General features: G+C 39.8%; 45 protein-coding genes and 1 tRNA gene. 20 read left to right on the top strand and 26 right to left on the bottom strand.

Annotation, left to right across the window (positions count from 1 at the left end):
- Nucleotides 1-191: 191 nt before the first annotated feature.
- Nucleotides 192-264: transfer RNA gene (locus J1G40_RS16940), tRNA-Met, on the bottom strand.
- Nucleotides 265-384: 120 nt separating this feature from the next.
- On the opposite strand from J1G40_RS16940, the gene J1G40_RS16935 reads away from it, so the two are divergent.
- Entirely contained in the window at nucleotides 385-1,770 is a 1,386-nt protein-coding gene (locus tag J1G40_RS16935; protein WP_265243849.1) for an alanine/glycine:cation symporter family protein, read from the top strand.
- Nucleotides 1,757-2,644 carry a GTPase Era gene (gene era / locus J1G40_RS16930; RefSeq protein ID WP_265243848.1) on the top strand — a complete coding sequence of 296 codons (888 nt, stop codon included), beginning with the start codon at nucleotides 1,757-1,759 and terminating at the stop codon, nucleotides 2,642-2,644. The genes J1G40_RS16935 and era overlap by 14 nt, the downstream gene beginning before the upstream one ends.
- Nucleotides 2,645-2,647: 3 nt before the next feature.
- On the opposite strand, the gene J1G40_RS16925 is transcribed toward era, so the two are convergent.
- Nucleotides 2,648-3,085, bottom strand: a complete 438-nt coding sequence (locus tag J1G40_RS16925) for a GTP-binding protein (protein ID WP_265243847.1) — start codon at nucleotides 3,083-3,085, stop codon at nucleotides 2,648-2,650.
- Between the two features lie 231 nt (nucleotides 3,086-3,316).
- Here J1G40_RS16925 and der point away from each other — a divergent pair, with 231 nt between their 5' ends.
- A complete protein-coding gene (der, locus tag J1G40_RS16920; RefSeq protein ID WP_265243846.1) occupies nucleotides 3,317-4,621 on the top strand; it encodes a ribosome biogenesis GTPase Der in 1,305 nt (434 codons plus the stop codon).
- Between the two features lie 77 nt (nucleotides 4,622-4,698).
- Here the strand turns inward: der and J1G40_RS16915 are convergent, their stop codons facing one another.
- From J1G40_RS16915 to J1G40_RS16895, 5 genes are read right to left on the bottom strand one after another with little or no spacing between them, the layout of a single operon-like run.
- On the bottom strand, nucleotides 4,699-5,493 hold the full coding sequence (locus tag J1G40_RS16915; protein ID WP_265243850.1) for a TPM domain-containing protein: 795 nt from the start codon (nucleotides 5,491-5,493) through the stop codon (nucleotides 4,699-4,701).
- Nucleotides 5,474-5,917, bottom strand: a complete 444-nt coding sequence (locus J1G40_RS16910) for a TPM domain-containing protein (protein WP_265243845.1) — start codon at nucleotides 5,915-5,917, stop codon at nucleotides 5,474-5,476. The genes J1G40_RS16915 and J1G40_RS16910 overlap by 20 nt, the downstream gene beginning before the upstream one ends.
- 3 nt (nucleotides 5,918-5,920) lie before the next feature.
- Complete coding sequence (locus J1G40_RS16905; RefSeq protein ID WP_265243844.1) at nucleotides 5,921-6,520, bottom strand: LemA family protein; 600 nt, start codon at nucleotides 6,518-6,520, stop codon at nucleotides 5,921-5,923.
- A gap of 23 nt (nucleotides 6,521-6,543) precedes the next feature.
- Entirely contained in the window at nucleotides 6,544-6,873 is a 330-nt protein-coding gene (locus J1G40_RS16900) for a MerR family transcriptional regulator (protein WP_265243843.1), read from the bottom strand.
- Nucleotides 6,873-7,850 carry a M23 family metallopeptidase gene (locus tag J1G40_RS16895; protein ID WP_265243842.1) on the bottom strand — a complete coding sequence of 326 codons (978 nt, stop codon included), beginning with the start codon at nucleotides 7,848-7,850 and terminating at the stop codon, nucleotides 6,873-6,875. Before J1G40_RS16895 ends, J1G40_RS16900 begins: the two co-directional genes overlap by 1 nt.
- Nucleotides 7,851-7,954: 104 nt before the next feature.
- On the opposite strand from J1G40_RS16895, the gene alaS reads away from it, so the two are divergent.
- The 4 genes from alaS to J1G40_RS16875 all read left to right on the top strand — a co-directional run bounded on the left by alaS (nucleotide 7,955) and on the right by J1G40_RS16875 (nucleotide 14,128).
- Nucleotides 7,955-10,567: an alanine--tRNA ligase gene (alaS, locus tag J1G40_RS16890; RefSeq protein WP_265243841.1), complete on the top strand. Its 2,613-nt coding sequence runs from the start codon at nucleotides 7,955-7,957 to the stop codon at nucleotides 10,565-10,567.
- Between the two features lie 40 nt (nucleotides 10,568-10,607).
- A complete protein-coding gene (locus tag J1G40_RS16885) occupies nucleotides 10,608-11,552 on the top strand; it encodes a GSCFA domain-containing protein (RefSeq protein WP_265243840.1) in 945 nt (314 codons plus the stop codon).
- Between the two features lie 143 nt (nucleotides 11,553-11,695).
- Complete coding sequence (locus J1G40_RS16880) at nucleotides 11,696-12,334, top strand: DUF664 domain-containing protein (protein WP_265243839.1); 639 nt, start codon at nucleotides 11,696-11,698, stop codon at nucleotides 12,332-12,334.
- An 81-nt stretch (nucleotides 12,335-12,415) separates the two neighbouring features.
- A complete protein-coding gene (locus J1G40_RS16875) occupies nucleotides 12,416-14,128 on the top strand; it encodes a M1 family aminopeptidase (protein WP_265243838.1) in 1,713 nt (570 codons plus the stop codon).
- Here the strand turns inward: J1G40_RS16875 and J1G40_RS16870 are convergent.
- The 3 genes from J1G40_RS16870 to J1G40_RS16860 all read right to left on the bottom strand — a co-directional run bounded on the left by J1G40_RS16870 (nucleotide 14,118) and on the right by J1G40_RS16860 (nucleotide 16,760).
- A complete protein-coding gene (locus J1G40_RS16870) occupies nucleotides 14,118-15,872 on the bottom strand; it encodes an aromatic amino acid hydroxylase (protein WP_265243837.1) in 1,755 nt (584 codons plus the stop codon). The two genes, J1G40_RS16875 and J1G40_RS16870, sit on opposite strands and share 11 nt — an antisense overlap.
- Nucleotides 15,873-15,942: 70 nt before the next feature.
- Nucleotides 15,943-16,527: a DUF4136 domain-containing protein gene (locus J1G40_RS16865; RefSeq protein ID WP_265243836.1), complete on the bottom strand. Its 585-nt coding sequence runs from the start codon at nucleotides 16,525-16,527 to the stop codon at nucleotides 15,943-15,945.
- 74 nt (nucleotides 16,528-16,601) lie between these two features.
- A complete protein-coding gene (locus tag J1G40_RS16860) occupies nucleotides 16,602-16,760 on the bottom strand; it encodes a DUF5522 domain-containing protein (RefSeq protein ID WP_265243835.1) in 159 nt (52 codons plus the stop codon).
- A gap of 208 nt (nucleotides 16,761-16,968) precedes the next feature.
- On the opposite strand from J1G40_RS16860, the gene J1G40_RS16855 reads away from it, so the two are divergent.
- From J1G40_RS16855 to hemL, 4 genes are read left to right on the top strand one after another with little or no spacing between them, the layout of a single operon-like run.
- Nucleotides 16,969-17,292, top strand: coding sequence for a hypothetical protein (locus tag J1G40_RS16855; RefSeq protein ID WP_265243834.1), 324 nt, complete (start codon nucleotides 16,969-16,971; stop codon nucleotides 17,290-17,292).
- 21 nt (nucleotides 17,293-17,313) lie between these two features.
- A complete protein-coding gene (locus J1G40_RS16850) occupies nucleotides 17,314-18,219 on the top strand; it encodes a 1-aminocyclopropane-1-carboxylate deaminase/D-cysteine desulfhydrase (RefSeq protein ID WP_265243833.1) in 906 nt (301 codons plus the stop codon).
- Nucleotides 18,216-19,040: a glucosaminidase domain-containing protein gene (locus tag J1G40_RS16845; RefSeq protein WP_265243832.1), complete on the top strand. Its 825-nt coding sequence runs from the start codon at nucleotides 18,216-18,218 to the stop codon at nucleotides 19,038-19,040. Before J1G40_RS16850 ends, J1G40_RS16845 begins: the two co-directional genes overlap by 4 nt.
- Before the next feature lies 1 nt (nucleotide 19,041).
- A complete protein-coding gene (hemL, locus tag J1G40_RS16840; RefSeq protein WP_265243831.1) occupies nucleotides 19,042-20,331 on the top strand; it encodes a glutamate-1-semialdehyde 2,1-aminomutase in 1,290 nt (429 codons plus the stop codon).
- 77 nt (nucleotides 20,332-20,408) lie between these two features.
- Here the strand turns inward: hemL and J1G40_RS16835 are convergent, their stop codons facing one another.
- Nucleotides 20,409-20,855, bottom strand: coding sequence for a Spy/CpxP family protein refolding chaperone (locus J1G40_RS16835; RefSeq protein WP_265243830.1), 447 nt, complete (start codon nucleotides 20,853-20,855; stop codon nucleotides 20,409-20,411).
- A gap of 901 nt (nucleotides 20,856-21,756) precedes the next feature.
- Here J1G40_RS16835 and J1G40_RS16830 point away from each other — a divergent pair.
- Together J1G40_RS16830 and J1G40_RS16825 are read left to right on the top strand one after the other, a co-directional pair.
- Complete coding sequence (locus tag J1G40_RS16830) at nucleotides 21,757-22,395, top strand: hypothetical protein (protein ID WP_265243829.1); 639 nt, start codon at nucleotides 21,757-21,759, stop codon at nucleotides 22,393-22,395.
- A gap of 383 nt (nucleotides 22,396-22,778) precedes the next feature.
- The gene (locus tag J1G40_RS16825) at nucleotides 22,779-23,180 is read left to right on the top strand and encodes a hypothetical protein (protein WP_265243828.1); all 402 of its coding nucleotides are present in this window, start codon (nucleotides 22,779-22,781) and stop codon (nucleotides 23,178-23,180) included.
- A 67-nt stretch (nucleotides 23,181-23,247) separates the two neighbouring features.
- Here J1G40_RS16825 and J1G40_RS16820 read toward each other — a convergent pair whose 3' ends face one another.
- The 8 genes from J1G40_RS16820 to J1G40_RS16785 form a co-directional block, all read right to left on the bottom strand.
- Nucleotides 23,248-24,681: an SLC13 family permease gene (locus J1G40_RS16820; RefSeq protein ID WP_265243827.1), complete on the bottom strand. Its 1,434-nt coding sequence runs from the start codon at nucleotides 24,679-24,681 to the stop codon at nucleotides 23,248-23,250.
- A 101-nt stretch (nucleotides 24,682-24,782) separates the two neighbouring features.
- Nucleotides 24,783-26,171: a PKD domain-containing protein gene (locus J1G40_RS16815; protein ID WP_265243826.1), complete on the bottom strand. Its 1,389-nt coding sequence runs from the start codon at nucleotides 26,169-26,171 to the stop codon at nucleotides 24,783-24,785.
- Between the two features lie 94 nt (nucleotides 26,172-26,265).
- Nucleotides 26,266-27,663 (bottom strand): c-type cytochrome domain-containing protein, encoded by a 1,398-nt coding sequence (locus J1G40_RS16810; RefSeq protein ID WP_265243825.1) that lies wholly within the window; start codon nucleotides 27,661-27,663, stop codon nucleotides 26,266-26,268.
- A gap of 12 nt (nucleotides 27,664-27,675) precedes the next feature.
- Nucleotides 27,676-28,551 (bottom strand): sugar phosphate isomerase/epimerase family protein, encoded by an 876-nt coding sequence (locus J1G40_RS16805; protein ID WP_265243824.1) that lies wholly within the window; start codon nucleotides 28,549-28,551, stop codon nucleotides 27,676-27,678.
- Between the two features lie 12 nt (nucleotides 28,552-28,563).
- Nucleotides 28,564-30,072: a DUF1501 domain-containing protein gene (locus J1G40_RS16800; RefSeq protein WP_265243823.1), complete on the bottom strand. Its 1,509-nt coding sequence runs from the start codon at nucleotides 30,070-30,072 to the stop codon at nucleotides 28,564-28,566.
- Nucleotides 30,073-30,074: 2 nt separating this feature from the next.
- Nucleotides 30,075-32,810, bottom strand: a complete 2,736-nt coding sequence (locus J1G40_RS16795; protein WP_265243822.1) for a PSD1 and planctomycete cytochrome C domain-containing protein — start codon at nucleotides 32,808-32,810, stop codon at nucleotides 30,075-30,077.
- Between the two features lie 247 nt (nucleotides 32,811-33,057).
- Nucleotides 33,058-34,752 carry a lysine--tRNA ligase gene (lysS, locus tag J1G40_RS16790; RefSeq protein WP_265243821.1) on the bottom strand — a complete coding sequence of 565 codons (1,695 nt, stop codon included), beginning with the start codon at nucleotides 34,750-34,752 and terminating at the stop codon, nucleotides 33,058-33,060.
- 138 nt (nucleotides 34,753-34,890) lie between these two features.
- Nucleotides 34,891-35,454 carry a GNAT family N-acetyltransferase gene (locus J1G40_RS16785; RefSeq protein WP_265243820.1) on the bottom strand — a complete coding sequence of 188 codons (564 nt, stop codon included), beginning with the start codon at nucleotides 35,452-35,454 and terminating at the stop codon, nucleotides 34,891-34,893.
- Between the two features lie 112 nt (nucleotides 35,455-35,566).
- Here J1G40_RS16785 and J1G40_RS16780 point away from each other — a divergent pair, with 112 nt between their 5' ends.
- The 3 genes from J1G40_RS16780 to lipB are packed head-to-tail and all read left to right on the top strand — an operon-like array spanning nucleotide 35,567 to nucleotide 37,260.
- Nucleotides 35,567-35,722, top strand: coding sequence for a YqaE/Pmp3 family membrane protein (locus J1G40_RS16780; RefSeq protein WP_188315664.1), 156 nt, complete (start codon nucleotides 35,567-35,569; stop codon nucleotides 35,720-35,722).
- Nucleotides 35,723-35,755: 33 nt separating this feature from the next.
- Nucleotides 35,756-36,541, top strand: coding sequence for a hypothetical protein (locus tag J1G40_RS16775; RefSeq protein ID WP_265243819.1), 786 nt, complete (start codon nucleotides 35,756-35,758; stop codon nucleotides 36,539-36,541).
- Nucleotides 36,538-37,260 (top strand): lipoyl(octanoyl) transferase LipB, encoded by a 723-nt coding sequence (gene lipB, locus J1G40_RS16770; RefSeq protein WP_265243818.1) that lies wholly within the window; start codon nucleotides 36,538-36,540, stop codon nucleotides 37,258-37,260. Before J1G40_RS16775 ends, lipB begins: the two co-directional genes overlap by 4 nt.
- A 78-nt stretch (nucleotides 37,261-37,338) precedes the next feature.
- On the opposite strand, the gene J1G40_RS16765 is transcribed toward lipB, so the two are convergent.
- From J1G40_RS16765 to J1G40_RS16750, 4 genes are all read right to left on the bottom strand, one after another.
- Nucleotides 37,339-38,010: a hypothetical protein gene (locus J1G40_RS16765; protein WP_265243817.1), complete on the bottom strand. Its 672-nt coding sequence runs from the start codon at nucleotides 38,008-38,010 to the stop codon at nucleotides 37,339-37,341.
- A gap of 55 nt (nucleotides 38,011-38,065) precedes the next feature.
- Nucleotides 38,066-39,403: an OmpA family protein gene (locus tag J1G40_RS16760; protein ID WP_265243816.1), complete on the bottom strand. Its 1,338-nt coding sequence runs from the start codon at nucleotides 39,401-39,403 to the stop codon at nucleotides 38,066-38,068.
- A 106-nt stretch (nucleotides 39,404-39,509) separates the two neighbouring features.
- A complete protein-coding gene (locus tag J1G40_RS16755; RefSeq protein ID WP_265243815.1) occupies nucleotides 39,510-41,972 on the bottom strand; it encodes a ribonuclease HII in 2,463 nt (820 codons plus the stop codon).
- Nucleotides 41,973-42,094: 122 nt separating this feature from the next.
- Nucleotides 42,095-42,691 carry a ribonuclease HII gene (locus J1G40_RS16750; RefSeq protein ID WP_265243814.1) on the bottom strand — a complete coding sequence of 199 codons (597 nt, stop codon included), beginning with the start codon at nucleotides 42,689-42,691 and terminating at the stop codon, nucleotides 42,095-42,097.
- Nucleotides 42,692-42,913: 222 nt separating this feature from the next.
- Here J1G40_RS16750 and J1G40_RS16745 point away from each other — a divergent pair, with 222 nt between their 5' ends.
- Genes J1G40_RS16745 through J1G40_RS16735 form a run of 3 tightly spaced genes read left to right on the top strand, consistent with a single transcriptional unit; the run spans nucleotide 42,914 to nucleotide 48,283 of the window.
- Nucleotides 42,914-45,949 (top strand): SusC/RagA family TonB-linked outer membrane protein, encoded by a 3,036-nt coding sequence (locus J1G40_RS16745; RefSeq protein ID WP_265243813.1) that lies wholly within the window; start codon nucleotides 42,914-42,916, stop codon nucleotides 45,947-45,949.
- A gap of 16 nt (nucleotides 45,950-45,965) precedes the next feature.
- The gene (locus J1G40_RS16740) at nucleotides 45,966-47,471 is read left to right on the top strand and encodes a RagB/SusD family nutrient uptake outer membrane protein (protein WP_265243812.1); all 1,506 of its coding nucleotides are present in this window, start codon (nucleotides 45,966-45,968) and stop codon (nucleotides 47,469-47,471) included.
- A gap of 17 nt (nucleotides 47,472-47,488) precedes the next feature.
- Nucleotides 47,489-48,283: a hypothetical protein gene (locus tag J1G40_RS16735; RefSeq protein ID WP_265243811.1), complete on the top strand. Its 795-nt coding sequence runs from the start codon at nucleotides 47,489-47,491 to the stop codon at nucleotides 48,281-48,283.
- A gap of 410 nt (nucleotides 48,284-48,693) precedes the next feature.
- On the opposite strand, the gene J1G40_RS16730 is transcribed toward J1G40_RS16735, so the two are convergent.
- The 3 genes from J1G40_RS16730 to J1G40_RS16720 form a co-directional block, all read right to left on the bottom strand.
- Nucleotides 48,694-49,371 carry a hypothetical protein gene (locus tag J1G40_RS16730; RefSeq protein ID WP_265243810.1) on the bottom strand — a complete coding sequence of 226 codons (678 nt, stop codon included), beginning with the start codon at nucleotides 49,369-49,371 and terminating at the stop codon, nucleotides 48,694-48,696.
- 107 nt (nucleotides 49,372-49,478) lie between these two features.
- The gene (locus J1G40_RS16725) at nucleotides 49,479-50,195 is read right to left on the bottom strand and encodes a hypothetical protein (RefSeq protein WP_265243809.1); all 717 of its coding nucleotides are present in this window, start codon (nucleotides 50,193-50,195) and stop codon (nucleotides 49,479-49,481) included.
- Nucleotides 50,192-54,490, bottom strand: coding sequence for a thrombospondin type 3 repeat-containing protein (locus J1G40_RS16720; RefSeq protein ID WP_265243808.1), 4,299 nt, complete (start codon nucleotides 54,488-54,490; stop codon nucleotides 50,192-50,194). Before J1G40_RS16720 ends, J1G40_RS16725 begins: the two co-directional genes overlap by 4 nt.
- A 242-nt stretch (nucleotides 54,491-54,732) precedes the next feature.
- Here J1G40_RS16720 and J1G40_RS16715 point away from each other — a divergent pair, with 242 nt between their 5' ends.
- Nucleotides 54,733-56,706, top strand: coding sequence for a putative porin (locus J1G40_RS16715; protein WP_265243807.1), 1,974 nt, complete (start codon nucleotides 54,733-54,735; stop codon nucleotides 56,704-56,706).
- The last annotated feature ends 377 nt before the right edge of the window (nucleotides 56,707-57,083 follow it).

Here is a 57,083-nt window from a genome sequence, read left to right as displayed (position 1 = left end):
GTTACAGTGATTCTTCCAAGGCCTGGATTCTTTCCTCGGTTCCACCTCGGAAAGGGCCTTGGGGTTGGCTTTACAAGGAAAGCCATTCCCTTGCTGCGCAAGGAATTGCCTTTTCCTTTGTTCCAAAACACAAGCAAGCTTGGCTTTTTCACAAAGAAAAAGCCACCAACTTTCGTTGATGGCTTTCCTTGTAGCGGGGACTGGACTCGAACCAGCGACCTTCGGGTTATGAGCCCGACGAGCTACCTACTGCTCTACCCCGCGATGTGGACGGCAAAGATACAACGGTTTGTTGGTAATATCAAAAGTTCTATAGAGATTTATTTTATCCAATTTTCAAGGGAAAAGGCTTAAATTCCATAACTTCGGAGCTTTGTTTTATTTATGGATGAAATCAATAATTTTCTCTCTTCTCTTATACCATATGCAGAATGGGTAATGCTATTTTTAGTTATTGGAGGAGGGCTTTATCTTGCCTTTTATTCCAGATTTATACCCTACAGGTATTTTAGGCATGCCATTGGTATTACAGCAGGGAAATATGATCATGCCGAAGATCCTGGGGAGGTAAGTCATCTCCAGGCGCTATCTGCAGCGGTTGCGGCTACTGTTGGGCTTGGAAATATTTCTGGTGTGGCTATCGCCATTTACAGGGGAGGCCCGGGGGTTATATTCTGGATATGGCTTACCGCTATTCTTGGAATGTGTATCAAGTTCTATTCCTGTAGTCTTGCCATTATGTATCGTTCAGAAGATATTGATGGGAACCTGCAAGGTGGCCCCATGTACTATATTACTAAAGGCCTTGGAAAAAAGGCCAGATCCCTGGCCGTCTTTTTTTGTGTTGCAGGTCTGGTAGGTTTCCTTGGGGTGTTTACCGTTAACCAATTTACGCAAACATTTATGGTGGTTGTTGATCCGGAAACTACCTTGGTTCCTTTGGGTGGTACGGCAGATAGTCCTCAGTTGTACTGGAAATTGGTCATCGGGCTAGTATTGTCTGCCATTACGTCTTTAGTGATTTTTGGGGGTCTAAAAAAAATCGCCAAAGTGGCAACAGCCATAGTGCCTTTTATGGTAGTGCTTTATTTTTTGGCTGTGCTCATCGTTATGGTGATGAACGCAGAAAAAATCTTTCCTTCTTTGCAATTGATTATTACCGAAGCTTTTAATTTTAATACGGCCATAGAAGGCGGGTTTTGGGGTATTGTAATCCTTGGCGTGAGGCGGGCGGTATTTTCAAATGAGGCAGGACTCGGTAGTGCCCCAATGTACCACGGACAATCTAAGACCAAAGAGCCTATTCAGGAAGGGTTAGTGGCCATGCTGGGCCCCTTTATTGATACTATCATAGTTTGTACCCTTACGGCTGTTGTAATTATTTTAAGTGGGGCCTATCTTGAGGCTGAAAGTGATGGTATATTGATGACGCTGATTGCCTTTAAGAAGTCGCTCTTCGGTTACGGAGATGTACTTTTGATGCTTATAGTAGCCGCCTTTGCACTCTCTACGCTTTTTACTTACTCGTATTACGGGGTAAAGTGTTTGTCTTTTCTAACCAATGCCACCGTTGGGAAGTGGTTTAATGTATATTTTGTGGCTACAATTACTTTTGCTGCAGTAGCCTCGGTAGGCCTCGTCATTAACCTGATAGACCTTGCCTATGCCTTAATGGTGATCCCTAATATGATAGCGGTGTTGTACTTATCTCCTAAGGTGAACGCAAAAATGAAAACGTATTTCGTAAATTATAAGAATGGAAAAGCATAAGGCAGGCTTTGTAAATATAATCGGCAATCCCAATGTAGGGAAGTCTACCCTTATGAACGCTTTTGTGGGAGAGAAACTCTCTATAATTACCTCCAAAGCGCAGACTACCAGACATAGGATCTTAGGCATCGTAAACGGAGACGATTTCCAGGTTATATTCTCGGACACTCCGGGGATTATTAAACCTGCCTATGAACTTCAACATTCTATGATGGATGCAGTTAAATCTGCTTTTGAAGACGCCGATGTACTCCTTTATATGGTGGAGATAGGAGAGAAAGCACTTAAGGACGAAAAATTCTTCGACAAGATTAAAAATAGTTCAATACCTGTACTTTTGCTTATAAACAAAATAGATACTTCCGAACAGCATATTCTTGAAGAACAGGTGCAATACTGGCAAAAACAAGTTCCGGGGGCGGAGATTCACCCCATTTCGGCGCTTGAGAATTTTAACGTCAAGGAGGTATTTGAAAGAATTATTGCCTTACTACCCGAGGCCCCGCCTTATTTTCCTAAAGATCAGCTCACAGACAGGCCCGAACGCTTTTTTGTCAATGAAACCATTCGTGAAAAAATACTCAAGCATTATAAAAAGGAAATCCCTTATGCGGTAGAAATTGATACCGAAGAATTTTTTGAAGATGAAAAAATCATTCGAATGCGGGCTGTGATTATGGTTGAGAGGGAAACACAAAAAGGAATAATTATCGGCCATAAGGGAAGTGCACTTAAAAGAGTAGGAGTGGAAGCCAGGAAGGACCTCGAAAAATTCTTTGACAAACAAGTTCATCTGGAGCTGTATGTAAAAGTCAATAAGAATTGGAGGAGCAACCCCAGGCAGCTTAGAAGATTTGGCTATAATCAGAAATAGGATTTATTTCAAGGCTTCTTGCATAAAAGAGTGAAGTTCATGCATTTGAGGGCGCCCTTGTCTTTTTCCCAAACGCCCAAAAATATAGAGCACTATCCAAAAGAAGATCATCATAATCATTAACCCAAGCTGCAAACCATAGGACCTATCCAGGGAGATATTAGAATATGCCCATATACCAAGAACAATAAACAAAGTGGCTACTCCGAAATGCAGGAACATAAAAAAAGTCCATACCGGGGGGCTGGGACCAAACAACCCATGTACCTCACAAGAAGTAGCATCTTGTTCAATAAACTCCAGATGTAATTGGGGCGACCAGAAATGGGCCTTTTGATTATTGAATTTAATTATTACGTGATCATCAATGCATTTTAAGATATATGGGGATCTTTCAGCTTTGGCAAAGTTTTCAAGAGCCACTTCCTTAGACTTCTGCAAACTTTGGCGGAAGCGGGGACGCAATAAAATTTCATTAGGGATGGGTTCCACGTTGAGTTCTTGTTGATTTATGGAAAGTATGGGACACCAACGAGGGAGAATATGATAATTGTCATGTTTCCCAAACACGGCTGTCTGGTCCGTATAATCTACTGCTTTCCTTTTAGGAGTATCAACTTTTTTTTAAAGCCATGATGAATAGCATTACCTTTGTTGCCAGAAATTTTTGTTATGGGCGCAATTGTTGCCATTGTTGGAAGGCCAAATGTTGGGAAATCTACTTTTTTTAATCGCTTAATTCAAAGAAGGGAGGCCATTGTGGATGCTATTAGTGGTGTTACCAGGGATCGCCACTATGGCAAAAGTGATTGGAACGGGAAGGAGTTTTCATTGATTGATACTGGCGGATATGTTCTCGGCAGCGACGATGTCTTTGAGCAGGAAATAGACAAACAGGTAGAACTGGCTATTGATGAAGCGGATGCTATTATTTTTATGGTTGATGTGGAAACTGGTATTACCGGTATGGATGAAGACGTGGCCAAATTGCTCAGAAGAGTAAATAAGCCTGTATTCCTCGCGGTAAATAAGGTTGACAATGCGAAAAGGGCCGAAAACGCCGTTGAATTTTATTCCCTTGGATTGGGCGAATATTATACCCTCTCAAGCATAAATGGCAGTGGCACTGGCGAATTGCTAGATGCACTTGTAGAAGTATTGCCCGAAAGTGTGGAGCCAGAAGATGATCTACCGAGATTTGCAGTAGTAGGAAGACCTAACGCAGGCAAATCCTCATTTATCAATGCACTTATTGGAGAAGAGCGATACATAGTTACTGACATCGCAGGAACTACAAGAGATAGTATAGATACTAAATACAATCGCTTTGGGTTCGAGTTTAATCTGGTAGATACGGCCGGAATAAGGAGAAAATCTAAGGTTAAGGAAGATTTAGAGTTTTATTCGGTTATGCGTTCTGTAAGAGCAATTGAGCATGCCGATGTCTGCCTTCTGCTTTTTGATGCTACCCGCGGTTTTGACGGACAGGTTGCAAACATTTTCTGGTTGGCACACAGAAACAACAAAGGGGTGGTAATCTTAGTAAATAAATGGGACTTGGTGGAAGACAAGGAGAGTAATACCATGAAACAGTATACTCAGAAAATTAAAAAAGCTATTGAACCCTTTACCGATGTTCCTATATTGTTTATTTCGGTACTGAACAAACAAAGAATTTTTAAGGCCATTGAGACTGCTGTTGCCGTTTATAAGAATCGGTCTAAGAAAATTAAAACCAGACAGCTGAATGATGTATTATTACCCATTATAGAACATACACCGCCACCAGCCTACAAAGGGAAATATGTTAAAATAAAATACATAACCCAGCTCCCCACACCCTACCCACAATTTGCGTTCTTCTGCAATCTTCCTCAATATGTAAGAGAGCCATATCGGCGATTTCTAGAAAATAAATTGCGGGAAAATTTTGATTTTACAGGAGTGCCAGTTACCATATTTATGCGAAAGAAGTAGGTCTGACCGATTATCAATTATCAATAAGCAATTAGCAATTAATAATGGCCAATAATTTTGGTCTGGGTTCAGTGTTGCTACCAGCCCCCGGAAGCACCGCCGCCTCCAAAACTACCTCCACCGAAACCACCGCTAAATCCTCCTCCGCCAAAGCTGCCGCTACCACCAAAACCACCTGAAGAGGACCTTCCACTACGGCCCATATTACTGAGAATTATAATATCCCACAGGTCCATTCCAGATGAGCGCCCACCGCCTTTGCCTCCACCTTTATTTTTATTGCGGGCAGATAATATGATCAGAATTACAATAAAGATTATAATGGGGAGAATTGCTCCTAAGGGGAATGAATTATTTTGATTATCAAAAGTCCTTTCTTCTTCAAATTCACCTTTCAATGTTGCAAATATGGCATCGGCACCTTTGTCCAGGCCGCGGTAGTAATCACCGTTTTTAAATTCGGGAATGATCACCCTGTCTATAATCCTTTTTGAAAGCGCATCTGTTAAGTTAGCTTCTACACCATAGCCTGTATTAATAGCTATTCGCCTGTCTCCCCTGGCCAATAACACCAGAATGCCATTATTCTTGTCTTCCTGTCCAATGCCCCATTTCTCACCCCATTGCGCACCTAAATAGTTGATATTTTCACCCTCAGTAGAGGATATTATAGCAACTACAATCTGTGTGGAAGTGCTATCCGAATAACCAATTAATTTTTGCTCCAGACTGTTTTTTTCTGAACTAGACAACAGGTTTATATAGTCGTAAACACTGGTTTGCTTTTCTGGTTTATCAGGAATATCAAATTGGCCGTATATAGTGCAACAACCAAAGAAAAAAAGAAGAAAACTACCCTTTAGATATTTCATCATTCAGTTCATTCGTATCATTAGTTTGCCAGGGGAAATGTGCTTGCAATTCGGCTCCGGCTTTTAGAATTCCCTGGACGATACCTTCTTTAAATTCATTCATTTTAAAGTAGTATTCAATTACATCCTTGGTAGCCTCCCAAAAACCTTCCGGGACAGCAGCATCGATTCCTTTGTCACCAAAGATGACAAACTGATGATCTTTAACAGCGATGTAGATTAACACCCCATTACTGTCTTTGGTATTGTCCATTTTTAGAACGTGAAATACCTCTTGAGCTCTTTTATATGGATCTTCAGAGGAAGAGGCCTCTATATGCACCCTGATTTCCCCAGAAGTATATTTTTCCGCTTCCAGAATGGCGGTGACAATATCTTGTTCTTCCTGGGCCGATAAAAAATCTTCTACCTTAGAGTTTGGCATAGATCAATCAAATTCAAAATTAACGTCTGGTGCCTGCTCAGACCCGGCATCGGCCTGATACCTGGGCATCTCTTTAAAGCCAAACCATCCAGCCAAAAGCTTATTTGGGAATTTAGTGGTATGAATATCGTAGATATTTACTTTTTCATTGAACCTGTTCCTTTCAACATTGATCCTGTTTTCAGTGCCTTCCAGTTGAGATTGGAGTTCTAAAAAATTCTGATTTGCCTTTAATTCAGGATATCTTTCTACAACCACCATCAGTTTGCTAAGCGCTCCGGTAAGCCCGGATTGTGCTTGTTGAAATGCTGCCATCTTTTCCGGAGTAAGATCCCCGACATTTATGGAGGTTTTGGTGGCATCCGCTCTGGCCTGGATGACTCCTTCTAAAGTTTCTTTTTCAAAATCAGCCGCTCCTTGGACCGTCTTAACTAAATTTCCTATAAGATCATTTCTTCTTTGATAAGCACTTTCCACATTGGACCATGCTGTTTTGGCATCTGCTTCATAGGTGACCGCAGTATTGTTAAATCCTACGCCCCATTGATATAAAGCAAAAACAATTACTGCCAGAATAATTACTGGGATTAACCATTTTTTCATTTTAGGTAGTGTTTAGAGTTAAATTATAGTTGGCTTTTTATTTTAATAAGTTCCAACTTAATGCGTTCCAGTTTTTGAATGATTTCAAAATTGGATAGTGTTTTTTGCTTTTCTTCCCTTAGGTGGATTTTAGCGCCTTCCAATGTAAAACCCCGTTCTTTAACCAAGTGGTAGATGAGTTGAAGATTTTGAATGTCCTTAGGGGTAAATTTCCGATTTCCTTTGGCATTTTTTTTAGGTTGTATGACGTCAAATTCTTTCTCCCAAAACCTGATAAGGGAGGTATTGACATCAAATGCCCTGGCTACTTCGCCAATTCCATAATATCTTTTTTCCGGTAATTCTACTTGCATTAATCCAGTGATTGGTTTTCCTGATTTGCATATTTGAGCATATTCTCGAATTCCTCGGCAGACAAACTTCCATAATAGAAGTTTATAGGATTTATCCTGTCTCCGTCTTTCAATACCTCATAATGTAGGTGAGGTGCTTCTGATCTTCCCGTACTTCCTACAAATCCAATGAGGTCTCCCCTTTTTACCTTTTGTCTTCTTTTAACATTGTATTTACTCAAGTGGGCATAAAGTGTTACGTAGCCATAACCATGGTCTATACGAATGTGTTTTCCAAAACCTGAAGAATTATTATCGGCCCGTTTAACTACACCATCGCCTGATGCATAGATAGGGGTTCCTCTAGGGGCAGTAAAATCCATTCCCCTGTGTAACTTTCTCGCTTTGGTAAACGGATCTGAGCGCCATCCAAATCCAGACGCCATCCTGGTCAGATCATCATTGTTTATGGGTTGTATTGCCGGGATTGCAGCGAGTAGTTTTTCCTTTTCTTCAGCCAATTTTGTGATTTCATCTAGCGATCTTGATTGAATCACCATTTGTTTCTGAATAATATCGAGCCTTTTTGTAGTGGAGATGATCATATCAGAATTGTTAAAACCTTCAAGAGATTTATATCTGTTCACACCTCCAAAACCTGCTCTCCGCTGCTCTTCCGGAATTGGATTTGCCTCAAAATAAAGGCGGTATATGTTATTATCCCTATCCTCGATGTTCGCGAGCACATACTCTATTTGCTCCATTTTACGATTCATCAAATCGAATTGCAATTCGTAGTTCTTAACTTCTCTGTTCAGAGAGAGTTCCCTTGGAGTATTTAGAATATTGGTGTTTAGCAGGAAAATAAGTCCTAAAAAGCCAAAAAGAGCAGATCCCAGTACGAAAAGAAAAATATTCCTGTATCGCCTGGATTTCTTTGGCTCTATCTTTCTGTAAGAAAGCGTGTCCGGATCGTAATAATACTTTACTTTAGACATGAATGGATTTTATCCTATTTTTGTCCCATAGTTTTATCAGAACAAACAAATATAAAAATTGTTTTGTATAAATTGTTAAAATTAGCAAAACCTTCGCATTTTATATGAATTCCAAAGATATCCGAGCCAATTTTTTGAAGTTTTTTGAAGGAAAAAACCACAAAATAGTGCCTTCTGCCCCAATGGTTATCAAAGACGATCCCAGTCTTATGTTTACCAATGCAGGAATGAATCAGTTTAAAGAGTTCTTCCTGGGCAATTCTGTGGCAAAGAATACCAAAGTAGCTGATACCCAAAAATGCCTGAGAGTAAGCGGAAAACATAACGACCTGGAAGAAGTAGGTAAGGATACCTATCACCATACGATGTTCGAGATGCTCGGTAATTGGAGTTTTGGCGATTATTTTAAGAAGGAGGCAATCAATTGGGCATGGGAATTCTTAACTGAAGTTTGCAAAATTGATAAGGAGCGGCTTTTCGTATCCGTTTTTGAAGGAAGCGATGATGCCGATAATCTGGAAATGGATAAAGAAGCTTTTGATCTCTGGAAAGCCATAGTGCCCAAGGAACGAATTATAATGGGCGACAAAAAGGATAACTTCTGGGAAATGGGAGATCAGGGGCCTTGCGGACCCTGTTCCGAAATTCATGTCGATCTCAGATCAAAAGAGGAAAGAGCCAAAACACCCGGTGCATCCCTGGTTAATCAGGATCACCCCCTGGTCGTGGAAATATGGAATCTGGTGTTTATCCAGTATAACAGAAAAGCTAATGGCAAGTTAGAACCATTACCGGCAAAACATATAGATACAGGGATGGGCTTTGAACGTCTATGTATGGTTTTGCAGGGAGTACAATCTAATTATGATACTGATGTCTTTACTCCTATAATCAGGGAGATAGAAACGACGACAAACAATGAATATGGCAAAAATGAGGATAAAGATATTGCCATCAGAGTTATAGCAGACCATATCAGGGCAGTCTCCTTCTCTATTGCGGATGGGCAACTGCCGAGTAATACTGGCGCAGGTTATGTGATCAGAAGAATCCTAAGAAGGGCTATTCGTTATGGTTTTACCTTTTTAGACACCAAAGAGCCTTTTATGTTCCTTTTGGTAAAGGTGCTTGCAGATAATATGGGTACGGCTTTTCCCGAACTTAAAAATCAACGTCAGCTCATTGAAAATGTCATCAGGGAAGAAGAGCACTCTTTCTTAAAAACCCTTGAACAAGGCCTGGTGCTTTTAGATAATGTGATTGATGAAGCTGATGGAAAAACAATTGATGGCCATAAAGCATTTGAATTGTACGATACCTTTGGATTTCCAATAGACCTGACGGCACTTATTCTGAGTGAAAAGGGGTATGACCTGGATGAAAAAGGGTTTGCAGCCGCCATGCAAAAGCAAAAAAACAGATCAAAATCGGCCTCTGAGGTATCAAAAGGGGATTGGACCGTGCTGACAAAAGACACCACTCAGGAATTTGTGGGATATGATACCCTGACTGTCCAGGTGCAATTGTCAAAATATCGAAAAGTAAGCTCAAAAAAAGAAGGGGATCAGTTTCAGTTGGTATTTAATAAAACGCCGTTTTATCCTGAAGGTGGGGGCCAGGTTGGTGATAAAGGATATCTGGAGGTTCCAAATGGGGATGTGGTATACATACTCGATACAAAAAAGGAAAACAACGAAATATTTCATATCACCAACAACTTACCAAAGCACCTGGAGGAAACGCTCACTGCTGTAGTTGATCATAAACAAAGGCAGCGAACGGCACGCAACCATACGGCCACTCATTTATTGCACCAGGCATTACGCGAAATACTGGGCAAACACGTAGAGCAAAAAGGATCTGCAGTGCATTCTAAACACTTGCGTTTTGATTTCTCGCACTTTGCAAAACTAACTGCCGATGAATTGCAGCAGGTAGAGAATTTTGTGAATGCCAGGATTGATGAACAATTGCCCTTACAGGAGAACAGAAAAGTAGGGATGAAACAAGCTCTGGAAGAAGGAGCTATGGCATTGTTTGGAGAAAAATATGGGGATGCGGTCAGAACAATCAGATTCGGAAAATCTATAGAATTATGTGGAGGTACTCATGTGTCTAACACTTCGGAAATATGGCATTTTAAGATCACCTCAGAAAGTGCAATTGCCGCAGGTATCCGCAGAATCGAGGCCATTACCTCGGATGCGGTTAAAGACTTTTATTTGGAGAACAATAGAAAGCTAGGGCAATTAAAAGATTTGTTTAAAGGGAAAGATCCGGTGAAAGCTGTAACCTCTTTACAGCAGGAAAATGTTATGCTCAAAAAAGAGATTGAAAGCCTTCTTAAGGATAAAGCGAGTAATCTGAAGGGCGAATTGGAAAATGAACTGGAAATTATTGGGAATGTCCGCTATTTAGCAAAACAAGTAGATTTAGATGCTGCCGGAATAAAGGACCTTGCCTTTGAACTGGGAAGCAATAAGGATAATCTTTTTCTCCTCCTGGCTTCCGAACAAAATGGCAAAGTAGTTCTTGGCTGCTATATTTCTAAAGAACTTGTTTCAACTAATAACTTGAATGCCGGGAGTATTGTTCGCGAATTGGGCAAATTTATTGATGGAGGTGGGGGTGGACAACCTTTTTTCGCCACCGCAGGAGGTAAAAACCCTTCAGGAATTCCAGAGGTATTGGCTAAGGCCCGTGATTATGTGAAGTGATTCCTTTACTTTAGTGTTGAATAGGGCTTATCATAATCTCATGAAACTTCAGACCAATATACCACTTCAAAAGGGCAGTCCGGAAATAGACTATAATAGTCGCTTGCTAGTATTGGGTTCCTGTTTCGCTGAAAATATTGGAAATAAGCTTGAGTATTATAAATTTCAGCACCTTAAAAACCCGTTTGGTATTCTATTTCAGCCAAAGGCCATTGAAAAAATGGTAGATAAAGCCGTAAATAGTACCAGGTTCAAAGAAGAAGATATTTTTTTTCACAACGAACGTTGGCACAGCTTCGATGTACATTCAACATTGAGCAATGCAGATAAGTCACTATTGCTTTCAGACGTAAATAACGGACTCCTCCACACCCAAAATCAACTTCGGGAAGCCACTCATATAATTCTGACATTGGGCACTGCCTGGGCCTACAGACACCTTAAAAAAGATCGGCTTGTGGCAAATTGCCATAGGGTACCTCAAAAGGAATTTGCCAAAGAGCTGCTGACGGTCAATGAGATTATTGATAGCCTGGATAATCTGCTTAATGCCATTACATCTATAAATCCGGAAGCGATTGTTCTTCTAACTATATCTCCTGTTCGTCATTTAAAGGACGGGTTTTTAGAAAATCAGCGTAGTAAAGCCCACCTTATTGCCGCTGTGCATCAGATCCTTAAGGACGAAGCGGTATTTTATTTCCCGGCATATGAGATTATGATGGACGAACTACGAGACTATCGCTTCTATAAGGAAGATATGGTGCACCCTAACCAACTGGCTATAAACTATATATGGGAGCACTTTACGAAATGTTGGATGAGTTCTGATGCCATTGGTATGATGGCAAAAGTAGAAGAAGTACAAAAGGGCCTCCAACATATTCCCTTTAATCCCGATACTGAGCAGCACAGGAGGTTTGAAAATTTACTACAGCAGAAAATTGTTGATCTTCAAAATGCATATCCCCATATGAAGTTTTAGACAGAATTGGACCTGAAGTTGGTAAAAAGTTTGAATCGTCTGAAAAAAACACTTTTTAGAGGCAATTACTTGGCTATTGTGTTTATCTTCAGATCATGTGCTTTGGATAAAGAATAACAGAATTAATATCAAAAATTGAAAAAATGAATAACACTGAAAAGAACAGTTCTCGACGAAATTTTATCAAGGCTTCCGGATTACTTGGCGCCGGGTTACTTATACCCCAGACGGGGATGGCGAGTTTGCCTTCTCTGCCACTAAATAATATTCACGAATTTGGAAAACGTGAGGGGTATACGGAGCAAATGAGCATTGTGGTTTCAATGATGGATTGGATGCGTGCAGCCGTTCTCAGAAGTGTGCAGGATCTTTCGGTAAAAGACCTGGATTTTTTATTAGATGAGGAGGCCAACAGTATTGGCGGTATGCTTGTTCATCTGGCAGCCACGGAACGGTATTATCAAATTCATACTTTTGAAGGCAGAAACTGGGGAGATTTTGATAAAAAAGATACTGACTTATGGGATGTTGGGATGAATCTTGGGGCGAAGGCCAGAGAGGAGATTAAAGGAAACCCATTGAACTATTACACCGATAAGTTGGCCGAGGTACGAGACTATTCAAAGGCGCAACTAAAAGAAAGGGATGATGCCTGGTTGATGGAGAAAACTAATTTTTTCGCCAACCAACCCACAAATAATTATTGTAAATGGTTTCATGTTGTAGAACATGAATCTAATCATAACGGTCAGATAAAGTATATTAAGAGCAGAATTTCCTAGCGCGAAATACTTTATAGCTTACTAGTAAATTTGTAACAAAACTAACTGTATGTCGTCTTCCAAGGGTATTAATAAGCAGCAATGATCAAACTTTTTTTTCAGAGACTTTCGATAGTTTTAATATCAATTAACTTTTTAAACTGTGAACAACAGGGCAATGATGTAACAGATTTACTTCAGTTCAATATTGCACAGTCCGAATGGGAAGGCAAACCGGCACTGAATATTAAAATGAAATTCAAAACAGATTCCTCGGGAACAACCAGGATTTTGTATGAGAATGAGGCCTGGGGTCAAGAAAATCTATTTGATTGTATTAAAAATATCAAATTATTGGACTCCAGCATTGTCCCAGAAATTAACAGGGATAGCGGATGGATAGAAATACAGCATCCCAGGGATTTGAATCTTATCAACTTTCAATATACTTTAATCCAGGACTTTGATGGGGAAGGAGGAAGCAGAGAGAGTTACAGGCCGTTGATACAGCAGCAGTTTTTTCATGTTTTTTCTCACAATATGTTTATGATACCGAAACATATAGCCGACACTCCCGAAGATACACTAAATGTTGAGATTAATTGGGATGAGTTCCCTGAGCACTATAAGATCCATAATAGTTTTGCAACATCAAATTCCAGGCAGTTATTAACCAATATCTCCCTGGGCGACTTCCATTCTGCAATATTTGTGGGTGGGGATTTTAGAATTTATAAGCAAGCAATTGAGGGTAACGCTATATATTTGGCGAGTAGAGGAGATTGGATTCCGTTTAAAGATTCAACTGTGATGCAGGTATTATCTAAAACAATAAAGTTGCAGCGCGATTTTTGGCAGGATCATTCACAGGACTATTTTACGGTAACTTTGCGCCCGATAACCCAAGATAAAGGCAGCAGTTTTCAGGGTACCGGGTTAACCAATTCTTTCGCCACAACCATTTCCAATAATGAATATACGGATATAGGACAATTGGTTTATTTGTTTAATCATGAACTACAACACAATTGGATAGGGCATACCATAAAAAATGCCAATGAAGAACAACAATACTGGTTTAGCGAGGGTTTTACAGAGTATTACACCCTTAAAAATATTGCCAAACACCAAATTCAGGGTCTGGATGGCGCCTATTTTATTAAAGAGATAAATGGCATAATAAGAAACCTTTACAGTTCCCCTGTAAAAGAAGCTCCCAACAGTGATATAAATTATGAAAATTTCTGGTCGGACCGCCACTATAGTAAACTTCCATATTACCGTGGAGCACTAATTGCCTTTTACCTGGATAAATTCATCAGCTTAGAAAGTAAGGGCAGGTTTAGTTTAGATGATGTGATGCATGATCTTCAGAAGGGGGCTTTGGAAAACGACTTAAAGATCAACCAGGAATATTTTGTTTCTGTGGTCAATCAATATGTTAATGAAGACATCAAAGGCTTTGCGAAAGACCATATAGAAGGAGGAAAATTATTACCTCTGGAGGATATATTTAAAACATTTGGTTGGAGTTATATGGCCATACCAGAAATTTTTGATTTGGGCTTCAAGTTCTCTGACGATCAGAATTTTGCCCTTACTGTTGATGAGACTTCGGCAGCTTTTGCATCTGGTTTAAGAGCGGGAGACCAACTTACATCCAGAAGTATTTATTTTGGTAATATAGAGCGGCAAGTAGTACTCACGGTAAAAAGGGGAGATGAATATATTGATATTAACTATTATCCTGTAAAAAAAGCTGAAGTTCCTCAAATAGAAGTGTCTGAAACTAATATTGGGTTACTTACATTTTAACTGTGTTACTATCTACCAATCCAATTCCATCATCAATAAGATGCCCCACTTCGGGGTTTCTTTGTTTTACTTTTTCCAGATGGTCTAAAATGGATTTGTAAAAATCACGGTCACCATTGTTTTTGGCTAATTCGTACAGTTCAACAGACAATAACCAATCGTTAGGAAATTCCTCCTTTATTACATTGAATACCTTATTCCTGGAGATGGTGGTATTTGTTCCTTCCCTGAAATCCCTGATTTGCCTGTAGTATTGTTCTAATTTTTTGAATTCTGCTGACCTCTCGGGTTTGATAGTGGTAGAGGACAATTCATGTGTTATCAAATCAAAACTATTAAGATCAGCCGGACCGTTAAAAGCAGCGGCGATATTTTCCCCTACTGCCATATTATAAAGCCCGCTATCCGGATGAAACAGTACCTTCTTGCCATGACTTACACTACAGTTCTTAAAAGTGATCAGGATGATCTCGCCTTGCAAATTTCTGGTCCCTGTTATGATCTGCCCCGATACTTTTATATTTCCCTCAAATTCAAGAGTGATATTTTCTCCTTCATATATATTGTATGCCTTCAGGTCTCTGGGGCTCATATCTTCTATGGCCAGGTTAATCCCCTTTAATTTTCCAATAGGGGAACCAAAACCTTCCGGGTGATGTTCCAGACTATGACCCACCAGTTCTTTTTCTCTATAGGACAGGGCCGTTTTACCTTTAGTTTGAAAATAAACTGGTTTATTTTCAAATTCGATTACCTGGTCAAAATTACCTGATATCTGTAATCCGGTACTTAACTCTATGGTACCAAGTTCTTTGGAATTAATAAGTTTTTTAATACCACTCAGGCCTCCTTTTCTCAGTGCCATGGTATTGGCGAATTCTTCCAGCACCTGACTTAAAAAAGCAAAATCAGGGGTAACAAATAATTGAGGTTGGGGTTTTGTGATATCAAAAGAGGTATGTGCTGCCTCTATGGAATAAGGAATCTTCTTTACCTTCTCTGTCATGCACCAGGCACTTTCTCCTATTGAAGACAGCAAACCCGCCCCATATATCTTAGGTTGATCTACATCACCTATAAGACCGTATTCTACGGTCCACCAATGGAGGTTTCTTATCAGTGCTATTTCACTAGGGTCTCCCATATTACCTTGCAATTCTTCAATATGAGATTCGGCGGCTGTTATTTCGCCCTCAGGTGTTCCCGGAGCCTCTTTGATAATAGACAGGTGTCTTACGGCCTCATAGAGTTCAAAGTCCTTTGCATTAGAGATCGCCTTGCATCCAATTTCTCCAAACCTTCTCAGGTATTCTGCGTATTCGGGGTTTGCAATAATCGGAGCATGGCCGGCACCCTCATGAATAATATCCGGTGCTGGGGTATATTCTATATGCTCTAACTGCCTTATGTCTGAGGCAATCACCAAAACGTTATACGCCTGAAATTCCATAAAGGCAGATGGCGGAATAAATCCGTCTACGGCCACGGCGGCCCACCCGATTTCTTTTAGAATTCGGTTCATCCCATACATATTGGGAATGTGGTCTATGGAGATCCCTGTCTTATTTAATCCTTCTAAATATGACTTGTGGGCAACTTTGCTCAAATAGTCGACATTTTTGCGCATCACATAACGCCAGACAGCTTGGTCAATTGCTGTATAATCTTTATAGTCCTGGGGTTTTATGTACTGTTTAAGGTGCTTTGGAAGCTTGTCCAGAATGTGATTACTTTGGTAAGACATAAGACTTTTTTGATACCAGTAAAGATACAAAAAAAACCGCCCTGAAGTGGATCTTCAGGGCGGCTATATGTTAGTTCGATACTATTGCATCAGGGGGATATTCCTGGAGAATTTGTGAAACAAATTCGCGTATTCTTTCTTCTTTTTTCTCAATATTCTTAGTGTTGTTCAGAGTTCCTACGCCTCTTCCTTGCCATACTAATTCTTTGTTTTTGGCATCTATCAGGTCTATATACAAGGAGCCAACGGTATCCGTACTGACGCTAGATCCTCCGTAATAACCAGGTCCTCCCCAAAGCCAGGGATTCCAATAGCCATAACCATAGCCCCAGCCCCAGCCCCAGCCATAGCCAAAGTTGTTGTTGTAGACGTTTACTCGTTCTTTTTCCAAAGTAAAAATACTTACCAGAATATCGGGCTGTTTGGATTTTACGAAGCCCCTTGCACTCATTTCTGATTCAATTGCGGTGAGTATTCTTTTCTTGTCCAGATCTGAGATATGGGCCTTATCTATTCCGGTTTTATAAAAAGCATAACTTTTATAAGAATCAAAGTCGGCCTCTTTATCATAATCTGCCAATACCCTAACGGAGACACAGGATCCGAGCAGCAGAAGCCCCAGTAGTGGTACTACCAGAAATTTCAATTTTTTCATAACATTTTTGTTTTGGATTAACAACAGTACTTTTTAATAATAAGCCACAAAGATCATGCCGTATACAGAGAGATTTAGTAAGAATTTGTATTCTTGTTATATCCATAAGGACAGTGTCTGCAACCACTTTCGCAGCAATAACCTCTTTTAAGATGATACTGTCTCGTAAAAACCTTATAGCCTTCTTCAGAGAGGTAATAATCTCCGTCTTCCAGGGGTATTTGCTCCTTCATTTATTTCGTTCTCCTGTTTTTAAGGTTTTAGTAGAATAAAAGTACATCATTCTTCTGAAATGGCTGCAAAAACTATGCAAGGGGACACATTAATAGGGTTTTATATATCCTGGCACTATTGTTGTCTTTGTTGGTAACATTAAATATTTTTAAACTTAACTCTTAAGATTAACAATTATATTTGTTATGGGCCGTTAAATCAATGCTGATGATCTTGATTATAAAACATCTTTTTCATAAGAATTATGTGGGTTTATCGTTATGGCCATTTATAATTCTTAAAAACGACCGCCTAAAAGAGGATGCAATTCTTATTAATCATGAACGCATTCATTTGAAACAGCAGATAGAATTACTGATTCTGCCATTTTATATTATTTACGTGGTGGAATGGCTTATTCGTACCCTGATTTATTTCGATAGCTATAAGGCCTATCAAAACATTAGTTTTGAGCGAGAGGCATACAGGAATGAAAAAAACATGGATTATCTGAAAGAAAGGAAACCCCTAAGCTTTTTCAAATATCTCTAGAGCTATCTCATATTTAGATACGTGAAAACTCTCAATCAAAGCATTCAACTTCCATTACTCAAAGAATTACAGGTTTCGCTTACCATAAAGAGGGAAGATCTTATACATCCAACCATAAGAGGAAATAAATTTCGAAAATTAAAATACAACCTGATAGCGGCTAAAAAAGGAGGATATGACTGCCTGCTTACTTTTGGAGGTGCATATTCAAATCATATCCTGGCTACAGCCCTGGCTGGCAAAGAGCAGGGGCTCAGAACAATTGGAATTATAAGAGGGGAAGAGCTCTCAGCACTATGGGAGCAGAACCCCACCCTTACCGCAGCTCATAAGGCTGGGATGGAATTTAGGTTTGTAACACGCGAAAAGTACCGTGAAAAATCTAGCAAAACATTTATATCTGACCTAAATGACCAATACGGTAATATTTATATCCTTCCAGAAGGGGGCACCAATGATCTTGCAGTTAAAGGATGTGAAGAAATATTAACCGATGATGATGCAGCTTTTGATTATATCTGCTGTAGTGTGGGAACCGGAGGTACTTTGTCTGGCCTTATAAAAGCTGCACATCACCACCAGAGAGTTATAGGATTCCCTGCTCTAAAAGGTGATTTTTTGCAAAAAGATATTTGTAAATTTGTCAGCAAGGATAATTGGGAATTACAAACACAATACCATTTTGGAGGGTATGCCAGGGTTTCAGCCGAATTGATAACATTTATCAATAACTTTAAGGAAAGCACTCAAATTCAGTTAGATCCAATATATACCGGGAAAATGCTCTATGGAATTATCGACATGATTAAAAAGCATTGCTTTAAACCTCAATCGAGTATCCTTGCTATTCACACTGGAGGTATTCAGGGAATTGCAGGTATGAACACGAAAATGAAATCTAATAATTTACCGTTGATCAAGATATGAAACAACTTATTTTCACCTTGTTTTTATGTGCTTTAGTGATGGGCTGTGGCACAAAAAAAAGGACAGTTTCTAAGACAAAAACAACGAACAGAATTACTGACACTAAAAGCAAGGAAAATGATAAAGGCTTGTATCCCATGCCCGAGGATACAGGGAAGTTCGTAAAATTCCATGTCGGCTCAATAGAAGAGTATATTGCTGCCTTTGCCGAAATAGCCCAGTTTGAAATGAAGGCATACGGCATACCGGCGAGCATAACATTGGCTCAGGGAATTCTCGAGAGCGGCTATGGCAGGGGCGAATTAACGCTAAAAACCAATAATCATTTTGGAATAAAGTGCCATAACGGTTGGGAAGGTGAGTACGAGAAACATGATGATGACGCCAGGGACGAATGTTTCCGGAAATATAATCATCCCATGTATTCTTTTCGTGATCACAGTATATTCTTATCCTCCCGTTCCAGGTATTCTGGATTATTCCGTTTAAGACGAGATGACTATAAGGGTTGGGCCAGAGGCCTTAAAGCTGCCGGATATGCAACAGACAAGCGCTATCCACAGAAATTGATTTCCTTTATTGAAAGGTATGAGCTTTTTAAATACGATGATGAAGTTTTGGATAAAGGATATCCTGCACAAAAATCTCAATTAGCCTACAACGATCACATTCATATTGTAACCCGCGGAGACACTTTGTATTCACTTTCCAAAAAATATTTTGTTACAGTTGATGAAATTATGGAACTCAACAGTATGAAAGATAGTCATCTTTCGGTAGGTCAGCAATTAAGGATCAAAACTGAAAAAGTCAAGAAATAGCATGAGATATCAGCGTAGCAGTGCACTCTTTACTGAGGCGAAAAACTATATTCCGGGCGGGGTCAACTCGCCGGTAAGGGCATTTAAGGCCGTAGGCGGGGATCCAATTTTTGTCAAGCAAGCAAAAGGGGCCTATCTATATGATGAGGATGGAAACAGGTTTATAGACTATATAGCTTCATGGGGACCTTTGATATTGGGACATGCATATGAACCCGTCATAAATGCGGTTATTGAAAAAGCAAGAAAAGGAACCTCGTTTGGAATGCCGACTGAGATTGAAACGACGCTGGCTAAATTAGCCGTAACCATGGTACCCAATATAGACAAGATCCGATTTGTAAATAGCGGTACAGAAGCCTGTATGAGTGCGGTAAGACTAGCCAGAGGTTATACAGGGAAGGATAAGATCATAAAATTTAAGGGATGTTATCACGGTCATGCAGATTCTTTTTTAATTGCTGCTGGAAGTGGCGCCATAACCTTTGGTAGCCCAAATAGCCCTGGAGTTACTCAGGGAACGGCCAAAGACACCTTACTTGCAGAATACAATGACCTGGACGGAGTTACATCTCTTGTGGAAGCCAACGAAGATCAGATAGCTGCTATCATCATTGAACCTGTTGCCGGTAATATGGGCTGCATAATTCCCAAGGAAGAATTTATTCACGGACTGCGCAGCCTTTGTAGCAAAGAAGGAATATTATTGATATTTGATGAGGTAATGACAGGTTTCAGACTTGGTCGTGGCGGGGCCCAGGAAGAATTGGGTGTAGATGCGGATATCGTCACCTTTGGGAAGGTAATCGGAGGAGGACTTCCGGTGGGCGCTTTTGCGTCCAGAAATGAAATTATGGCCAAACTTGCCCCGGAGGGGCCGGTATACCAGGCAGGAACCTTAAGTGGTAATCCTTTAGCCATGAGTGCCGGATTAGCTATGTTAACAGAGCTGGATAGTCACCCTGAGATATTTGAAAGCCTGGATGAGAAAACAGAGCATTTAAAGGAGGGTTTTGACAACGTCTTACGGAATTCTGGGATCGACTACCAGATAAACAAATACGGTAGTATGATTTCACTGCATTTTACCAAAGAACCCGTGATAGATTTTGCCTCTTCGGCCAAAGGGAATAATGACACCTTTAAAAAGTATTTCCATGGGATGCTAGATCAGGGTGTATACTTACCACCCAGTGCTTTTGAAAGTTATTTTCTCAATGACGCCTTGTCTTATGCAGATTTAGACGATACCATTGCAGCTCTGGAACGTGTTGTTCCTCAATTAAAATAGCTGCAATTAATAAAAGAGAGGTGATTATTAAGTAAGACAATAATTTACTTAATAATCACCTCTCCTTTTAATTCGGGTTATCTTCCTCTTTTAGCACCGTGCCGGTGATGGTCTTTACGACCCGTTTTTTTGTGGCGGCCTTTTTTAAATTGAATTTTTTCCCATTTGGCATATTGTTCCTTGGTGAGAATGTCTTTCATTGTGGCCTTTAGTGCAATAGCCTTGTCGAGTCGTTCAACTTGCAGGTTGTATTTTTCGTCTGGGCTCAGTTCTTTAGAGGAGCCCGCTTCCCTGGCTGTTTTTCTGGCATCCATTTTTTCCTTTTTGAATTTGGCGTTTTTCTCATTCAACTTTTGGATGTCTTTTTGTTGTGCTTCATTCAGATCCAAAGCAAGCGTTAATTTTTTGGTATGCAAAGTAGCCACTTGTTCTGCAGTAAGGTTACGCATTTCGCCAGGTTCACTTCTTTGTGCATACAGCACAGCGCCACTTAGTAATAGGGCGGTAACAAATAAATTTTTCATGTGTTTATATTTTAATGATTTTAATCTTTGATGCTATTCTGGCACAAGGGTTTAAAGAGAAATTAGAATTTGGCGAATATTTAACAGAGATGCATAAAAAAAGCCGGGGTTTGCAATCATGCAAACCCCGGCTACTAAAAATTTTATTATCGGAATGCTATTTCAACTCTGTCAGTTCGGGATTAGTTGAAGAAGCTTTTTCTAAGTTGATGCTAGTTAAATTGGTGCTTTCTGACATGGTATCAAATTGTATCTCATTGTCCATGCTATAATAAATAGTAATAGCAGCTAATAAACTAAAAAAATACAGTACACTTTTAACTTTATAAGACATCATATCTGGGTTTTTAATTCTTATACTAAGATATGTTGGAAAAACACAGAAGATCAATCAATGTTGTGAAACCGCTCTTTTATATGGTAAAAGATGTTATTTCCGTTGCAGAGTTGTTCTGATCTCTATTATTGGCTTTTTATAAGATGCATTTTATCCGCGAAAAGTGCTTTTTAACCCCATTATTTTTTCCTTTTGAGTATCCAATTAACAGTAATTGGGTAAATAGTGCTGTATACAAATAAAAGAGGTTTATTTGGCTCAATAATGATCACCTTTTTAATCTGATTTTAGTTTCTGATCTTTCGTAAGGTTGAAAAAACAAATTTATTTTTCTGTTAATGATTTCATAAGTACAATTTCATATTCTGAGATTTAAGGATAATATAAAGCGCTTTAAATCAGATAGGTATACGTATTTTATAGAGAAGACCGCTATGCGTCCAGTTGTTATCGCATTGTTAAATCGATAGTGCTTGTGTAACATTTTGATAGGATTCCAGTCTATTATTATGTAAACAATCAACAATTAATCTTGCTTTATGCAGGTTTAAAATTAATCTAAAAATGAACAAGTTATTAGCAATATGTGGAATCGTATTTATAGGAAATGCAGCCACGCCGAATATAGAACAAATAGATACTCAAATTAGTGATCCTACCCAAGAGATCAAATGTCAGTTACCAGTTAAGCCGGTAAGTCTAGTAAGTACTGTGATGTATACTTCTGAGAATACAATTTCCATCCCAAATGATAAAGAAATTAGTAAGGAGAAGGAAGTAGCTGCATCACTGGATCCTAACAGCGTTGTATTTCTCGAGTCCGAAGAAGAGATCGACCTCGGAATTGATACAGCAGATTATCTGCCAGAAGATTTTGATCCTAATAAGCTATATGTAGACCTTAATCAGTTTACTTATATAGAAGCAGACGAGGATAGTTTATTAGATTTCGATACAGCAGCATATTTGCCTAAGGATTTCAATCCTTATGCTATACCAGCAGATATTCGAGCTATATCTTATATAGAAGAAGAGCCTGTATTGAATATCAACACGGCACCTTACCTGCCTGAAGGATTTGATCCTTATGAATATTATTTTGACATACACAGTGTAGAATATATTGAAGACGAAGATGAAGTGGAATTAGATTTTGACACTCAAGATTATTTACCCAGGGGTTTTGATCCCTACTCTCGATAAATAAGTGGATAGAACATTCTCATTTTCTATCGATTATTTGATTAGTTAGCTAAAAACGCCGCTCTTACAGCGGCGTTTTTTATTACCCTATTACCTCCCCATATTCAACTAAAAACCAGAATGCCGGGTCAAAAGGCAATAGCCTTTCAGATTAACAAAAGATTAACTCAAATACAACGGCTTTCATCACCATAAAAATGCGCTCAATATGCTAAGAGCAATGTAATATTAGTATTGTTAAAGTGAGAAGTTGGCAAGAGAATGATCTTAATGATGAGAATTTGACTTTTTGCCCCTTTTTGTGCGACTGTTAACAAAATCTAAAGCACAATAATATGCCCAATATTGGGTTCTATCTTTGCTTAAAATTTAACCTAAACGTTATGAATAAAAATAAATTAATTACAAGTATTGCTTTAGGATTGCTTCTTGGTACTGGCATGTATGCCAGTGAGCCTTGTAAGGCGATAGACTTTTGTGTCCTGGATAGCATTGAATATATAGAAGAGGAGTCCGATTTTGAACTTGGCTTTAATACAGCTGATTATTTACCGGAAGATTTTGATCCTCATACCTTTTATTTTGATCTGAATTCGGTTGTCTTTTTGGAGAATGATGAGATAGATGATATCTCTTCAGAGTATTTGCCAGAAGATTTTGACGCCTATGCGGTTCCTACAGATTTTATGGCTATTAGTTATATAGACCCAGCAGATCTTATTGAGCCTGTAATAGAAGTGAGAATTGATGCGCCGTCCTATATAGAGGCAGCTATCAGCAAGTAGAAATAATACATTAACTTAATTAAATTACAGCCCCATTTCCGTATGCCCGGGAATGGGGCTTCTAGTTTTAGAACAGCAGCGGGATTACAAACTGGAACATTATAATTAACAATGCTACTGCGATAAAATTTAATATAACACCTACCCTGGCCATCTCATGTACTTTTATATAACCGCTTGCAAAGACGATTGCATTTGGGGGTGTTGCCATAGGTAACATAAATGCACAGCTACTTGCTATAGTTACCGGGATCAACAGATAAAGAATCGGAATGCCCAAACCAATGGCAATTCCCGCTACAACAGGAGCCAGTACTGCTACCAGGGCCACATTGCTCATAAGCTCTGTCATAAATAACATTAAAGTAATTAAAAGGGCAGCCGTAACTAAGACGCTGATGTCACTGCTGGCTATAGCATTTGACACCATATCAACAATTCCGCTTACAGACATTCCGTTGGCTAAGGCCAGTCCCCCGCCAAATAGGATTAAAATTCCCCAGGCGAGTCTTTCCGTATCTTTCCACCCGATAATGAAATCTCCCTTTCTTAAATTAAAAGGAATGGCAAATAAGGCAATTGCCGCCAACATACTGATTATAGTATCGGACAGCCCTAAATTTGGAAAAATACCGTTGATCAGGGTTCTGAAAATCCAAAGAAATACGGTTACCCCAAATATAGCGAGCACCATTTTTTCTTTCCCTGAAGTAGGTCCCAGTTTCCTTAATTCCTCATGTATCACATCTTTGGATGCAGTAAATTTCAGATGTTTGTTTGGGAACATCCATTTAACCAATACCAGATAACAAATAGTAAGTAAGATCAAAGAGAATGGCAACCCGATGGTCATCCATTTAAGAAAAGAGATTTCAATATTGTATTCGTTTTCCAATAGCCCTATCATCACGGAATTAGGTGGAGTTCCTATTACAGTAGCGATGCCACCAGCATTAGCAGAAAATGCAATACCCAACATCACACTAAGCGCAAAATTCTGATCATTTTTTGTAAACCCGTCCTCATCGTCAATTAATAATCCAATAACAGACATGGCAATTGGCAACATAACTACTGTACTGGCCGTATTGCTTATCCACATGCTCAGTGAAGCGGTAGCGATCATAAAACCCAGAACCACCTTATTTGGTGTTGTCCCGGTTAACCTTATTATATTTAATGCTATCCTTTTATGAAGATTTACTTTTTCCAGTGCCAGTGCCAATACAAAGCCGCCAAAGAATAAAAAGATGATCGGACTTCCGTAATTGGCTCCTACATCTGCTATTGGCATCACCTTGAGAATTGGAAAAAGTAATAAGGGCAACAAGGCGGTAACCGAGATTGAAACGGCTTCGGAGATCCACCATAAGATCATCCATGCTGCAACCGCAATTACTGCATTTGCACTCTCCTTGCCAGGGATCAGATCTGGGAGACTATAAATTATCAGAAATAAAATGGGCCCCAGTAATAGGCCAATTTTTTTGCTCAAGGCCATAAAATTAATTTGAGGCCTAATCTATGGTATTTCGACTAGTTTTAAAAATTAAAGGAGAACAGACTGCTCTCCTTTAATCAATAGCTTATAATTTTAAATAACTAATTCAGATCAATAAGGTTTAGATTCTTATCGGCTGCTCCCAGGAACATCTTTATTTCACCTTCGGTATCATAACCTGCCGCGAAAAACAAAGTATTGCTAATTTCCAGAATTTCCGGTAAATAGTTACCGTTATATTTTAATGCTTTGATCTGACTTCCACCAGAATCGAATTTTCTGAGGTAGTTATCACTCGATAGAACGAAAGTATCGCCAAGGCCTATCAAAGCCTGGTTATTATTGGAGTTTTCAAAATAAGAAGTGCTAAGCATATTTCCTGTGGCGTCAGCTACAATAAGTTCGCCATTGCCATACATCACAATATTTCCATTGGAGAGTTGTTCCAGGTGATAAGATCCGTTGAGGTCGTTAGATGAACTAATTTTATCATCTAAAACGGAAGTGCTAAAAAGCGTATGAGATGTTACCGAAAGATTACCATCGTAAAAAATCAGTGCGGGTGTATAGTCGGCGATATAAGGGGAGGTAGTATTTTTGGTAAATACTGCTCCAAAGGCTATATATCCATCACCCGAAGCCTTCATGTCCCCTATCATGGCTTCATTGCCGTCTAGATCTTCCAGGAAAATCTCAAAGGCATCTCCACTGGCATTTCTTCTCTCAATGGCCGCTTTATATAAACCGTTATCTTCCTGGGTTCCATAATACAAAAAGTTGATACCATCTGGTAAATAGCCATAACTGTGTTTTGTGGCCGAATTAATACCAGTCAGAAAACCCCAGCCACTATTAAAAGTAATTTCCTGGGTGCCATATAGGCTCGCCAGCGTTCTTGCAAAGACGAAATTCATGTTCCCACTGGGATAAAAATTTACAAAAGCACTGTTAGATTCAAAGGGCTGATCTGCAATATAGTTTGAAGTAAAATTGAAACTAAGATCAACTTCCTTATAGTAGTACTTTGCCCCGCCGCTACCAACATTATCTTCCAGGAGCTCAATTGAATAGAGGTTACCGTTATTGGGATTGATTCCGGCTTCTAATGGCAATGCGCTAAAACCGTCCGGTATATCCGGGTAGATATATTTGGATGCCACTGCAGTTACATGTACCTGCCTGGAAAATGTTTTGGTTGCCATTTCATCATTGGTCACCGTTAGATCTATAGTATAATCTCCTCCTTCCTGATAAACTGCCTCAGGACTGGTATCAGCACTTGTTTCTCCATTGCCAAATGCATAGCTATGGTTACTTGCGCCTTTGGAACAATCTGTAATCTGGAGGGTTTCGCCCACAGAAAGGGTGTCTTTACTAATTTCAAAACAAGCTTGAAGTTCTTTGGTTTGCTGTTCGCCACCTTCCCCGGAGTCATTGGAACAAGAATAAATAAGGAGAATGCAAAAACATATAGGGTATAGTTTCTTCATAACAATAGATTTGGGGTTCTACTATTATAAAACGTTTTGAGGAGGGATTTATTTTAGAAAATTAGATTTTAACAATAACTTAAATACCTGGTATTCAGTATATTATTGAATCTGATTCGATGAACGGTAACTCGTAATTCCCGAATTCGATTTTTAAGGTAGTTTTATCATTATTTTCCCGATTATCTGCAGCATCCAGGCCTGTATAGGCCAGAAATACGGACTTGAGGCCTTTAAAGCCATAAAGTTGCTCTAAATAGACTTTCTTAAAGTTACTTCCTGTTAAATTGAGGACTTTTAAGTGTTCCAGAGCATGTAATTTGTGCATTTCTTGGCCGGTAATAGACGTATAGTCTATTTTCAAGACGGTTAAATTGGGTAATAAGGCAATCTGTTCAAATACAGCATCTGAAATTTTCGTCCGGCCCAAGTCGAGATCAACGATCTGTTGCCTGATAGGGCTTAGTTTTATAAAGTCCTTATCAGAAAAATCGGATCGATTAATGCAGGATACACTAAGGAAATTTGATGAAGTGCTAATGCGCTGCACATGGATCCCCTGTTTTTTAATAGTATTAATGCTATCCAAAGATGCTTCAACTACTTCAACATCAGGATAATCTTCATTGGCTTTTTTAGGAAAGAAGGAGGTGAATAAGGATTTCTGCAACCCCATTTCACCAATCGATTTATCAAATGGCGCATCATTTAATATCCATGTCTTAATTAGTGCTATTTCTTCTTTGTCTGGTTGCTTCTTATCTTTTGGAGGCATATGGTCCTCATCATGATCGGGTAAAATGAGCCTGGAATAGATGGCACTTTCCTCAACATTATTGGGAATTAAAACGTCCCCATTTTCTCCTCCCTTTAGAATTGCTTCTTCAGAATTAAGTACCAATTCTCCTTTTGCTCTTTTTTTGTTATGACAGCTAACACAATTATTATTTAGTATGGGTGCTATGATATCATCGTAAAATTGAGCTTCTTCCCAGGATTCAGGTGATAGTTCTATGGGCTTAACTTCATAAGTCTCAAACCCTAATGCAGATTTAATGTTATTTGGTAGGGGGGCTATAAGGTAATCATCCCCATGGGTAATACTCCCCCCAAGATGCCCTGTATATGAGATAAGAAGTAAGAGAAGTAGGGATAGGAATGTTTCTGGTAATTTTTTGAGTAAAGGAAATTTAAGATTTTCGCTTAGCCGAAGATAAAGTGCAAACACTACAATAGTAGTGACTATTCCAAGCCATAGATGTGTTTTAATGTTTTTAAAAGAATAGCCTTCCCCCAGGTATTGTAAATATCCGGTTACACAGGCAACCAGGCCGGCAATTGCTGCCCACATAAATAGCAGTGCTGTTATTTTAACAAAATCCTTTTTATTTCTATCTACCCATTGCAATAATAACCCGGCAAGGATAAATCCAATTGGAAGATGTACAATAACCGGATGGAGACGTCCAATAAGTTGTTTTAGCACTTCCATTAAGCAAATAATTTATTTACCATACAATCTGGCTTTGATAGCATTCATGATATAGAGGTTGGCCTTCCATTGGTCTGCCAAAGGCATTCTGGTATAAGGTGTCGTTGGTAAATAGTCCGGAGGCCCAAATTCGGTAGTTATGGTATACACATTTTTACCTTCCTGCCATTTGCTCCTTATCACTTTCTCCCAGATGTCTAAATGCCTTTCTAAAACATCTCGCCATTCCGGGGCTTCCGGGTCGTTTACCTGTGGGCCTTCTGCATGACCTACTCTTGCATGTATGTGATAAGAATTTGTAAGCACCTCTTCTAATTCTGCGTCCTGATCCTTTAAAAGCGATTCGTGAACCACCATCCAATGGCTTATATCTAGCGTTAGTTTTAAATCTGGAACTTCTGCCAGATACTTTTTGGTGGCTGGAAGGTTAAAACTAAATCGGCCTCTATGGGTTTCGTGATAAACAGGAATACCACTTTCTTTCCCCTTTTTATTGGCAATGTGTATAAAAGCCAAATTCTGGGTACTTGTAAAGAAGTCGCTACCGGTATGGCAATTGATATATGCCGGTTGCCATGCAATCAGAGTTTCAAATTGGGCGGCAAAAACTTTTAGACTTTCTTCAAAAGGAAGTGTTTTATTGGTTCCATTAAGGAATCCAACTTTTAAACCATATGTATTTAAGGCTTTTTTTAATTGTACTCTGCTTTCGGGATCATCGGGTAGCCATATTTCTATACCGTCATATCCGTCTGTTTTAGCCCGTTTACAGAAGGCATCCCATGACAGCGTATTTCCCCAGTTGGTTTGAAAGAACAATAATTTTTCCTGGGCATTTACAGTTATCAAAGGAAGAATTAAAAAAAGGAGTATAAAGCGTATTTTCATATTGTTATTCCTTTAAGCCAGGATTTCATGGATTACCTCACCTTCAACATCTGTTAACCTGAACGGCCTTCCCTGAAATTCGAAGGTAAACTGTTCATGATCAAAACCCAGCAGATGTAAGATGGTAGCATGGACATCGTGTACAGATACTCTGCCTTCTATACCAGAGAATCCGATATCATCTGTTTGCCCGTGTGAAGCCCCTCCTTTAATTCCTCCACCGGCCATCCACATGGTGAAGGCATCACCATGGTGATCTCTTCCTTTGTACCCCATTTTCTTATTACCTCTGTTTTCCTGCATAGGGGTTCTCCCAAACTCACCTCCCCATACAATAAGCGTTTCATCCAGGAGGCCTCGCTGTTTAAGATCCAGGATGAGTGCGGTAATAGGCCGGTCTATTTCCAGGCATTTATTTCGAAGGCCAAGATCGATAGCCGTGGAATGTTCTGTGCCATGACTGTCCCAACCCCAATCAAATAGCTGAACAAACCTAACACCATCTTCAACCAGTTTACGTGCTAAAAGGCAATTATTTGCAAATGATTCTTTACCGGGTTCAACCCCGTACATCTGTTTTATATTTTCCGGTTCCGATGCAATATTCATTACTTCGGGAACTGCAATTTGCATACGGTAAGCCATCTCATATTGGTTGATCCGGGCCAGAATTTCCGGGTCTGCATATTTTAAGTACTCCTCTTTGTTTATTTTATTAATGGCGTCTATGGTGCTTTTTTTGAGATTTCTGGAAATACCTTCCGGATCTTCAATATACAAGACCGGGTCTCCTTTTGATCTGCATTGTACCCCTTGATAGACCGAGGGTAAAAAGCCACTTCCCCAAACACTTTTTCCGGCGTCAGGTGTTTTACCGCCTGAGGTCAGCACCACAAATCCGGGAAGATTTTGGTTTTCTGATCCCAGGCCATAGGTGGCCCAGGCCCCTATACTTGGCCGACCCAGCCGTGCGCTACCGGTATGCATAAAAAGTTGAGCAGGGCCATGATTAAACTGATCTGTATGAACCGCCTTAAGAAATGCGACATCATCTATCACCTTTTTGAAATGTGGTAAATAATTAGATATCCAGTTCCCGGCCTCCCCCTCCCGGGTAAATTCTGCCTGGGGCCCCATTAATTTTGGTGTCCCTTTTATAAAAGCAAACTTTTTGCCCTCTAACAAAGATTGCGGGCAATCCTGTCCATGGAGTTTGTGCAGCACAGGTTTATGATCGAACATTTCCAGTTGGGAAGGGGCTCCGGCCATATGCAGATAGATAACCGATTTAATCTTGGGATTAAATGGGGGCGACAAAACCGCCAACGGATTCAGATCTCTTTCAGTAAAGGGTGTTCCGGTCTTGCCCTTTTGATTGGTCAAAGGGTCGCAGCCACTAAAAATAGATCCAAGAGCCAGGCCGCCAATCCCCTGAGCACAATTTTTTATAAAATGCCTCCTCGTTTTCTGCTGCGCTTTTCTTATTAAGTGCTCTTGTATTAGTTTGTCCAGATTATCCATTTTTAAGCTTTTGTAAGAAACTCATCCAGGTTCATAATTGCGTTAGCAACTACAGTTAAAGCCGCTTTTTTTGCATTGGGCTGCTTATCAAAATATATAAAACTTTCCATTTCTTCAGGACGTGTTGTAAACTCCTCCAGGGCAACTTCATAAAGCTCTAAGAGGGTATCCAGTTTATCAGCGGTGGCAGTTGCCATTAAGGCCCGTTTATACCCTTTGGCAATACCTTTTTCAATATTTTCATCATCCATGATGGTAGCCAGGTTATAGGCGGCTTCCATATATACAGGATCATTCAGCATTACCAAAGCCTGCAAAGGGGTATTGGTTACCGTTCTTCTGATGGTGCATACTTCCCGGCTTCCTGCATCAAAAGTGATATAAGAAGGATAAGGGCTTGTACGTTTTAAATAGGTATATATTGCTCTTCTATATCTGTCCTCCCCAACGCTTTCAATCCATTGTGCACCACTGTACACCGTTTGCCAAACATTTTCCGGTTGGGGCGGCATTACCCCTGGGCCATACATTTTTTTGCTTAATAATCCGGACACGGCCAACGCCTGATCCCGAATTTGTTCTGCGCTTAACCTGAGCCTCGGACCCCTGGCATAGTACTCATTTTTTATATCTGCCAAATAGTTATCTGTTGTACTTTCCGAACTCTGCCCGTAAGTTCCGGACATCACAATTTCCTTTATTAAGGATTTTATGCTCCAGTTGTGTTCATTCATAAACCTTAGTGCCAGCCAGTCTAAAAGAGCTGGGTGTGAAGGAGGGTCTGATTGCGAACCAATGTCTTCAATAGTAGCAACCAATCCCCGGCCAAAAATTTGATGCCATACCCTGTTTACTATGGTGCGTGCGGTTAAAGGATTCTGTTTGCTAATCAGCCATTTAGACAGCCCTAGTCTGTCTTTAGACCACTTATCATCCCAGGGATTTAAGAGTTGAGGAGTAGCTGGTAATACAGTATCTCCCTTCAATAACCAGTTACCGCGTTCAAATACCTGTGTTGTACGTTTTCTGTAATCCGGATTCTCTATCATAATCGGAACCGTCGGGGTTTCTGCATTCAATACTTCCAGTAAGATATCATTGATCTCACCATAACCGGGATTGGCCTTACCAGGCAAATCTGGCATCACGGCTATCCAATAAAGGCTAATGACATTTGCATTTTTGGCCACCCTATCATTATTGGTTTCAACAAACAAATCAAAGGATTCTTCCACTTTCCCAAAAGGGATTTTTAGGATACTACTTTTCTGGGTTTTATCAATATTTATACGCGCCAGAATCTTTCCTTCAGAGCTGCTTTGCTTAAAGGTCAGTACCGTACCATTATATCCGGAATTGTACTTGAGAAATAGAGTGGTGCCGCCTTTTGTATTTAGGTCTTTAAGTTGGCAAGAGCCGTCATCCCATAGATTAAGGGCCGCATGATCGTCATAGGAGCCATTTTTAAAGTTGACAAAATCGTGGGCATTATTAACGGGCTCTGTGTACGACATAAAATTAGCGTACTGTTTTGCTAGAGAAGGATTGCCGTTCTGTGTAATCCAATTATTTATTTGATCTACTTTCTTTTTTTGATCCGGGGAATAAAACTTAAGTACCGGGGCTTCTGAAGGAATATCTTCATCTCGGGAATTATTAAAAAATGCCATGAGCTGATAGTATTCCTCATTTTTAAATGGATCATAGGGGTGACTGTGACACTGAACACATCCTATGGTAGTGCTCTGCCAAACTTCAAAAGTGGTATTTACTCTATCTATTACTGCTGCCATCCTGTACTCTTCATCTTCAGTGCCTCCTTCATCATTATTCATGGTATTTCTATGAAAGGCTGTTGCAATGTATTGGTCTACTGTAGGTTCCGGCAGCAGATCTCCTGCCAGTTGTTCAATGGTAAACTGGTCGAATGGCATATTATTATTTAATGCCCTGATCACCCAATCCCGATAGTGATAAATACTGCGTCCCTGGTCTTTTTCATATCCCTTGGTGTCTGAATAACGGGCCATATCTAACCACCAGCTCGCCCATTTTTCACCATAGGATTTTTGTGCCAATAAGCTGTCTACAAATACCTCATAGGATAAATTTTGAGTTATAAATTCCCTGAAGAGTGATTCGCCGGGGGGTAAACCTGTAATATCCAGGGCTAACCTACGGGCAAGGACGTTTTTTTCTGCCTGCACATTGGGCGACAATTGTTTATCTTCCATTCTTGTAAGAATGAAGTTGTCTATGTCATTTTTTAAGAAATCGGGACCCGGGCTACTGGCAAACCCCGCTTCAAGATTTACCGGCGGGACATCCACTTTATCCGGCAGTGAATACGCCCAATGGTCTCCCCATTTGGCCCCCTGGTTTACCCAGCGCGTTAAAAGGTCTATTTCATTTTTAGAGAGTTTGGCCTTTTCATAAGGCATCCTGAGTTCAGGGTCATCTTCTTTTATCCTCCTAATAAGGTCACTTGCAGAAGCATCTCCGGGAATGATGGCCGGTTTTCCGGATTTTGTATCACCCAGGGCTTCCTTTTCAAAAAGCAGGCTAAAACCGGCATTCTTTTTCACCCCTCCATGACAGCTAATACAATGGGTATTCAGGATGGGTTTTATATCAGCACTAAAATCTACCTCTTCCTTTGGCTTAAAATTATCGTATAGCAAAACAACAACCAGGAGGGCAGCAATAACTATGGTTCCGGTAAGGGCCTTTTTCTTCATCCCGCACAAATACAATTAGGGGTAACTCTTTCCCTAAAGTTACGACTTTTTCGGTTTTGTCGAAGGAAGGAAGTTATTCTGTGCTCGAGCACAAACTGACTACATTTAGCACATTTGCAGATAATGCTTCCTAACTAATACATAGAAAGAAAGCACAGAGAGGGTCCTCGCTTTGATCTGATTCTTTACGAATACTGAGAAATGAAGAATAGTAGTGGTATTTTTTTAGTTCAATAGCTTAGGTAAGCTACTCAACAATTCCTACCATTAGGGAGCCGTCATCCTCTTTATTGACTTTTGCTAATTTTTTAGAAGAGAGGCCTTTGATAGCCTTGTCCCATTTCTTGTTGCTAAGCTCGGATTTTTGTTTTAAATCATTTAAAGCAATAGGGAAATCTGATTTTAAAATTGTAAAAACATTCTTTTCCTCCTCGGAAAGTTCCACTTGTTTTTTCTCGGGGCGCATTTGTGGAAAAAACAGCACTTCCTGAATAGAAGCGTTATTGGTCAGTAACATTACCAGGCGGTCTATTCCAATACCAATCCCTGAGGTAGGAGGCATACCGTATTCCAGTGCCCTTAAAAAATCCTGATCTATGAACATAGCTTCGTCATCCCCTTTTTCCGATAATTTAAGCTGTTCTTCAAAGCGCTCTCGTTGGTCTATAGGATCGTTAAGTTCTGAGTAGGCATTTGCAATCTCCTTGCCATTTACCATAAGTTCAAAACGCTCTGTAAGTGCGGGGTTACTTCTGTGTTCTTTGGTAAGCGGGCTCATCTCTTTTGGGTAGTCTATGATAAAAGTGGGTTGAACATAGTGGTGTTCACATTTTTCCCCAAAAATTTCATCAATAAGTTTCCCTACACCCATGGTATCATCTACTTCAATACCCAGCGCTTTTGCCGTGGTTCTAAGCTCTTCCTCATTCATACCTGCCACGTCATAACCTGTATGCTCCTTTATGGCATCCAAAATGGGTACACGTGGATAAGGCGCTCTAAATTCAATTTCATGTTCTCCTACAGTTACCTTAGTGCCCCCTGTAGTATCTATAGCCACTTTTTGAAGCAATTGTTCTGTAGTATCCATCATCCAATTGTAGTCTTTATACGCTACATAGAGTTCCATAACCGTGAACTCCGGGTTATGGGTACGGTCCATCCCTTCATTCCTGAAATCTTTTGAGAATTCATATACCCCATCAAAACCACCGACAATAAGCCGCTTTAAATACAACTCATTGGCAATTCTTAAATACAGCGGAATATTCAGAGCATTATGATGGGTTAGGAAAGGCCGTGCAGCGGCTCCACCTGGTATGGGCTGTAAGATGGGTGTTTCTACCTCCAGGTATCCTTTTTCATTATAGAATTCACGAATACTGTTGGTAATCTTGGTGCGTTTTATAAATGTATCTTTCACGGAGGGATTTACCGCAAGGTCTACATAGCGCTGTCTGTAACGTTGTTCGGGATCATTAAATTCGTCATAAACATTGCCCTCGGCATCTTTTTTGGGAAGCGGAAGTGGTCTGAGCGCTTTGCTCAATAGGCTGAAAACCTTCACAAGGACAGTTTTTTCACCTACCTGTGTTGTAAAAAGTTCCCCTTCTATTCCTACAATATCACCAATATCCAATAGTTTTTTGTACACCTCATTATAAAGTGTTTTGTCTTCTCCCGGGCAAATCTCATCTCTATTGAAATAGACCTGAATCCTGCCTTCGCTATCCTGGATTTCTGCAAATGATGCCTTTCCCTGAATCCTGCGAGACATTAATCTCCCTGCGATGACCACTTTTTTACCTTCTTCATATCCTTCCTTTATTTGTTTGGAGGTATGATCAACAGCATATAGTGCTGCTGGATATGGATTAATCCCAAGGTGGCGTAGTTTGTCTAATTTTTCTCTTCGTACTATTTCTTGCTCTGAGAGTTGCATAAATGGTCGTTAAGGGTACAAATATAGCTACATTGGAGAAATGTATCAAAGTTGGATTGGCACTAATTGCCAGGGGAGTGTTACTGCAGAATTATAAGGGGTATTTTGGTCACGGGATTGTTGACAAAAGGCGCGATTTTATATTTGACCAATGACCAGGGTTTTAGCCCACCTTTTATTTTCATCATCATCCCTGAAAATAGCATATCGGATTTCATCATAGAAGGAATCGTTTTTAAAAACTGCTTTTTTAAGAATAGCTTCTCTTCTAAAACCCGCTTTCACTAATACTTTCTGTGAGGCTTTGTTGAATTCAAAACAACCGGCATAGAGCTTAGACATTCCTAAAGTTTCAAAACCATAATTAATAATCAACTGCAGGGCCGCAGTAGCTAATCCCTGGCCCCAATAGGGTTCCCCAATCCAATACCCGATTTCTGCCGAAAATCTGTAAACATCATCTTGTGGGTGAATGCCGATGCAACCAACAAGTTCATTTTTTTTGTCAATGGCAAAGATTTCCTGAGGTGTTTTGGAAGTGGCTAACTGAATAAAATTATGGGCATCTGATAGCTGATAGGGATGAGGAAGGGCATCACGTATATTGCGCCAAATATTAATGTTGTTGCAGAGTTTTACAAGAGCATCTGCATCTTCCTTCAAAAATGATCTTAGTTTTAAATCGGCACTAACTAAATCCATATTTAAATATAGGATTTTTTGTAACAGATTGGCATAAAATGCGACGCTTAAAGTGTAACAAACTAATAGAAATTACGTCCTATAAGTACATCAATCAATAAATCCTGAATCAATGAGTTTTATACGTGTTTTACTGGCAATTATTTTCCCGCCTCTGTCGGTAATTGGGAAAGGCTGCGGGTCTTTTCTGATTGTGCTGCTTTTAACCTTTTGTGGCTGGGTCCCGGGAGTCATTGCTGCACTTGTTATCTTAAACAATCCTAATTGATGTGTATCTTTGCCTTTATAAGCAAGATACATTATGAGAAAAATTGTCGTACTTCTATTGGTCATTATCTGCAGCCACAGTTGCCAGATACAAGAGGAAATTACATTTAACAAAAATGGCAGCGGTACATATCAAATGGCATTTGATATGTCTGAAATGATGAAAATGGGCGATCTTAACGATACTTTGCCTTCCAAGCCCCCCGTAGATTCTCTTATAACTTTTGCGACTTTCTTGGACGAAAAAAAGGATAGTATAGCGCTACTACCTAAAGAAGAAAGGGAGGAATTAGAGGCATTAAGACCACTTAAATTCGCTATGAAAATGAACGAGGAGGAAAAGCAGATGAAAATGAATTTAATCTACGATTTTGAGAGTTTTGAAGACATTGCAAAGTTTGCTCAGGCCATTGAGAAGGCCAATATAAAAGAACTTAAAGAGCTTAATAATCCAATGACCGGCCTGAATGGTGAAGCGGATCTTGATAGTACTGATCAAGATAATGGATTCTCCGATGTGTTTTCTATGGCAAAACAATTTAACACCTCCTTTAATAAGAAAAAATTTTCCAGAACAATTACTAAGGAGGCCCGGGCAGAGGCCATTGCAAAAAAAGACACGACCATTAAACAGGATGATCCTTTTGTAGATATGATCCGCTTTAAGCAGGTATATCGTTTTCCTTATAAAGTGAAGAGTGTGAGCAATAAAAATGCCCGGATACTTTCAGATTTTAAGGGGGTGGAAATTGAAGCAAATATGTACGATTTAAACAATGACCCCGATTATTTTAATGTTGAGGTGGAGTTTGAAAAATGAATAAAAAGATAATCATACAGGATCTGGGTTTAAAGGATTATAAAGAAACCTGGGATTACCAGGAGCAGTTGTTCCAGGAAATCGTCGATCTCAAAATTAAAAACAGGAGGCAAGGCCTGGACAATCGTACTCCTAACCATTTTCTCTTTGTAGAACACCCGCATGTCTACACTTTGGGAAAAAGCGGGGATATGAATAACCTGCTAATAGATGAGCAACAGCTTAAGGCTAAGGGAGCACAGTTTTATAAGATTAATCGTGGTGGAGATATCACCTATCATGGCCCAGGGCAAATTGTGGGCTACCCCATTTTGGATCTGGACAATTTCTTTACAGACATACACAAATACCTGCGTTTTTTGGAGGAAATGGTGATACTTACTCTTGCAGAATATGGGTTAAAAGGGGAGCGTTCTCCCGGTGAAACAGGTGTTTGGTTAGATGTTGGGACCCCCTTTGCACGAAAGATCTGCGCTATGGGAGTACGTGCCAGCAGATGGGTAACCATGCATGGTTTTGCACTCAATGTAAATACCCACCTTGGGTATTTTGATTTGATGATCCCTTGCGGTATAAAAGGAAAGGCGGTAACTTCCTTAAGTGCCGAGTTAGGCAATTCTGATATTTCCATGGGGGAAGTAAAACAAAAGCTATTAAAACACTTTGCCGAATTGTTTGGGGCGCAGATTAGTAAGGCAAAATCTGAGATAGAGGGTTAGTTAAATGGGAGTGGATTAAGGCGATAACCCGCTTTTGTAATTTATCCATTATTCCTGCCAGGACAATTGGAAGTCAAACTATTTATTAAAAGCAGTCAACACACTGCTCCCAATCAGCTTTCCTTTTTTGTTATAGCTTTCAGACTTTACCATACCCACATCTTCTGCAAACCACTGTTTTGCCTTTCCACTGATTTTCATGCCCATCTTGGTTTCGTGGTCATAGGTAATCACTACGCAGTCAAAAGTGCCTGCTGGGGTAGTAACGGTTTCATTAGCCTCCACATTTCTATTGAGCATTTTAACGGTAAGCTTCATATTCATAGGAGGCACGCTTACATTCATCAGGATATCTGCATCTGGTAATTGCTGTCCGGGACTCAGATTGTTGGGCAGAACAAGATCAGTGCCGCTAATATCTACTTCCATATCCTTGTACTGATTCATAACCCCAGGAGACATCAGCGATTTAAAATCTATTGCGATTCCGTCATCTTTACAGATAATTCCGTATTCCGAGCTCATGAACACTTCTCCTTTATCATCCCTCATTTCATAGCTCAGTATGGCGCTATCACCAGAAGATGATTTAACGACATAATCTATCACTCCGGCCACTTTATCTTTTTTTTCGTAATTGGTGATCTGAAAAGTGGTGCCCTCTTCCAAAGGGTAATATTTGCTGCAATCCTGTGCGTTAATAGGCATGATAATAAAAAGGAGCACGCAAAGGGCTAGTAATGATTTCATATAGTATTATTAATGGTTATTAATTGATAATTGATGATTGATAATTGATAATTGTTTATTGCTTAACAAACTCCACCCTTCGGTTTTGTGCTTTCCCGTCTGTGGTGGTGTTGTCTCCTACAGGTTCTGATTCGCCTTTGCCATCTGTTGAGAGTCTGGCAGCATCTATATTATAAACATTTACCAGCGCATCTTTTACGGCATTAGCCCTGGATTTAGATAAATCCATATTGGCGGCATCGTTCCCATCTGCATCGGTATGGCCAATAATATTTAAATTCATATCTCTTTCTTGTTGCAGTACCTGGGAGATTTGCCGGATGATGCCCATAGATTGTGGTTGTATGTTGGCGGAACCAGAATCGAAAAGGATACCGTTGGTAGAGACCCTGCCGTCTGCTATAAGGGTTCTGCGCAAATCCAAACCACCTTCTGCGACTTTCAAGTTAGAAATAAACAGGTTTTCTTTACCGTCTTTAAAGGTATTCAGGTGAAATTTAAGCGCGGTAATTTTATTGCCCGCTGGTATCATCCTTGGGATGTCTACATATTTTCTTTCATTGATCCACATTCGGAAGCGTTGTTTGTTAACAGCTATAGAAACATGGGGCTGGTTGAGTACGGTTTGTCTTAAATCAGCATTGACTACATTGTTGATCTCAGAACCACCACCCTGGCGATCATAATTCCTTACACGCACTCCAATAGGCGAATACTGACAAAAGGGAATAAGCGCATAGGCATAAGCATCCCCGGCCTTAAAAGTATTGTTTGCGCTAAGCTCTACCTGCAGGGTAGCGGTAGATGAAGTTTGACGGTCCAGACCGGTAGCCAGAATATCAAATTCGATAGTGTACTCCTCTGGAAGGCTGGGAACGTCTGGAATGTAGTAGGTAGAATGCCCGGGGAGGATCTTTAGCCATTTTTGTGGCGAATCGTTAATGGTAACCACTTCGCCGCTTCCGTTGGTATTCCATTTTGAAGGGAAGTCCCCTACGAAATCATTATCGAAATCATCGAAGAATAATAGCTTATCTCCCGGAACATAATCGAACTTGCTGTATATCTGAATGGTTTTAGGCCCGCCTTCACCAGTTGTATTTGAGTTGTCATTTCCCCGCCCCGTGTTATTGGGGTTTTGACCACCTGGTATAGGATTACCATCTTTATCTGTTGGTGTTTTTCCTTTCTTGCCCGGTTCCAGGATGCTGTCGAGCACCTGATCGGTTTTTTTAGAGGATTCTTTTTCTACTCTTCGTTCTACGGTGCGTTCTGCTGCTTTTTCAGCTTTTTTCTTGAGTTTCTTAAAAACCTGTGCATTGGCATCGGGGATGCATATTACAATTAAAAAAAATGTAAAAATGAATCTGATTATTAGGGTAAGGGCTTTCATAATAGTGTGACTTTAAGTAACTTAAATATAAGGATTTAAAAGGAGATTAATACCCTTTAATGTATATCCCGTATGAAAGTTAACATAAGTGGTAAAAAAAAACGTATTAATTTATTTTGTATACCACCAGGGAGTTGCTGTTCTCTTTAGTGAGCAATTCTACTTTTCTATCGTTATCCATGTCGGACATATCTGGCAAAGTACTGCCCATTACCGGAAAGTTTGAAATGCTTTTGGCATTACTGTCAAATAAGTATACCCGCTCTGTTTGCAGGTCGGTTACCCCAACATAAATTTTATCGTAGAGATAGAAAATCTTTGGTTTTGTGTATACGCCCAGGTCCAGCGTTACTTTTTTTCCTTTTATTGTCAGCACATTATCATTTATACTTACCAGTGTTTTGCTGGTAGCATCTGTCCCGTGATCTTCATTAAAATTAAATTTGGTTCCGGAGATGCCTCCTTTTTCATCGATGACAATTAATGTTCCGTTTTTGTCTGTAAGGGTAAACTTGTTTTTATACAGCATTACCTCATTTTCCGAAAAGGAAATATTTTCCTTAACAGCCACTCTTATCTTGCCTTCCCGAGTCAGGATCATAAGTTTTCCATTTTCTAATTGAAATACCAGATAATCTCTCCGACCAATCCGGAAATGCCTGGGAGCAAATAAGACGTTTGCTTCGGCTTTGGTATACTTAAAGCCATTTACAATATTGCCCTTACTATTGTACATAAAAACATTTGTACCCTGGGTAATTACGAAACGATAATTTTTAGTTTTGTCATAATCGAACACCGATAAAGGGTTAAGATTACCACCTTCAAATTTCATATTAAACGGGCCTACTTCTTTGCCGTTGCGGTCCAGTATAATAAATTGATCAGAGGTTGTAAAGGCCAGTTGCAGACGACCATTTTTATACAGGTCTACCTGAGAAATATTACCCTGTATTTTTGCATTGAGTTTTTTCTTCCACAGCACCTTTCCTGCAGTGGAGATAAGGTATAGGTTATTCTCTATATCCTGTACCACAATTTCCTGCTTAGCTGTTCTGTGATTAATTACAAACTGAGGATCAGTATTCAATTCTGCATCCAATTGCAAGGAAAAAACTTGTGATATTGAATTGTCCGCTGCATTGCTGCCAATTTCTTTGACGACCATATTGGTATGAAAAAATTGATGGTCTGCTATTATTTGGGTGCCGAAAGCGAAATTGGAAATTTTTGTAGTATTCAGTTCGGCAATGAATCCTGCGGAGAAATCTTCTTTAAGCAACTTGTCCAAACCGGAGGAATTGGAGATAATTAAAATATTGGATTCATCGGCCAGTGAGGGTTGCAGGGTCTTAAATAATGGGCTGGAGGTAAAGACGCTATTGCGCTTATAGGATGAAACTATTTTTTGAAGGACAAGCTGATCAGCACTAAATACAAAAGCGTTTTCCAGAACGGTGTAGAACCGCGCATCAAAATTGGAGATCAGAGGATCAAAAAAATTATTTAAGAATTCATTTTTACTCAGGCCCGAAATTTCATTTCCCTGAAAGTCTATGGTAACCGTTGTATTATTTTGGAGGAATTCAGAAATATTTTCGGAAGCATAGGTATGCAAAACAATAGCAGACTGCTTATCCAAATAAATATGTCCAATTTCTTCTACTCCGTTGAATAAGCTATCCAGTACAAAGGTGTTGCTCAGATATTCCTTTTGATTTTCGGCAAAACGTTCGTAATCTATCAACGAAAAGGCAAGAATTGCATCCGCATCCGAGGGAGCAACAGATGGTGTTGCAAGCACAATAGGGGGTATTTGTTTAAAAAGATTTACGAAGTGCTTTGTGCTGTCTTGTGCAAGGGCTATACCATTTAGTTTTAATTTATCGGGGTGGCTGTCCAGATCCAAAGAGAGCCATTCGGAATAGTCCGCCAGATGAACGCTCGTTGTGTCTTTTAAATTGTTGCTCTCTATTCCCTTGCTAAATTTGGTTTTAATAAACACTGTTGCTGATTTAACAGAATTTGAAATATCAAATAAAGCAGTGAGGGTCTTATCCGTTTCCTGGGACCCTCCTGATTCGATAACATTCTCTAATAGCGCCCTGGAGGATGCAATCAATAGAAAATCTTCCTGATAGGTACTAAAAAAGTCCTGATTGTTCAGAATGTGATTATCTATAGTGACACCTTTATAGCTAAAAGATGGTTTGCTGCTACTGCTTAAGCTATCACTAATTTTAATTGCGGCAGCTTGTGGTACAACCAACAGTGCTTCTGTTGAATCTGTGGTAGATGGTATATATGCAAGGAGGGCAGTGGTATCTGATTTTATAAAGTCTAACAGCTTTGCTTTTTCCGATAGTTCCCGATAGGCCCGGGTATTGTTTACGGCAGAAAGGAAGGTGTTGTTCTTTAATTCGCTCTTTAAGCGGGAGATATCATTAATCTTAACAATTACTCCCGCATTCTCGGGCACGAAATTCAGAATTGAGCTGGGTTCATTTATTTCATTTTTACATCCATAGCATCCGAGTACCACTAATACTAGTAAAAATTTCAGCTTCATTAATATATTCTTTGATGCAAATTTAGAATATTATCTCGTTCTTTTATATCAATAAATTTTAGGGAAATAGGAAATGTCAACCTATCTGGTGAACGCTTATTTAGATTTGATATATAATTTATCTACAACTTCAACTTTAGTTGTTCCGGGAGTAGTCTGAAGCTTTTTCTATGGTATTTTGTTATGCCATATTTTGCTATTGCTTCCCTATGCTCCCTTGTGGGATATCCCTTGTTTTTTCTCCAATTGTACATGGGATATTCAAAATGTAGTTGCTCCATATACGCATCCCTGAAAGTTTTGGCCAAAACAGATGCTGCTGCAATACTCATATATTTACTGTCTCCTTTTATGATGCAGTTGTGCGGGATGTCTTTATACTCTTTAAACCTATTGCCATCTACAATAATATACTCGGGTCTCAGCCTCATATCATCCAGTGCTAAATGCATGGCCTGTATAGAGGCATTCAAGATATTTATTTCATCAATGGTTTCAATTCCCAGGTGCACCACACCGAAGGCCAGGGCTTCTTTTTCTATAAGCGGTTTAAGCAGTATCCTTTTCTTTTCCGAAAGTTGTTTGGAATCGTTTAAAATGGGATTACTAAATTCTGGAGGTAAAATTACTGCGGCTGCCGTTACCGGTCCGGCCAGGCACCCTCTTCCTGCCTCATCTGTTCCGGCTTCATTAGGACCATTAAAGAATGTTTTTAGCATAAAATGAGCGACTTAGCATTGATTTTGCTTCAGTTTTTGATAAATCTTAACAAATAAATATGTTAAAAAGCTGTATTTCTCTCAATCAAAGAATAAAATTTCTAAGTATTCGATAAATTCTGGACGATTTTTAACAAGAATAGCCCCTGAGAACAGGTCTTACTTGCATAATTAACGAATTATTAAGACTTTTGCACCTGACTAATTCAAAAATCTAATTAAATGAGATCAAAGTTAACTTGGATGTTAACACCTTTGCTGGTGTTATGCATGAGCCTGTCATTCGGGCAGGAAAAGACAATTTCCGGTAACATTACAGATCAGTTAGGACTACCTCTTCCAGGGGTAAACGTGGTTGTAGTTGGAACAACAACCGGTACCCAATCTGATTTTGATGGGAACTATATGATTAACGCCTCCACAGGACAGGTTTTAAGATTTAGTTACCTCGGGCAAAAAACAGTAGACAGAACCATCGGTGCTTCCAGTACAATAGATGTGCAGATGGAAGAAGATGCCGAAGCACTACAGGAAGTTGTTGTGCAAGGTTACCGTACTTCTACTAAGGAGAAATCTAGTATTGCATCGGTAACTGTAAGTGCAGAAACTATTGCACTTAGACCCAATGCAAACTTTGCACAGACCCTATCCGGGCAGGTTGCAGGTTTAAATATTACAACCAGTTCAGGACAGCCTGGTGGTAATACCCAGATTAACCTTAGGGGTGTTGGTTCTGTTAATGGTAATACAGAGCCACTCTTTATCATTGATGGAGCGCCTGTAGATGAAGATAACTTCAGGAGTTTAAATCCTAATGATATCGCATCTATATCCGTATTAAAGGATGCTGGTGCAACTGCCATTTATGGAAACAGAGGTGCTAACGGGGTAGTTATCATTAAAACAAGAGGTGGTACTTTTAACTCTGCTACCAGGATCAATTACCTGGGCCAGCTTAGTTTTACCAGCCTGCAGGATAATGATTATGACCTTATGAACGCTCAGGAGCAATTAACTCTGGAGCGCGATTTTGGAAACGGTAGAGGGGCAGGCCTGACAGATGCTGAAATTGGAGCTTCTCCTAATTTTGACTGGTCTAATTTCTTCTTTGACACAGGACTTACTCAAAATCATACCTTAAACATTACTAGTGGTGGTGAGAATATTAATTCCTTCACTTCTCTTGGGTATACCAACGTTGAAGGTATCTTACAGGCGAGTGATTTAAAGAGGTTTAATATCCGAAACAATATCTCTGGTAAATCAGAAAATGACAGATTCAATTACGGATCTAACTTTTCTATCAACTACTCAGAATCTAATGAGCCAAACAGTATTGGATCTGGTGCAATTAACAGGAACTATATTTTAGGGGCATATCAGTCCTTACCTTATATTACACCTGATGATTACACTGATGGAGCTGCATTACTTTCTCCATTATCATTTGCCAATACTCCATTATTCTTGTTAGACAGACTTAGAACCTATACAAGAAAGGAATCTGAAGTTAAGATAATCGGAACTTTTAATGCGAGCTATAAGATCACAGATGACATCACAGCGAAAATCGTAATGTCAGGAGATTATACAGATGAACACTTAACAAGAGCTGAAGGGCCAACTTCATTTAACGCATTGTTATTTGGTGGGGGAGCAAATCCTACTTCTGGTTTTCAGGATCAGTTCGTAACTAGAACATTTACTTATAACCAGGTACTTTCATTAAACTACCTGAAGACTTTTGGTAAGCATACTGTAGATGTAGGTGCTTATTCGGAATATTTTAAAGCACACTACAGAAGATTTGGTTTCAGAGAGAACGGGTTAAACCCAAAGACGTTCTTCCCTGGTGACGGTGACGGATTTATTACCGACAACGGAAACAACGACTTCTTCGTGGATGCGCCTGCCGCAGATATTTTAAATGCAGGTCTATTCTCTTATTTCGGACAGGCAGATTATGACTACGATACCAGATACGGTATTACAGGAACAATAAGAAGGGATGCTTCTTCACGTTTCGCAGGAAGTAACCGTTGGGCAACTTTCTGGTCTGTTGCAGGACGATGGAACATCAGTAATGAGGCCTTTATGGAAGGATCTATTTTTGATGTACTTAAGCTTAGAGGATCTTACGGTACTACTGGTAACCAGAATATTGTAGACGCAGTTGGACAGTTTGCGCCTTTCGCAGCAGCTGACCTTTATTTAGATTTGTTTGCTACTGGTGCAGGATATGGTGGAGCTAACTCCATTGTACCTTCACAATTAGGGAATACCATTCTTCAGTGGGAAACTATAGAGCAGTCTAACATTGGTCTTGATTTCGAATTGTTCGACAGAAGACTTAGAGGTTCGGTAGACGGTTATATCAAAACTACCAAAGACCTTTTCCAGGACAGACCGTTATCCGCAGTAAACGCCCAGACTATCTTAAGAGCTAATATCGGTTCCTTAGAAAACAAGGGTATTGATGTAACGCTTAATTATGATATCCTAAGAGGCGGAACAGACGGAGTTAATATGTCTGTTGGTTTTAATGGAAACTACAACAAACAGGAAAACCTTGAAATACCTACAGAAGATGGCACCGTAGTAGGCGCTGGTTCATTAACAGGTAGACAAGTAGGCGGACCATTGAACGAATATTTCGTATACCGATATGCAGGTGTTAACCCAGCGAATGGTAACTTATTGTTCTTAACTGCTGATGGGGATGTTACAGAAAGCCCTAATGTTGATACAGACAGAGTGTGGTTAAATAAGAATATTTATCCTGACTATCAGGGTGGTATTACTTTCGACTTGGATTACAAAGGATTCTTTGTTAGCACTCAGTTTAACTATGCTGTTGGAGTTGACAGATACGATTTTGACCTCTCCGGTTTCCAGAACCCGAATAACATTGGACAGTTCAGACACTCAAGAGATATTCTTGATGCATGGACAGTAGATAACAGAGAAACAGATATTCCTTCCTTAACTGCAAGCAACCTTGCGTTAGGTGGCTCATCTGATAGATACCTGAAGGAAGCAGATTATTTAAGGCTTCGTTTTGCTCAGGTTGGATATACTTTTCCTCAGGAGTACCTGAAAGGAACTGGCTTTAACGTACTTAGAGTTTTTGTAAATGCTGAAAACCTTATCACTTGGACCAAGTGGAGAGGGTTTGACGTAGAAAGTGCATTAAGTACTGGAAGCAGACAATATCCAACGCCAAGGATTCTATCTGTAGGGTTTGAATTAGGATTTTAATAAAAAATTGAGAAAAATGAAAAACATAAAAAAACTAGTCTTACTCGCGTTAATAATTACAGCCGCTGCTTGTAATGACGCTATAGATATTGCACAACCAGGACGTTTACCTGCAGATGTGGCATTCCAGAATGTCGGTGATTTACAGGATGGATTAATTGGTCTGTATGCACTTTATGATACTACTTCAGAAATCCAATTCAACTCTGTTTTTGCAGATGAGATATCAATTGGGTTCGATAATGGAGGTCAGGGACTTGGAAATGGGGAGTACGGTTTTGTACTTAACCCAAACAGTGCTGCCCCTAATAGTATCTGGACAAGAAACTATGCAGCAATGAATATTGCTACAAGGATTATAGAAGCAGCTTCGCTTGTAGAAGTTGGAGATGGAGAGCAGGCCCAGCTTAATGATATTTTAGGGCAGGCATATGGCTTAAGAGCTTTTGCACAATTCCAGGTTCAATCTTATTTCACTACAGATTATGCTAACGATGGTGCTCTTGGTACTATTATCTTAAATTTCATACCTACGATAGACCAAAGTCTACCGAGAAATACTAACGGTGAAGTATATGGTCAGATTGAATCTGATCTTTCAACTGCTGCCGGATTGTTAACAACTCAGTCTAGTGCTACTTTTATTAGCCAGGATTTTGTTACTGCATTAAGAGCCAGAATGGCTGCCTATAGAGGGCAGTACAGTTTGGCTGATACCTATGCCAGTCAGTTGTTAGCTAGCTATCCGCTTGCAAACAGAGCACAGTACGAGGCCATGTACCTTGATGCTGATGATACGGAAGTAATTTTTAAGTTAGACCGTACTCAATCTGATGGATATAATGGTCAGGGTGCTACAGGTAGTGGTGCTGCTGGCGGTTGGGCCGGAGCAAATTATGCTTTCGTAAACTCAACTTTAGCAGGTAGCCCTTATTTTGAAATGGGTAGAGCAGTATTTAATTTATTAGATCCTCTGGATATCCGTTTTGATGTAAATGTTGATCCATCCTCAATAATCAGCCCGGATTACCAAAATGCAGTTGATTACAGAAACGAAGATATTCTGGTTATCCAGAAGTATCCTGGTTCTGAAGGAGTTCCTCTTATGAATGATTTGAAAGTATTCAGAGCTTCAGAGATGTTATTGATAAAAGCAGAAGCTTTGGCTGATGCAGGAAGTATCAATGGAGCTTCGAATTCTACAGCGGCCTTAATTAAGCAATTAAGAGACGCCAGATTTGGAACAGACCAGCCATTACCAACATACACAGATGCAGCTGATGCATTTGGGGCTATTTTGGATGAGAGAAGAATAGAATTGGTTTTTGAAGGCCACAGATGGAAAGATCTTAAACGTTTGGGATCTAGAGCCAACAGGGGTATTTCAAGAGATCCGTTGGATTGTGCCATTAATGGCGCTTGTTCATTAGAAGTTTCAGATTTCAGATTTACAATGCCTATTCCAATTATAGAGCTGAATCCTAACAACGTGATTAGGGAACAACAAAACCCAGGTTATTAAACTTAAAATCTTAAAAAATGAAAAAGTATTTTGTAATAATAACAGCCCTTTTCATTCTAATTTCCTGTGGAAGTGAAGAAGTGGTTATTTATGATGTAGAGAATGGTCAGACACTGGCACAACTAAGTGTTACTTCTGCTACTATCCCTACACCTGTGGAAGGTGCATCTATAGAACTTGAAGTTCAGGTGACTACTAAGTCGGGAAGCGATAGAGCTGTTTCACTTGTGGCTGATGCGTCATCTACCGCAACACCAGACCAGTACACTATTGATGGTTTGGTAATCCCTGCTGGTGAATTCACTACAACAGTTACTATTAGTAGTAATTTTGCAGCCTTGCCAGAGGAAGGTAGTACCACTTTGGTACTTAATCTTGACGGTATTGCTGGAGCTAGTAATGCTATATTCTCAAATGAAACATTAACTGTAAGTTTTTTCAGAGAATGTCCTGAGGCCCCAACGCCGGGTGATTGGATAGTGAATATGCAGGATTCCTACGGTGATGGTTGGCAATCAACCACTTCTAATGGAGGACCTGGTCTTACAGTTACTTTGAGTACTGGAGAAGTTTTTGAAGTAGGTCTTTGTACTCCATATGAGGCTAATACCTATGCTTGTACACCGGAATTATCCAGTGGATCGGCTACCATCACTATTCCTGATGGTGTGGAATCAGCAGAATGGTTCTTCCCAGGGGATTTCTGGGGCGAAATGTCTTTCCAGATCATTGCTCCTAGTGGAAACACTGTAGCTGAATTTGGACCTGGTACCGCTGCAGGAGTATTTGAAATAGATTACTGTGGACAGTAATCAGGTTTGAGATCATAAATCTTATAACATTGAAAGCCGCCTTTTGGGCGGCTTTTTTTTATCTAAGTGTTTCTATCTTCAATAGACCCGAACCACCCTCAAGACAGGCTTATCCTTTATCTTTGGAATAAACCAGGGAGCATTATAAATAAGTGGAGGTTGTATTAAGTATACCATAGCCAGTAAACGTAAATAGGGTTGATCCAGGTGAGAATCAACAGGCAGTTGCATAATTACAAGAATGCGCTTCTGTATTCTTTAGAGCAATCATATTGATTTACTATCCCCGGGCCTGGTACTTATTTTGTTAGCTGATAAATTAACTTCGTAATCCATTACTATAGATCTCAAACAAAAAAGATCTGACGAGGTTACGCCAGATCTTCAATACAATGAACGGTATATTGTTTCTAAATCTTCTGATTAGCGAAGTTCAACAGTTTAATTACTTCTGCTTCACTTTTTAATTTCAGGCCATTACTGCTTACAAAGTCGGCCAATCCCTTTTTATTCTCTAAAATACCCAGGATATCTTTCTTCTTTAATTTAGTAGGTACAGCAGCCAATTCACCATTTTTTAAATAATAGGTAGTCTTTTCCGCAAATTTTGGTGGAACCTTGTTGCCATAAGAGGTACTGGCTTCTTTCCCTTCAATGAATTCCTTTTCTTGTTTTACCAACAATTGTATATCACCGGTATTTAAAACAACAAAATACCCCAGTTTTTCCGAATTCTTGGCCTGGTATTTCTTTATAGCATATTTCTTGCCTGCTATGGTTGCCGAAATATAATCTCTTTTTAGAAGGGCTATGGTTTTATCCATATCCTTCATTTCTATTTGATCACTATAGCCATTATAGCGCAACATAGCAGAATAGGGATCCCCTTTTTCCGTAAATACCTTTCCGGCTACAAAGCCTTCTGTAAAGTACGGAGAGCCCTGAACATTCTCAGGAAGGGTATTGTTCCCAACTGTAGTGTTCCTCACATATTCCGTAGGTAAATCTACTCTGGTTGTAGCCTGGCCGAGTGCTGTGGCATTAATAAAAAGTCCGATAATGATAAGCGGAAATACTGTTTTTTTCATGATTGTATTTTATAATAGTTAGTGCAAAAATTACGCCAAAATAATTGGGATGTATTGTATGTTTTAAATAAGCTATAAAGTTACTAAGGAATTGAAGGACGTAAAAATTACTCCACCCGAAATTCAAATATTTCTGATTGTGAAGTATTGCCCTGGCTATCTCTGGAAATTATGCGCCAGTAATACGTCTGTCCTGAACTTATGGTAACTTCAGAAGTACTTTCAGCAGTTGTTTCAACCAGTGTTGAAGGGTCTGCCTCGGTTCCAAAATATACATCAAATTCAGTAAGGTCGTTATCTACATCACTTCCTGTCCATTCCAGGCTAAGGGGATCTGCCACTTCTATAGTTGCTCCTCTGCCGGGGCTGATTGCTTCTGCCGGAAACGGGGCATAATTTTCAATCCCAGGTCCTTGATTGTAAAATTTCCAGGTTGGGCTACTGGCGGTTTCCGTTGTCCCTGTTGCCTTGGATACGACAAACCACTCATAGGGCACTCCGCGTTCTATGGTTATATCAGCGGAATTGGTAGCGGAATTGCTCTTTGAAGTATTATTGGTATTCAGGTTCTTTATATTAATCTCATAACTGTCTGTATTCTGCGAGGCATTCCATTGAAAAGTTACTCTACTTTGTGTATCGCTCACCACCACACCTTCATTACATTCAGTATTATTATCTGGAAACACTAAGGTAGCCGCACTTGGAGCCGCTACAGGATCCGGATCCGGATCGGGATCAGGGCCGCCGCCATTATCACTGCCACCTCCACAGGAAACCAGTATTAAGCCTAAGACAAGTACGTTTAGATATTTCAATTTCATTTTCGTACAATTTTAAAATTCAACAGGGTGCTTTTTGTTTTAATGTTGAGCAGGTAAATACCTTTGGCCAGGCCATCAACATTTAGAGACACTTCACTATCGCTTACAGCGTATTGCTTGGTTACAACCTGAACGCCATTTATGGTGAACAAACTCAGGGTTACATCCTCCGATCCAAGATCGCCCAGGTAGATATTTATGTTTCCTCCCGCAACCGGATTAGGATAGATAATTAGTTCTGAGCTGAGAACAATACTTTCTTCATAAACCCCCTGACATTCCAGGTCTGTTTTTACAGAGAGCTGATTCTCTACCTTATTCAACGGAAGTGTAATTACACTTTCTATAGTCTCATATTTTTTACCATTCAGGGTAATGGTGTAAGATGTACCTCCCATCAGATTAAGTGTAACCTCATTGTCAAGGGAACTGATTTTTGAACTTACCGACAAGGCTTCCGGTTGTGTTATCACGCTATTAAAACAGGTCTGATAACCATTCTGTCCGTCAACGGTAATACAGAGTTCATAGGTCCCCGCGGCCAGGTTTTCAAAAGAGACGGTTTCTGTAAAGCTGCTATTCTCATCCACATTAGGTCCGGTTAAAACTGCGGTGTAGTTGAGCATTTGCGAAGCAGTTACCTCAATACTTCCATTGTTACTGGAAATACAAGATTCCCCCCTTGTCTGCACAGTGAAATTACTTGCAGGTAATGTAAATATTTCACAGCCAGTGATATCTACCACAGATCCTGCGGGTGTATTTGCACACTGATCAATAGAATTAGGGACACCGTCGTTATCTGCATCGGTGTCGCAGATATCACCAATTCCATCACCATCTGCATCTGCCTGATCAGCATTTGCATTAAAAGGGCAATTATCTTCAGTATCAATTATGCCGTCGTTATCATCATCATTATCGCATGCGTCACCATCACCATCACCATCAGAATCTAACTGATCCGCATTGCCAATTAGCGGGCAGTTGTCATTTACATCCAAAATGCCATCGTTGTCATCATCATCATCATCCTGAAAGCCTTCCACTACAAAGTCATCAATGACTACTCCTTCTTCATTAACCGCAGGGTCAGAATGAAATACTATTCTGAAGATAACATTATCTTCATTGGTCAGATCGGTTTCTCCCAGTGCCGCATTGGCAACAAAATCATAGGCATATTCTGTTAGTGTGGTATTGGTCCCTGTCCACTGAGCTCCCGGACAATTCTGGCAGTCATCATCGTTGCCAGAATTAGCATTGGTCCTGTCACTGTTGTACCAGTTGGGCTGACTATTGATATTTCCTAAGACATTCCATGTAGAACCGCTATCGGTTGAGTATTGCACATAGACTATATCAAAATTCACCTCCAGCTCATAAGCCATGGAAAACTTAAGAACCGGGGCAAGGATATTGGATAATTCATAGCAGTTACTCAGTAGAATACCTTTGGTTCCGTCAGGATGATTCCCTGAAAGATTCGTAGCGTACACCTGGGTGCCTGAAGCAGCCTGATTTAATAAAGTACCAGATGGTACTCCTTTCTCCCACACACTTCCATCTCCATTTTCATTGTAACTTATTAAGCTTTCTTCTGGCGTTTCAAATGTATTTATATCGTCTCCAAAACCAAATTCGTTAACAAAGAACTCGTGCGTAAGAGAATTGTTATCCGGAAAAGCATCGTCGGCAACAGCAACTGTAACCTGCAAACTGGATGCTCCCGGAGTGTTAATATTAAGAGAAGGCAAATTAACGGTGGTACTTTCACCACTATTAAGGTTTACCGGAGCATTTATATTCTGATCTGCACCACCATTAACACTGTAGGTAATGTCTACTGAAGTAATTGCATTTAAACCGTTATTCTCAATTTCGAGTTCCGGGATAATTTCACCGCATAACACCGCATTGGCTTCCGGAGTAATTGCAGCTAGTCTGACATCATCATCCGGCACTTGTATTGGGATAGGAGATTGCCATACCCCACGCCCATAGGTTGAGGCCGTAATTAATTCGTCATCCAGGCTAATCTCAAGGTCGCTTACCACCAAACTGGGCAGATTAGTAAAATAATCTTCCCATTCTGTAAGACTGTCATCTAGGCGGTATACTCCTAAACTTGTTCCAACATATATGGGATTTTCTGTATGTCTCCCCTGATGAGCAATGGCGAAAAACGCCTGATCTGAGGGCAGGTTAAGGGTAATATCTTCTTCCGGTCCGGCATTGCCGTTGGCATTTACAGATACCCTGAAAACACCTCTTGGACTTGGCTGCGAACCTTGTGGGGTGCCCACGCGGTTGGAAGTGGTCACATAAATGTAAGAACCGTCGGTAGAATTCACTGCCATGTCCGAAATCTCCGAATCAAATATGTTGAAGGCAGTAAAATTTACACCACCGTCTTCGCTTCGGTATACAATATTGCCCTCTGCCGCATAGATTACCATAGGATTGGTTGGGTCTATTTCCAGATCTTCCATTTGCGGATGTGATTCATTAGACTCCGATGTTCCTATCTCATCAGATTGTTTCACCCACGAGCTGCCCACCAACTTGTACACTGCATCGTAACCAGCATAAACCTCTCCATCACTACTTACGGCTAAAGGAGTTATCCAATTCCCCTGAATCCCTGCCGGTGCACTTACGGTACCTATAGACTGTCCGGAATCAGATGAAATAAATAAAGGGTCACCAAATTGTACAAATCCATAGGAGATATTGTTATTGGAAGGATCTATTTCATAATCCATCCCATCACCGCCGGTATACACATTCCATTGATTATTGTTCCTTATAAAACCTGAATTGTCCTGCAGGCCTCCTGCCATTTTGGAGCCATCGTCTTTTGCGACGGAAAGCCTGTAGAATTGGCTGATTGCTATTCCGTTAACTGTATAATCCTGAAAAGAAACACCATCGTTTTCAGAAACATAGATACCCCCGTCACTACCGCAGAACAATTTGTCTCCAAAGAATTTTAAGGTGTGGATATCTGCATGTGTATATGCCGGGGTATTACTAAACCATTGATTAAGGCGGGTAAATGAGGTTCCGCCATTAGAACTTTTCCAAATATTTAAACAGCCCACATAAAGTTCATTGGCATTGGTAGGGGATACCTCCAGTGCCAGGTCGAACCATGCCTGATTAGATTCCAGAATATCGGTAGAATTAATACTTTCTACAAAGGTCTCGCCGCTATCCGTAGATTTAAAAAGCCCCTGATAGGCAAAATTATTTCCCCCTGTGTCCGCACTTAAGAGATATAGTACTTCAGGGTCGGCCGGGGATACTCCCAGAACCAAACGCCCAGAACTACTGGGTAAAATGTCTGTTATTTGGGTAAAATCTTCTCCATTTGTAGATTTAAAATAAGAGGAAGTGGAGACGGCATAAATGGTATTGCTGTTTCCCGGTTTAAGTTTAAAATCTTTGATATTACCGCCCTGTTTAAGATCCCAACTGTCTCCCCCGTCGGTAGACTTGTATAAGCCGCTATTGGTACCCACCCATAGCACATTAGAATTGCCTGGGTCTACTACTATTTCATTCATTAAGGAGTTTACATTGGCATTAGAAGGATTAAGACCGGTCTCTTGCCAGGTAGTCCCTCCGTTTGTAGATTTAAAAACACCCACACTGTACGAATCTGCAGCATCATCATCTCCTGTAGTAATATAAATGGTATTGGAATCCAGATTGGGATTGGCATTTGGGACAATAGCAATTCCGGATACGCCAATCTGAGGGAAATCGTCAAAGAGATTCACCCAGGAACTTCCGGCATTGGTAGATTTCCAAATCCCTCCAGCCGGGGCACCAACATACCAGATATCCTCATTGTTAGGGTCAACTGCTACAGCGTTTACCCTTCCCTGGCCTGGCAAACTTCCGCTATTGGTTCCATGTGTTGCCGGACCTATAGAGGTCCAGTTACTTGTTGGGTTGATTACTTTCCCAGTTAAGGTGCTTTTATTTTTCCATGCATTCCACAAAGTCCGTGGACTGGGTAAGTATCCATCTTTATCTACCTGATGTTTCCAGTAATTCTCCCAGCGTTTAAATGGTTTAAAACCACTTCCTTTTACATTCGGATCTTTATTTTTCCAATAATTATCGAAAGCATCAGAGATTTCATAAAGGGTAAAAGCCTGTTTGTTATTTTTAGTACTGGTTAATCGGGTTTTTTCCAGTTCTTCCATCCAGGGGGCACTTTCAATGTACTGCGCAGATGAAAAAGCACTAAAAAATAAGACCAATAAAGCCAATTTTCTGCTCATCGCAATTTTTTTAGTAAATATGCTGAAAAATAAGGGAATATTCAATTTTATTTGTCTTATAACATCACTTTTCGTTTAGCCGCTAAATTCACGGGAAAACCACTATTTGCTATTAGTTCTCAAAAACTTCCATAAACTTTCACATTTCGTTAGGAACAAAAAAATTAACTTTGTTCACGAATCACTATTTTGAAATTCTGTATAAGGCAGAGCATTCAAAATTTGAAACTTAATTTTTGTTAATGAAGTATCTGCCTTTGCTGGTCTTGATTTTTTGTGGCACTCTTGCCTACTCACAAAAAGATCCTGTTCCTGAAAGAAAGGAAAAGGATTCTACGCAATTCAGGAAAAGGAAAACTCAGGGTGGCCCTCCCGCAACAGTTCTTACCATAAAAGATTATAAGATCATCACCCATGCCAGGGATACCACATTCCTGGATACCACCTTGAATATTAATAAAGAGTACGCTTATAATTTTCTAAGAAGGGACGATTTTGAGCTTATGCCATTTGCCAATGTTGGGCAGCCCTACAATTATTTAGGCAGGGATTTTAACAGGGTATCGTTTTATCCCAGAATTGGCGCCAGGGCTAAACATTTTAATTATCTGGAAATTGAGGATATAAAATATTACAATGTAGCTACCCCAATGACCGATCTGTTTTTTAAGACCACTTTTGAGCAGGGGCAATTATTGGATGCTTCTTTAGCCCTGAACACTTCCAGAAGATTTAATGTCTCCATTGCCTATAAGGGATTCAGATCGTTGGGCAAGTACCAGCACAGCCAGTCAGAATCTGGTAATTTCAGAACTACCGCAAATTATATAACTAAAGATGGGCGGTATTGGTTAAGGGCTCATATTGCTGCACAGGATATTATAAGTGAAGAGAGTGGCGGAGTTGCGGATACGGCCTTGCAATTTGAATCTGAAAATCCTGAATTTCAGGACCGGTCGCGTATAGACGTTGTATTCCAGGATGCCGAAAATAAAATTCTGGGAAAACGGTATTTTTTTGAACACCAGTATGCCCTTATTGAGAAGGCTCGTGATTCGGGCAAGACAGCATCCAGGGCATTGAGTCTTGGACATGTTTTAAGTTATGAAACCAAGTACTATCAATTTAGACAAACCAATCAGCAAGATTATTTTGGCAATGTGTTTTTGAGTCCGATAGAAGATAAGTCCAATCTGAAAACTTTTTTTAATGAATTTAATGTAGAAGTATCTAATAAATTATTGGGCACCTTAAGAGGATTTGGAAGGTTATATAGTTACGATTATTTTTTCAATAGTATATTGGTAACGAGTGAAGGTGAGATTCCAAATCAGCTGAAAGGAGAAGAAATTAGTTTAGGGGCAAAATACGCTAAGCGCATTGGAGAATTTGAGCTGGAGGGAGAAGGGCAATATACGCTTTCGGGAGACCTTACTGGAAATATGCTCGATGCATCTGCTCAGTATAGAATTAATGATGCCAACAAAGTAACTGCCTCTTTGCATTTATCATCTCGGATGCCCAACTTAAATATGTTGCTTTATCAATCTGACTATGAAAATTTTAATTGGCAGAATACTTCCACATTTAAAAATGAAAGGGTAAACAGGCTTAAGTTAGATTTGGCCTCGCAGGTTTGGGGAAACATATCTGCCAGTTTTACGTCAATAGACAACTACGCCTATTTTGCCTCTGACGCCAGCCAGGAGGATATTGATGCAGGCCAGGAAAATGCCTTTGTAAAACCAAAACAGGAAGATAAAGGTGTTAATTACATTAAAATAAAGTACATCAAAGAATTTAAGTTGGGGAAATGGGCGCTTAACAATACAGTAATGTATCAGAATGTTTCTCAATCTAATAATGTCCTGAACCTTCCACAGCTCGTTACCAGGAACACGCTCTATTACTCTAATGAGATTTTTAAAAAAGCAATGTATTTGCAGACAGGGGTTACTTTCAAGTATTTTACCAAATATAATATGGATGCCTACAACCCATTGTTAGGGGAGTTCTATATTCAGAATAATCAGGAGTTTGGAGGCTTCCCTATGCTCGATTTCTTTATTAACGCCAAGATCAGGCAAACCAGGGTGTATTTAAAAGCGGAACATTTTAATTCTTCGTTTACGGGAAATACATTTTATGCGGCACCCAATTACCCTTATCGCGATTTTGTTATTCGTTTTGGGCTGGTCTGGAACTTTTTCTCCTGATGATTTTGTAATTCATCTTTATTTATAGTGTTTTTGGTCCTCTTTGCTAAGCACTTATTCTGAATTTGACGCTTTTGATGAATAAAGTAGTTTTGAAATTCTCATTTATAGTAGATGGTATAGGGATGGATTCTTAGAATTTCTGCCTTGTTTTCAATTCGTTTACAGGGGGTTACGTTTTTTTAATCTGATTGAAAATATTTTTTTTGATTTAGGGTTGTGCAAGCAAAAAAAGTGCTCTATATTTGCAGCCGCTTTGAGAGGGATGTCTTCTTGGGGTATTTTAAGATAGTTCATTGACATATTGGCAGACAGCGTTTTTCTTTAGATTTTCATTTATGGGGATTTAGGGAGGAATTAGAATCATTTAGATTTAG

The sequence above is a fragment of the Muriicola sp. Z0-33 genome (assembly GCF_026126425.1).
GTDB lineage: Bacteria > Bacteroidota > Bacteroidia > Flavobacteriales > Flavobacteriaceae > JAFMPW01.
Note: the sequence above shows the minus strand (reverse complement) of the source record. Positions and strands in the feature narration are given on the sequence as shown.

Coding starts and splice junctions, on each gene's coding strand:
- J1G40_RS16935 (WP_265243849.1), top strand. CDS start 385: ATGGATGAAATCAATAATTTTCTCTCTTCTCTTATACCATATGCAGAA.
- era (WP_265243848.1), top strand. CDS start 1,757: ATGGAAAAGCATAAGGCAGGCTTTGTAAATATAATCGGCAATCCCAAT.
- der (WP_265243846.1), top strand. CDS start 3,317: ATGGGCGCAATTGTTGCCATTGTTGGAAGGCCAAATGTTGGGAAATCT.
- J1G40_RS16915 (WP_265243850.1), bottom strand. CDS start 5,493: ATGAAATATCTAAAGGGTAGTTTTCTTCTTTTTTTCTTTGGTTGTTGC.
- J1G40_RS16910 (WP_265243845.1), bottom strand. CDS start 5,917: ATGCCAAACTCTAAGGTAGAAGATTTTTTATCGGCCCAGGAAGAACAA.
- J1G40_RS16905 (WP_265243844.1), bottom strand. CDS start 6,520: ATGAAAAAATGGTTAATCCCAGTAATTATTCTGGCAGTAATTGTTTTT.
- J1G40_RS16900 (WP_265243843.1), bottom strand. CDS start 6,873: ATGCAAGTAGAATTACCGGAAAAAAGATATTATGGAATTGGCGAAGTA.
- J1G40_RS16895 (WP_265243842.1), bottom strand. CDS start 7,850: ATGTCTAAAGTAAAGTATTATTACGATCCGGACACGCTTTCTTACAGA.
- alaS (WP_265243841.1), top strand. CDS start 7,955: ATGAATTCCAAAGATATCCGAGCCAATTTTTTGAAGTTTTTTGAAGGA.
- J1G40_RS16885 (WP_265243840.1), top strand. CDS start 10,608: ATGAAACTTCAGACCAATATACCACTTCAAAAGGGCAGTCCGGAAATA.
- J1G40_RS16880 (WP_265243839.1), top strand. CDS start 11,696: ATGAATAACACTGAAAAGAACAGTTCTCGACGAAATTTTATCAAGGCT.
- J1G40_RS16875 (WP_265243838.1), top strand. CDS start 12,416: ATGATCAAACTTTTTTTTCAGAGACTTTCGATAGTTTTAATATCAATT.
- J1G40_RS16870 (WP_265243837.1), bottom strand. CDS start 15,872: ATGTCTTACCAAAGTAATCACATTCTGGACAAGCTTCCAAAGCACCTT.
- J1G40_RS16865 (WP_265243836.1), bottom strand. CDS start 16,527: ATGAAAAAATTGAAATTTCTGGTAGTACCACTACTGGGGCTTCTGCTG.
- J1G40_RS16860 (WP_265243835.1), bottom strand. CDS start 16,760: ATGAAGGAGCAAATACCCCTGGAAGACGGAGATTATTACCTCTCTGAA.
- J1G40_RS16855 (WP_265243834.1), top strand. CDS start 16,969: ATGATCTTGATTATAAAACATCTTTTTCATAAGAATTATGTGGGTTTA.
- J1G40_RS16845 (WP_265243832.1), top strand. CDS start 18,216: ATGAAACAACTTATTTTCACCTTGTTTTTATGTGCTTTAGTGATGGGC.
- hemL (WP_265243831.1), top strand. CDS start 19,042: ATGAGATATCAGCGTAGCAGTGCACTCTTTACTGAGGCGAAAAACTAT.
- J1G40_RS16835 (WP_265243830.1), bottom strand. CDS start 20,855: ATGAAAAATTTATTTGTTACCGCCCTATTACTAAGTGGCGCTGTGCTG.
- J1G40_RS16830 (WP_265243829.1), top strand. CDS start 21,757: ATGAACAAGTTATTAGCAATATGTGGAATCGTATTTATAGGAAATGCA.
- J1G40_RS16825 (WP_265243828.1), top strand. CDS start 22,779: ATGAATAAAAATAAATTAATTACAAGTATTGCTTTAGGATTGCTTCTT.
- J1G40_RS16820 (WP_265243827.1), bottom strand. CDS start 24,681: ATGGCCTTGAGCAAAAAAATTGGCCTATTACTGGGGCCCATTTTATTT.
- J1G40_RS16815 (WP_265243826.1), bottom strand. CDS start 26,171: ATGAAGAAACTATACCCTATATGTTTTTGCATTCTCCTTATTTATTCT.
- J1G40_RS16810 (WP_265243825.1), bottom strand. CDS start 27,663: ATGGAAGTGCTAAAACAACTTATTGGACGTCTCCATCCGGTTATTGTA.
- J1G40_RS16805 (WP_265243824.1), bottom strand. CDS start 28,551: ATGAAAATACGCTTTATACTCCTTTTTTTAATTCTTCCTTTGATAACT.
- J1G40_RS16800 (WP_265243823.1), bottom strand. CDS start 30,072: ATGGATAATCTGGACAAACTAATACAAGAGCACTTAATAAGAAAAGCG.
- J1G40_RS16795 (WP_265243822.1), bottom strand. CDS start 32,810: ATGAAGAAAAAGGCCCTTACCGGAACCATAGTTATTGCTGCCCTCCTG.
- lysS (WP_265243821.1), bottom strand. CDS start 34,752: ATGCAACTCTCAGAGCAAGAAATAGTACGAAGAGAAAAATTAGACAAA.
- J1G40_RS16785 (WP_265243820.1), bottom strand. CDS start 35,454: ATGGATTTAGTTAGTGCCGATTTAAAACTAAGATCATTTTTGAAGGAA.
- J1G40_RS16780 (WP_188315664.1), top strand. CDS start 35,567: ATGAGTTTTATACGTGTTTTACTGGCAATTATTTTCCCGCCTCTGTCG.
- J1G40_RS16775 (WP_265243819.1), top strand. CDS start 35,756: ATGAGAAAAATTGTCGTACTTCTATTGGTCATTATCTGCAGCCACAGT.
- lipB (WP_265243818.1), top strand. CDS start 36,538: ATGAATAAAAAGATAATCATACAGGATCTGGGTTTAAAGGATTATAAA.
- J1G40_RS16765 (WP_265243817.1), bottom strand. CDS start 38,010: ATGAAATCATTACTAGCCCTTTGCGTGCTCCTTTTTATTATCATGCCT.
- J1G40_RS16760 (WP_265243816.1), bottom strand. CDS start 39,403: ATGAAAGCCCTTACCCTAATAATCAGATTCATTTTTACATTTTTTTTA.
- J1G40_RS16755 (WP_265243815.1), bottom strand. CDS start 41,972: ATGAAGCTGAAATTTTTACTAGTATTAGTGGTACTCGGATGCTATGGA.
- J1G40_RS16750 (WP_265243814.1), bottom strand. CDS start 42,691: ATGCTAAAAACATTCTTTAATGGTCCTAATGAAGCCGGAACAGATGAG.
- J1G40_RS16745 (WP_265243813.1), top strand. CDS start 42,914: ATGAGATCAAAGTTAACTTGGATGTTAACACCTTTGCTGGTGTTATGC.
- J1G40_RS16740 (WP_265243812.1), top strand. CDS start 45,966: ATGAAAAACATAAAAAAACTAGTCTTACTCGCGTTAATAATTACAGCC.
- J1G40_RS16735 (WP_265243811.1), top strand. CDS start 47,489: ATGAAAAAGTATTTTGTAATAATAACAGCCCTTTTCATTCTAATTTCC.
- J1G40_RS16730 (WP_265243810.1), bottom strand. CDS start 49,371: ATGAAAAAAACAGTATTTCCGCTTATCATTATCGGACTTTTTATTAAT.
- J1G40_RS16725 (WP_265243809.1), bottom strand. CDS start 50,195: ATGAAATTGAAATATCTAAACGTACTTGTCTTAGGCTTAATACTGGTT.
- J1G40_RS16720 (WP_265243808.1), bottom strand. CDS start 54,490: ATGAGCAGAAAATTGGCTTTATTGGTCTTATTTTTTAGTGCTTTTTCA.
- J1G40_RS16715 (WP_265243807.1), top strand. CDS start 54,733: ATGAAGTATCTGCCTTTGCTGGTCTTGATTTTTTGTGGCACTCTTGCC.